Source organism: Pseudoalteromonas sp. ESRF-bin5 (assembly GCF_002632075.1).
Lineage (GTDB): Bacteria > Pseudomonadota > Gammaproteobacteria > Enterobacterales > Alteromonadaceae > Pseudoalteromonas > Pseudoalteromonas marina.
On record NZ_NTLW01000209.1, the window covers coordinates 1 to 42,494 of the forward strand.

Consider the following 42,494-nt stretch of genomic DNA (forward strand, 5'->3'; position numbering starts at 1 on the left):
ATTTAAAACAGAGATTATTCGCAGAAATGGCCCGTGGAAGAATGTTGATGCTGTTGAATACGCAACGTTAGAGTGGGTCAATTGGTTTAATAATCAACGCTTATTATCTTCAATTGGGTATATTTCACCAGCTCAATATGAAACAGACTACTATGATAATTTAAACGAGTCAGGTAAAGTGGCCTGACTTAAACAAACTGGTCTCCGATGAACTCGGGGCGATTCAGTATAGCCAAAAACGTTGAAGCAGTTGCGGGTACTTCTGTTGGTGGTTTAAATGCTGCATTATTTACAGCTGGTGATTATAGCTCTGCTGAGCAGTTATGGCTTGATATTGCACCAAGCAAGGTATTAACACTTAAAGCAGAAGATATTGCTATAGCTGTTTCTAAGTTTGCCGTCGGGGCTTATTTACCGGGTGTTGCACCTAAAGCATTGATGACCTTGAGTTCTTTATTAGGGGGTGCAGGAGCTTTTTCGCAAGATGGACTTGCTGACCTTATTTACCAAAGCAATGTTTGCAATTCTATTGATAATAATTTATCGCTGCATTTATGTGCATTAACTGCTAAAAATGGCGAGCTAGTTTATCCGCAATTAAATACACTAAGCGCTGAAGACAAACAAAAATGGCTATTGGCAACCTCTGCAATACCGGCTGTTTTTAAAGCAGTTGAAATAGACGGCACAAATTATGTTGATGGCGGCGTATTACCTTCATATAGCGACAACACACCTTACAAACCACTTATAGAGCAGCATAATTGCACTCATATTATTAATATTTACTTGGACCGCCAAGCTGATACTGTTACTGCAAGTAAACAATACCCTGGGGTTAATTTTTGGAACATTGTTCCGTCACAAGCTTTCGCAGGCTTAATAGAACCACTTAATTTTACAAAAGAAAATGCAGCTAATCTTATTGAGTTAGGCTACAGCGACACGGCTAAAATTCTTAAGCAGTTTAAACCCTTTATGGATGATGAAGCGTGTTTTATGCAGGCCGCTTTTGAGTTTGCAGCTTCAAATACACAATTCAACGATCAGATATTAGTAAACCAACAGTTGCGTGATGGAAGAGCTTTAGATTCAAAGCAGCTTACATCTCCTCATTCATTAGATGATGTATTAAGCGAACTTGCCGATACGTTAAATCAGCAAGAGCGAGAGATAGCAAATCAAAATGTTGATAGTTTGATAGACGAATTTGCTGATAACTCTAACGAATTACTTGAGCATGCCTTTAATACAATTACAACACTTGCCTCTACTGAGGGGCGTATAAACGCTCAGTTAGAGCAAAGCCATGTGAGTCGGGTTCTCGGCTCGGTCTCGGGGAGCAATGCTAAGTTACAAGCGGGTGTTAACTATGATTTAAATCGAGCTATATATTCTAGCCAATTACTCATTCAAAAGCTCAACCATAAACAAGTACTAACAATGGAAGCGATGGTTTCCCTTGCTAACAAAACAAACTACCTGATGACTCATGTTAATGTGTTATATGGCAGCGTTAAAAAACTAGAACAAAATGTTTTTCAATCAGTTGCATTAATGAAGCAAGGAATAGAAGCATTAGCTCATCAATGCGATATTAGATTCAACCAACTTGAAAATAGAATTGATAACCTAGAACGAAGTCAATTAGTAAATAATTGGTATAACAATACAAAATCAAAATGCATCAGTTTAAATACACTGCAACCAAGTGAATTATTAATTAGAGTAACCTTGGGTTTTTATAATGATTTAGGGCGCGAATGGTCTAATAGTGAACTCAGTTCCTTCACAAATTTATTGCATGATATTGGCTTGCATCAAGCATTATTAACACCATGTAGCTTATTTAGTCCTAACTCCGCTAAGTTATTTTTAAATAATATACAAGCAAACGCCATTTTACCTGTTCCGCCTAAACATCAGCAGTTTCATCCTTTATTAAAAGGGCTGCAAATAGCAAGTGATGCGCAAAACGACGCAACCGCTGAAGAAATAAATCAAACGATTGAGCAACAACTCGGTTTAGCGCTCAATAATGAATTAAGTGGTTATGAGGTAGGGTTAGAGCTATTACATAGCCTAAAATGTAACGATAAAAGACTGCCGGCTTACTCAAATACGGGAAATTTGAGCTTACTGTCAGCTAATGAGCATACAACCATGCAAGCTCAATTGTTGGCTCAAGTTACTACGTATAAAAAAATTAACGATGATATTTTAATTAATAAAAATATCCGTGATGATCTTGCTTTTTTACAAAATAAAATTGAACAATTTAAAGTTATCATCCCTGTGATTGGCCAATTTTCGGCAGGTAAAAGTTCACTACTTAATAATTACTTAGGGCAAGACTACCTAAACTGCGACATAAACCCTGAAACAGCGGTTGCCACAGAGCTAAGTTATAGCGAAGACGAGCACATTATAATTAATTATATTGATAATAAATTGAGTGAGCGAAAAGAATTAGGTGAGTTACAAAGCCTAACAATTGACGAGAATATTTTTTATATTCAGGTTTTTATTAATAATCAAAAGCTTAAGAGCCGTCCTAATTTAGTGCTGGTGGATATGCCGGGTTTTGCATCAAATAATACTGGCCACTCAAAGGCAATTGCTTGTTACTTGGAGCGTGGTGATTATTTTATAAATTTAATCCCCTCAGAAAAGGCCTTTGATGCAACAGCCATTAATCAACTGCAAGAAATCAATCTTAATTATGAAAAAGACATTGCTCATATTGTGTCTAAATCTAACCGTCTGCCAAGTAGTAAATTGTTAGCGGTTAAGAGTCAGTTGCAAGCGTATTTAACCGAAGCATTAGAAAGCGGTATAACGATTGGCCATATCGAAAATTTAGGTACTAACAAAAATATAATTGATTTTGAGAATGCAGTCGACACTGCATTAAATCAGTTTGATACATTACTTTGTAAGCGTTATTCACAGCAACTAGCTAAGTTAGCCGGGCATATAACCAGCGCCATAAATGGCCTTAAAAAGTCTAGCCAGTCAAGCGAAGCCCAAATTCAAGAACAAATAAACAAGTCTCACAGTGCATTTAGCTCGGTAGAAAATAAACTTCAAGCATCACTTAAAGATCTTGAATATAATCTATGTAGCGTAGGAAAAGAGCAGTTAATTCAGCGCTCTCAACAGGTACTGGGCTCATCCGTATCAGTTTTAGTTAGTGCGGCTAAATCGAATCAAGTATCACAAAAAATAAATGACCTACTAAGGCCCGTTTTACAACAAGGTGTTGATAACTTAGTAAAGCAAGAATTACAAAAGCTAGATAAAAAACTCGATATTATTAGCGAGCAACAACATAGCGATGTAAAAATTACACTTAATATACCAGCAGAGCAAAAAGAAGCCTTTTCAACAGCGTATGCAGCGGTAGCGGCCGGAGTCGCAACCGTTATTTTAGGCCCTCTAGGTGGTATTGTCTCTGGTATTATAGGTGGCTTACTGGGCCGAAAAGATAATGCAGAAGAACGCGAGCAACAAATAGAATCACAAGTACGTGAGCAAGTTATTCCGCAGGCCGTTAATATGGCTGTAGAGCATTGCACACAACAGCTAAATTCGGCGGTATCAAAAATCAAACAAGCTGTTTTAAGCTCATTTGAGCAAGAGCAAAACGACCTCAAGCAAAGTATTGAGCACCTTAAACAACAATTGCAGCAAAGCGAAGACGCGTTTAACGAGCAGCAGTTAAAGTTCGACAACGCTTTAATTCAAATTCAGCAAACTAATCACACCGCGCAAATAAAAACCAACGCTATAAAGGAAGCTAGCTAGTGAGTAATGATTTAGATTTTGACAGTTTAATGAACGGCCACCATGATAAAAGCAATAATGAAAATAGTGGTGTAAGTAATAGTGTAAATAGCAATGCAAATGAGCAATCAGCTCAAACACAAACTTCATCTCAAAACATAAAACCAGAGGGTGTTAATCAATACTTATACGAAAGTGAAAAGGGCTTAAGTTTATGTGCTCAATTAATTGCGAATGGTGATAGTAATACATCTGTTGCCCGTTTATTAGCCGAAATTAAACACACGATTGAACATGACTTTTTACAGCTAGCTAAACAAGACGATAACACCACAGGGGCTCATACTTATGCTCAATTGTTATTGCTTGAAAAACAGCTAAATGAAATTGCTGCTTTTCCGCATCTTGAAAAATACTATACCGTTGCAGTGGGTGGCTCATTTAGCGCAGGTAAATCGCGCTTTTTAAACTCCGTATTAGGGTGCCCCTCGTTGCTGCCAACAGACACAACACCCACTACATCTATACCTACTTATTTGTCGTTAGGTGAGCAAAATGCAATAAGTGCACTTAATTTTTATCGTAAAAAAACAGCAATAGATGAAGAAGCATTAAAAGCTATATGCCATGCATTTAATGAGCGTTTTGGCGTAACCTTTAGCCATTTACTACAGCTAATATCTGTTGAGCGAGAAGACTTTAAATACCCTAACCTCGTGTTTTTAGATACCCCTGGTTACAGCAAAGCCGACGATATAATTAACACACAAAACAATACCGACGAAAACATTGCTCGTGAGCATTTACGCAGTGCAGACTATTTAATTTGGTTGGTCGATCAGCAAAATGGCACTGTGCCACAGCAAGATATTGAATTTTTAAAAAGCTTAGAGCTAACTCAGCCTGTATTAGTGGTGATTAGTAAAGCGGATAAAAAGCCAGAATCGCAAATACAACAAATTATTAATACAGCAAAACAAGACTTACAACGAGCCGAAATTAATTTTTTAGACGTAATAGGGTACTCAGCCCAGTTAAATAAAGAGTTTTCAAGTTCCCAAACCGTACTAACTGATTTATTACAAACTGTGAGTAAAGGTAAAAATGGCTCGATTGTTTTATGGCAAGCAGAACAGATATTTAAGAGCTATATAAATTTTTATGAGTCTACTCGTCAAATTCATAGCTTAACAAGTGGCACGATTAAAGAGCTCATTTTTGCTGAAACTATATCAGACAAAAACAAACAACATTTAGACGATATAAGCAATAAAACAAAAGCGCAGGTAAATGCTTTAGCAACACAAAAGCAAGTTGCCCTTAAAATTCAGCAACAATTACAAGAGCAAATTACGCAGTTATGCGAGTTGCTCAATGTAAACACAACCATGCAGCCGAGCTCTGTGACATTGAGTTCAACTAATACGACTTGCTCACTTGGTAACGATAATGTACCCCAACAATCATTAGTATTTGAAGCGCTCGTGCAAGGCAGTATCAAACAGTTATCGGCTATTGCTGACATAACTGCTTTGCAAGGGCGAATAATTAAGTTAAGCGCGGTAGGCGTACACATTAAAATAGAAGAGAAAGTACCAACCGATTTCGACATCATTATTACTAAACAAAAAATAAAAGCCCAGTTGGGTGATGCCGTAATGAGTGATTATTTTAACGAAGGCCAGCGTGTGAAAGTTCACATAGTAAACGATAAAAAAGCGAGCATTACAGTCGATATAGCTTCGGCATAATTTTGAATTAGCAACACACAATTACTTAATAAAAAAGGAAGTAAGATGGATTTTGATATTTTAGACGTTATAAACGAGGCAACAAAAGAAGCTGATGCATTTGAAGGCCATCCAGCTGCTGATTTCACCATGGAAGAGCAGTTATTATACTTAAATGGCTTAGCTCTAGTCATGAATGCTGACGGTCATATTGACGACACCGAAAAGGAATATATTCGTATACTTATAAAATCAATGAGCCTTGATGAGTCAATACTTGACGACATGGTAACGTTTGCAAAAGCCCCAGATAAAGACACAGTACAAGCGTTTTTTCGTACTTTTCGCCGTCGCCCCGTTGCGCAGTTGTTTTTGTTCGATGCCCTAATGATGACCCGCCGCGATGACAAAGTAGAAGACAAAGAAAAGGCCGTTGTAGACAAAATAGCCGACCAGCTAGAAATACTAAAAGGCACCCAACAAGATATATTTGATTTATTTTGCCATATTAAAAACCGCAACTGGCAAGAAAGCGCATTATATTTCAGCTGCCATTTATTAAACCCAGATCACTTTAAACATCTACTTGCCTATCATGAAATAGAGTTCGATGCGTTAATGGCAGAAACCGCAGAGATCAGAAGTAATAGGTTAATTGAGGTGATTAAACAAAAGGTTGATATTGATGCATTAGAGTGGGAGCTACTCGTATATCGCAATAATAACTGTATGCCTGATGCGACAGAAATAACAACGACATTTATTACAAACATCGTTACTCTTGATCTGATTTTGCCATTTTTGCAATCAAAGCTTGATAGAAAAGAGCTACGCATTAATGCCGATGAGGTTTTATTAATTAAAGATGGTGTTGAGCTAGCCTATGGCTCACTAACTGATTTAACACTTAGCCATGATAAAGAAACAGACGCATTTTTTGTCACTCCAAATTTGACTGAAGACTCTGCGTTCAAAGTAACCGCTGAGCTGCTGAGCGATTTTGGCTTTATGATATCTGAACATCTAATTACAGAAAAAGATATTGAGTCTGATGATCCTCAAGTTATTAATATGGTTTTAGATATCCTCTATTCAGCTAAAATAGTCGAAGGTAAAAAAGATGGTGATTACGATAATCCTATTTGCTTTCCTAAACAGAATAGTGGATATGTAAAAAATGAAATTGTATTAGGCTACGACAACAAATATTACACTAATATTAAATCAATTAGTATAGTTTCCAAAGATAGTAGTGACTATGTTACTAACTCAACTCCATGGGAAGTACTAGCATCTGGTCAATTCAGGTTAATGAGATAAGGGAGCGAGTAGGTGACTGATTTAGACATGCTTGCCACTTTCATGGAAGCGACAAAAGAGCCGAGTGCTTTTGAAAACCACCCAATAGCGCAACAAGGGATTGAAGGGCAGTTATTGTATTTGCAAGGCCTAGCCTTAGTGATGAATGCAGATAATGACATTCATGAAACCGAGGTTGAGTATTTACAAATTTTAATAAACTCTTTTTCACTCGATAGCTCTGTTTTAGATGACGTGATTGATTTTGCTAAAGCGCCAGACAAAGTAACAATTCAAGCATTTGTTGCATACTATAGGCGTAAACCATTGGCGCAATTGTTTTTATTTGATGCGCTCATGATGACCCGACGTGATAACCAAGTGCACGAGAAGGAAATGCCTTTAGTGAACGCAATAGCACAACAACTCGAAATACTAAAAGGCACTCAACAAGATATATTCGATTTATTTTGCCATATTAAAAACCGTAACTGGCAAGAAAGCGCATTATATTTCAGCAGCCACTTATTAAACCCCGATCATTTTAAACATTTACTCGTCTATCATGAAGTTGAGTTTGAAACGTTAATGGCAGAAACCGCTAAAATAAGGTCTAAGCGATTGACTAAGCTTATCGTCAATAAAGTTACTCGTGCATGCCAGTTAAAGTGGGAACCTTTAAACTATTGTAATGCAGAGTCTTTACCGAAAGAAAAAGAGGTTACAATTGATTTTGCCCCTAGTATTTTTACACATGACTTGTTAGTCCCGTTTCTTCAATCGAAAATGGATAGGGGCGAGCTTCGAGTTAGCTCTGGTGAGGTTTTTATCACTTATAATTCACCTGAAAAATTGTACGGTTTACTTTCTGATTTACATTTGGAGTTTGACCCAGAAGATAACACTTTTTCAGTATCAAAAAGTTATATTTCTGACTCTGAATTAATGGTGCCAAACGAGATTAAGTTAGATTATTTCAAAACTATCTTCTCACCATTATTGAACGGGGAACCACAAGATATAAATGTAATTTTATATCAGTTATTTAAAGCTAAGATAGCGATTGGCAAGCAGCTACACCCTAAGGGCAAGCCTAATAATACGGAACAAATTAATTCTGTATGTTTTCCTTTAAAAGGCAAAAAAGTTTTGAAAGACGAAATAGTACTAGGCTTTAACAATAAGTTTTATAGGAATAAAGGTGGCGTTAAAGCTATTCTGATTTCAAACAGAAAATATTTAGATAACTTAACACTTTGGTCAGTATTGGCTTCTGGTCAATATAGGCTTGTTAAATAGAATTATTTACATAGAACAATAAAGTAAAGTTTTATCTTTTCGATAAAAGGAATTAAAAATGATTGAAGAACATTCATCAAGCTTATTAAAAATAAGTAAAGGCTATGAGTTATTAGGCAGCTCACTAGATAAAAATTTATTGGCAGAGTTACAGGCGCTAGCTAGTCATTTTAAAAATGACGCACTACATACACAAAATGAAAATAGATTGCTGCGTATTGGTATAATCGGCCAAATAAAGCGGGGGAAGTCTTCGTTTTTAAATAGTTTGTTATTTAATGGGCAAGACGTGCTCCCAAAGGCTGCAACACCTATGACGGCTGCGCTAACTAAAATTTGCTATGCACAGCAGCCAAAAGCACGAGTTGAGTTTTATAGCAAAAATGAATGGGATAAAGTTAAAAATTTAGCCGATACAGCATTCACTAAACATGCAAGACATGAAAACGCATTGCTTGAATATCAAGCCAATAAGGCAATATCGCAAAAGCAGGGCGTTTTTATTGCACCACCAATTAAACCTGTTTTATCTGATGAAGAAAAAGCCAGTATTGAACTATTGAATATGGTAAAAAATTCAGGGTTAAATGTTGCGCAATATTTAGATACAAGCATATCGCTTGATGAAGTAAATAATAATGATGAATTAGTTGATAAACTAAATAACTATGTGGGAGCCAGCGGCGAATTTACACCAATAGTAAAAAGCACTGAGCTGCATTTAAATATTGACTCTTTACGCGATATTGAGGTGGTTGATACACCGGGAATGAACGACCCAATAATCTCCCGTGGTAGGCGTACACAAGAGTTTATAGGCCAATGTGACGTGGTATTTGTACTCAGCAATAGCGGCCAATTTTTAGACCAATCAGATATGAGCTTGCTGGCGCAAAATATTCCCAATAAAGGTATTGAAGATATTGTACTGATAGGCTCACTGTTTGATGGGGCCTTATTGGATGAGTACCATAAGTACCCGTCTATTCAACAGGCGTTACCGGCCATTACTACAAAACTTAATAATCAGGCTAAGAGTAATGTAGATAAGGTATGTAATGAATTTTCAGCACATCAAAGTACTGAAGATGATAATAATCAAAGCCATTTAATGAGCACATTACAAAATGCTTTGCCGCCTATATTTATTTCATCTCGCTGTTATGATTTAGCCATAAAGCCTGAGCAATCATTAAATGAAGAAGAGTTGCACTCGCGTCAGCAGCTTAATGACATGTTTGCTGACTTTACGTTTAATGCCAGTATATTTGCAGCAGTGGCTAACTTCACAAAAGTAACAAGTAAGCTAGATACTGTTAAGGCAAAAAAAGAGCAAATATTGGCAGATCGTTTTAATAATCTTTTAATAGGCTCAAAACGTGAGGTTAAACAAAAATTAGTTCAAATTGCAGATGACGTAGCTTATAAACGTAAAAACTTACTTGAAGGCGATGTTGAAAGTTTAGCGAAAAAACAACAAGCAGTTGTTAAACGCATAGAGGCTGGCACAGTTAAAGTAAATAGTGTTTTTGAAAAATACAGTATTCAAGCTGAAAAAACATTAACGCGATTACTAACTGACATAAACCAAAATGCAATTCAGGTAAAACAAGTACAATCTCAATCAGGCTCGCGGGAAGAAAGCTATACAACATCAAGAGAGGTTAGTGATTCATCGTGGTACAACCCTTTTTCATATGGCTCAACTCGTACTGTAACATCTACAAATTACCGTACAGTTAATTACACCTATGCAAGCGTTCATGATGCTGTGAGTAAACTTGAGTCATTTGTGGTCGATACTAGCAAAGCGCTTTATGATGTAAGTGAAAACGCAATCCAATTGGGATTGTTTAAACAGGATATAAAAGCATCAATTAGAGATATGTTTGATTTTTCAGATGAGGATTTTGACCCAGAAATGGTTTTAATGCCGTTAAACAATGCCGTTGAACGTATAACTATACCTGCAGTTAGTTTAGATCTCGATGCGCATATTAATACTATTCGGCAACAATTTAGTGCTGAGCAAGTTGAAGGCGATGACATAGCTCAGTTACGTACTGAGCAGGCACGGGTCGTCACTTTATTATTGCAAGATATAAGTGTTGAGCTAAAACAATGTATTAATCAGATAGTAGAGAAGTTAGCTAAAGAGCAAAGCAATTTTATTCCCAGCTTAACGAAAGACCTAGTAGCAAGTGTAGAGCAGCTCAAGCAGGATTTAACTCATAAAGAAGAAGTACTAAAAGGCTATGATGACGTATTACAAAAAGTTAGCACTGACCTGGCAGGATTAGACTTTAACCAATAAATATTACTATAGTTAAGGCATTATCGTGTTTTAAAAAACATAGATAATGCCTATAAAGCAACCTTACCCATCAATAAGCAGGTAGTGGGTATAACTCCAAAGCTCAGTACCCATCATAATATCGATAATAAATATAAAATGAGCAGCGCTAAAGTTGTAGTTAAACTTAAAACGACCGTTATTTAGTTATTTTGTTTGCTAGGTTAGTTAATAAATCAACGGCTTTAAAGCTCGCCGCTTCCATTTGCGATATATGATCAATCATTTTATCCGAATGGCCATCTGCAAAGGCTTGCAATGCTTGTATGCCATGGTTGTGAATCTCGGCGTGCGGGGCTTCTAAGTTTTTAAATTCAATATGGGAGGCGTATTTAGCTGCACCATCACCTTTATAGTACCATTTACCTAAACGACACATTGTGTGATCGGCAAATTCATCTGTGGTTTTATCAGATAAACCAAGTAGTACCTTATAAACTTCCAGTTTCCAAACGATATGATCCATTTTTACCGTCTGAATAAATGCGTTTTCAGTTGAGTCGGTAATAACTGAATACATGTTTTGTGAGAACGTAACAATTTTATTAGCGGTATCTTCGATAGCCGCTGAACTTTCACTGATCTCATTACTTTGTTTCCCGACGTCGGTAATGTTGCCAACAACGTGGTCCATTTGTTGGTTTACTTGTTCAATTAAGCCTGAAATTTCATTCGATGCATCAGCTGAGCGTTGTGCTAATGTGCGAACTTCATCTGCAACTACGGCAAAGCCTCTACCTTGTTCTCCAGCTCTGGCGGCCTCAATAGCAGCATTAAGGGCTAGTAAGTTAGTTTGGTCAGAGATGCCTTTGATAATGTTTACAAAGTCATTAATCCCTGCTGTGACTGTTTGTAATTGCTTTACAGATTCAGAGGCTGTTTTAGTGTCTCTGGATATCACAGAAGTTGATTGCAAAGTGGCGGATAGCATTACAATAATGTTATCAAGCAATTGCTGTGATGATTGAAAGCCATCTCTGTGCATTACAAGTTCACTTGAATTTGCTGCTAGGCTCTCCCTGATTTGCTCTATTAAAATTGAAGACTGTAGCCACAAGCGGTTTAATTCGTCTTGTTGTTTGGCAGTTTTATCAGTTTGATTTATTTGCGCTACTAACTGACTTTTAGCATTCTTAACTTGTTCCAGTTCATCATGCAGTGCTTCATTTTGGTTACGAATATCTACAATTTCATTTTTTAGTTTTGCAATTTCTTTTTTATACTTGGAATTAAATATCACGTATTTGTCCAACTGTTTCTGTAAATGTGCCCAGAGTAAATCTCAGCGTTGTGCTAGCACACTTAATCTAATAGGTTATTAGGTTAGTTTAGCAAACTATGTCGTAATTTTTTTGAGCAAGCGCAATAAAACAGTGTGCCATTGCTATTTTTAGGTCAACAGAGCAGCCTTAATGCGAGGAAATAACATCGCTTTATTAGTAAACTATATGCTTAGTGAGCAACTACATTCAATTACATGATAATGAAGATAGTTGCGCGCAAGAACATTTGTTAGTTTAACTGAGACAGACGACTTTATTCCGCCCTGTTTCTTTAGCTTTATAAAGACCAAGATCGGCTTGTTTAACCATGTCTTTATATTCACCTTGTTGATTATATTCACAGACACCTAAAGAAACAGTGACCTGAAGTAGCTTATCTTGGTAAGTCAATTCAATGTTACTTACGGCTAAGCGTAACTTTTCTGCAAGATGCGATGCTTGCTCTTTATTGGTTTCAGGTAAAAACACCAGAAATTCTTCACCTCCCCAGCGAGCAACTTTATCCATACTTCTAATTGAATCTTGCAATGCGCTAGCCACTTTTTGCAATACAATGTCACCATAGTCATGTCCATAGGTGTCGTTGAGTACTTTAAAATGATCTATATCCAGCAAAATAATACTAAAAGTTTTTTTATTGCGATTAACCCGGCTCATTTCTAATTCAAAGATATCGTGCAATGCGCGGCGATTAAATAGTCCCGTGAGTTGATCGCGCAACGCAAGCTCTTTAACTTGCAGGTAGGCAGAGTGTTTTAGTCTATAGGCAATATAAATAAATAGGATAATTAAAAGACTGAAGGCAACGATCCCATAGAGTCGTAGAATTGCATTTTCATTGCTTGTTTGCGCTAGTTTAGCTTCGATTAATGACTTTTCTTTAGAGGCAATATCATAGGCTGCTTGTGATTGGTCAAATTTTTCTTTTGCAGCTAATGAGGTACTTTCATCATCTAATTCTTTGTATTCAATCATAAGTTCTAATGCGCGTTGGTAATTTCCTAATGATTGATAATTTTCGATCATTGGCGGATAGTTTTCTAAACGTTTGATGAGTTGACTCTCGCTTGAAAATATAGCGAGGGCTTGCTCAAAATAGTCGGCAGCAAGTTTATAATTACCTAAACTTTGATTGCTTTGTGCCAGATTACTTAAAACAGTAGGCTTATGTATTAAATCATTGTTTTTATTTACAATATCTAACGCTTTTAAATAATAATCAATGGCTTTTTGGTGCTCATTTAGCTCAGCATAAATAGTGCCTTTATTAATAATTATAGGAACTCGGTCAAATATATTATGGAAGTGGGCTACTTTTTCGGCTTGATTAATGGCAATTAATGCCTCTTGGTATTGGGCTTTATCAACGTACATTGCAGCTAAGTTTGCATACAGCTCAGTGAGCAGTATGTCATTTTCAGGGTATGCTGCTATTGCCTGTTGAGTGTATTCAATCGCTTTGTCGTAGTTTTTCATATAATAATTGGTAAACCCTAAACCAATTAATATCTTCGGTGAAGCATATCCTTGAATGTTTATTTGTAAATCGTGAGCATGTAAGATTTTATCGAGTCCATCTACCATTTTTCCTCGTCTAACAGAGTTAATTCCATACAAATAGTAAGTCATACTCGTAGCAAGCTGTGTGTCATCAGCAAAAGACACCGCTTTTGATAAATAAGAATCGGCTTCGGCAAACTTACCTAAGCGATATTTCATTAGTCCGAGGTTGTCATAAAGTGCGTATTTAGTTTCTATATCGACTTCGCTATCGAGTAATTTTGAGACATCGTCTTTGAGCAAGTCGAATTCATGCCAGTTCTTGTCTTCATTCATAAATGCAAGCCAAACAACCATTAATTCAGCTTGTTGTGTGGTTGATTGTGCCGAGGAATATGTTGTCCTTAATTGTTGATAAGCTTGTGCGGATTCACCATCGCTTTTGAGCTGTTTTATCTCTCTGAGTGTGGATTCTAGTGAGTCAATTTGCTCTGTGGCATAGCCACTATTAATAAACGTTAGCAGTAGTAATATTAAAATACCTTGTCGTACCATTATAAAGTCCAAAGAGTAAGGGGCGTGTTGAAGTCAACTAATGCCAAAGTTTTTGCAGTGGGAGCTGTGTTTATTTCACTGATCAGTGTGAATAAGCATAAATTAATTATAGCTAAAAGCGACATTATTGCCGTTATATTTTAATTTTTATAGGTATTAATTTTGTATCTTTGTCTTAAAGCGTTGCGCGTAAAAAATTTAAAGTTTGCGTGGATAAGTCGCAGAACAACACGTCTGCGACTCAATTATAGCGAAGTGTAATTAGTAACGTTTTTTAGGTGCTTTTAGTTGTGAATCAAATTCATCAGGAAATAAAATTGTGCCGTCGTCTTCTTCAGTTGGAAAAACGGCGATAAGTAAGTCATCTTGTTCAAGACCAGGTGTCCATCGGCTGAACCAGTCATTAGTAGGAATTGCTTTAGGTGTGCATCCTTCCCAGTCGCCCGTTGCCCATGCTTGTGCAAATTCTCGTGTAGGCCATACAGGCACACAATCGTCATCTTCGTTAGTAAGCATTACACAGCCGTCGTCGTCATTTAAAATCCATACTTGCTTGTACTGTTGTACGGTTTCAAACATAAAAGCGAGACGCTTTTTGGCTCCAAGGCCTAAAATTACGTCGTGTTCTTCGGTTGCATTTACGCGTGTCATGATGGGCTCACTTTTGTTGCGGTCAATTTATATTTATAGCGTACAAGTATATCGAGTTATGTGACATCGTGTTGAAAACTTCACAATTATTTTTGTTATTTAGATCTGTTTTATGGGTTAGTCAGTATATTTTGAGCAAACATTCAAAATTGATCTTGAATGTTGCCTAAATGGCCGCACTTAGTATGCATACACTTAATCAAGGATTTATAAAATGAACACAGATTTACTTACACCATATCGATTAAATGACACGATTGAACTTAAAAATCGTGTATTAATGGCACCGCTTACACGTTGTATGGCTGACGAAAATTTAGTGCCAACGCAAGATATGGTTGAGTATTATGCTCGCCGCGCAGACACAGGTCTCATTATTAGCGAAGCGACAATTATTCGCCCAGATGGGCAAGGTTACCCAACTACGCCTGGTTTGTTTACACGCGAGCAAATTCAAGGTTGGAAAAAAGTGACCGACGCTGTGCATGCAAATGGTGGTAAAATGTTTGCTCAACTTTGGCATGTTGGCCGTGTAGCGCACCCTCATTTTTTTGATGGTGAAGTACTTGCCCCTTCAGCAATTGGCGTAGAAGGTTCGGTACCCCGCATGCGCGAGCTTACTTACATCACGCCAAAAGCCGCGACAATTGACGATATTAAATCGTTAATTGCAGATTTTGCCAAAGCCGCCGAAAACGCAATTGAAGCCGGTTTTGATGGTGTAGAAATTCATGGCGCAAACGGCTACTTAATTGATCAATTTTTACATTATGAAGCCAATGTACGTGAAGACGAGTACGGCCAAACACCGCAAAACATGGCTCGCTTTGCACTTGAGGTTACCGATGCAGTTATTGCTGCTGTAGGTAACGAGCGTACAGCACTGCGTGTAACACCTGGTGCCTACTTTAATATGAGCGAAGATAACCGCGACAAAGCGGTATTTGACTACTTACTACCTGAACTTGAAAAACGAAACCTTGCTTACCTGCACGGTGGTATTTTTGATGACAGCACAACATTCGAATCGCTTGAAGGCAAAACAACTTCAGCGTTTTTACGTGCGGGATACAAAGGAACACTGGTAGGCGTAGGTAGCTACAGCTTTGAGTCAGCTAAAGAAGCAATTAATGAAGGTAAGTTTGATTTAATTGCGATTGGCCGCCCGCTAATTGCAAACCCTGATTACATTAGCAAAGTAACAAACGGCGAAGAGTTAGTCCCTTATAGCGACGAAATGCTTGCTGAGCTTAAATAACGTTTAGCAATTAAATAAAAAAAGACACTTAATAGCTTTATTAAGTGTCTTTTTTTTTACATATTTTCGCCATTATTTTCTCATATTTGTTTAATCTTTATGTCAATAAAACAAAGCGTTATTGTCATATTTAAAAATCATACTGTGCCCGTTTTCATAATAAACCATTAATAAAATCAAACGGGACAACAATGTACGCTTTAAAGAGTAAATCGATTTTGAGCATGGCCATTGCCATGGCGGTATCAACATCTGCTTATGCTAACGACGAAACCACTATTGAAGAAGTAACGGTTGTGGCAAAGCCAACCAGTTACGCTAATAATGTGATTGAACCTGCCATGTTAGAGCAGCAAAGCACGGTTTCAAGTGTGTTGTCAGTCATTGATAATTTGCCAGGCATTAGCATAAACGAAGGTGATGCATTTGGCGGTGACGATTGGTCTACCACCATTACAATGCGTGGTTTTAGTATTGACGGGAATCAGCAACAGTTAGGTATGACAGTTGATGGTATTCCTAATGGCGGCTCTAATTATGGCGGCGGTGCAAAAGCAAATCGCTACTTAGACTCTGAAAACCTTGCAACCGTTGAAGTAGGTCAAGGTACGTCTGATATTAAATCGGCTTCACTTGAAGCACTTGGCGGTACATTTAACTTTGTCAGTAAAGCACCAAGCCTTGAAAAAAGCACTACTTTTGCTTACACGTCGGGCAGTCACGATGCTACACGATATTACTTAAAACACGAAACGGGTACATTATTTGATAACACGCAAGCTTATGTGAGCTATTCACAAACCAATACTAGCCGCTGGATAGGTGATGGCAGTAATGGCGGTAAAGATAATCAACATGCTGAGGCTAAATTTGTATCTAACTTTAATGCGCTGACTGTAACAGGGCGTTTATCGTATGATGATGTAAGTGAGACCAACTATAACAGTGTGAGCTTGCAGCAATTTGCGCAAACACCAAATTGGGATCAACTAACTTGGAATTGGACTGGCGTGCCACACTTTGACCAAATGTTTGCAGAAGGTTGGGGTACATTGCGTGAAAATGCGTTAGGTTACGTAAAGTTTGAATATGCAATCTCACCTTCATCATTATTAACAATCAGCCCTTATTACCATAAAAACTCAGGGCGTGGTGATTGGATCCCACCTTATTTAACATCACCTGTCGATAAAGACGGTAATCCAACAATCGAAGGCGGCACAAATGCTGGCTCATATGGTTTTGCAGATAGCCAAGGTAAGCCATTAACGCCTAATGCAAATTGTACGGATACACTCAGTTGGCCATGGGATTCAGGCACAGGGTTGAATCCGGCGTGTTACCCAGATTCGGCAATACCGGTAATGTCATATCGCCATACACACTATGACAAGGACCGTTTAGGTTTGACCGCCGATTATAAATTAACCTTAGGGATGCACGATATTGAAGCAGGTATTTGGCTTGAGCAAACTGATCGTGACGAATCTCGTGATTGGCATAAAGTTATTGACGCTCGCGTGTATCATCACTTTGATAGCACCCCATACTGGACGCAATATAAAAATACTTTTGAAACAGATACCTTTAAGTGGTACGTACAAGATTCTATCAGCCTAGGCGATTTTACAGTTAATCTTGGCGCTAAACAGTATTTAGTTGAATTACAAAAATACGATCATTTTGCAGATCTACGCTCTGATAAAATAAACAGTGATTCAGATGTGTTATTTAGTGCCGGTGCTTTGTACCAGCTAACTAGCAGCACTGAGTTATTTGCCAGTTTCAGTGAAAATTTCTCAGCAATTAAAGATGGTGTGCTGGAGCGTGATAGTTCTACACTCACAGAAATTGAACCAGAAACAGCTGAAAATATCGACTTTGGTGTACGTTATAAAGCAGACCGCTTGAGCCTAACTGCGACCGCTTATTCTATTGCCTTTGATAACCGTATCACCTTTATCGCACCTGGCAGTGATACCGGCGGGATTGATTATACGATAGGTACAAATGGCTCTTACATCAATGTAGGTGGTATTGACTCGCAAGGTATTGAACTATCAGCAAGTTATATGCTTACAAATGAATGGAATATTTATACTTCATATACTAATAACAGCTCTGAATACGCATCGCACGATCCAAGTGCCTACGATGCCGATGGTGTTATCCTCAAAGATGAAGACGGAAAAGCGCTACCGCCAAGCTTTAAAAAAGGCGATGACGTAATCGATTCACCAAGCGATATGTTTGTGCTTTCGACCGATTATTACAGTGGCGACTTCCGCTTTGGTATATCCGCTAAATATACCGGTGAACGCTTAGGTGCATTTTTAGATGAGCAAACTCGTACACGTAATAAAGTTGATGGTTATACCGTGCTTGATATCAATGCCGGTTATGCTGCAGACGTCAATGCCGGCCCATTTAAATCAATCGATATTGCTTTTGCTGTCACTAACGTAACAGATAAACAGTATTTAGCGGGTGGGACAGGTAATGGCAGCACTTATTTTATTGGTGCACCACGAACTGCAGCACTTACATTTACTGCTAATTTTTAAGCCCTAATTATAAAAATAATAACCAAAACCCATCCTTGTTGATGGGTTTTTATTGATAGGAATACTATGAAAGCAATAGCTAAACTGGCCGTAATAGGCTGTACATTAATGGTAAGTCATATTGTCAAAGCCAGTGATAATGTTGTGCTTGTGACGCTTGATGGTGTGCGCTGGCAAGAGGTATTTAACGGCGCCGATCAAAAATTGTTAGCAAATCCCGATTTTGTTAAACAGCCAGAGCAATTGAAACAACAGTTTTGGCGCGATGACAAACACGCCCGACAAGCTCAGTTAATGCCATTTATTAGCAATACGATTGCTCAACACGGTGTGTTAATTGGCGATAGAGAGAATGGTTCAACAATGTCGGTGAGTAACCCGTGGTATTTTTCATACCCAGGCTACAGTGAGATCTTAACTGGCAGTGTTGATGAGGCAATTAACAGTAATGATAAAACGCCAAATCCAAATAAAACTATTTTAGAGCGATTAGAGCAACGCGCTGACTATAAAAATAAAACCGCCTTATTTGGCAGTTGGGATGTATTTCCGTTTATTGTTAATACCAAACGCAGCGACGTATATGTAAATGCGGGTTTTATGCCAATTGAGGCAGACTTATTTGCCGATGCGCCACTTTTAAATGCACTGCAAAAAGAAATCCCCAGTCCGTGGGCAAATGTTCGATTAGACAGCTTTACCTATCGTTTTGCTAAAGCCTACATGTTGGCTAAACAACCCAAGTTACTGGTAATTAGCTTAGGTGAAACAGATGATTTTGCCCACGATGGTCATTACGATGCTTACTTAAAATCAGCGAAACAAAGCGATGCATTTTTAAAAGACTTATGGCAAACCATTCAAAGTACCCCTGGTTATAAAAACAAAACAACGCTTATTATTACTACTGACCACGGCCGAGGGAGTCATGCAAGCGATTGGCAACACCATAGCTCTAAACAGGCCTTAGCCAATTCACCGCAAGGTAAAAGGGCATTTCCAGAGGGAATTGTTGGTTCGGAGCATATTTGGCTTGGCGCAATTGGCCCTGCCATTAAAGGAAATGGCCTAATAAAAATTAAAAATGTTAAGCAAGCGCAAATTGCCGCTACAGTGCTTTCGGCACTTGGTCAGCAACCACATATAATAAACCCCAATATGGCACCCGCTATTAAAGAGATTTTAAAATGAAAATGTTATTAAACCCTATTTTATATTCAACGCTTGCGTTGGTTGTTAGTGCAAGCGCGATGGCTGCACCATCAAAAATATTGTTTGGCTCGTGCGGGCATCAAGACAAAGACATCCCAATATTCGACACCATAAATAAAGAGCAGGGCGATCTATTTATATTTTTAGGCGACAATATTTACGGCGACACCAATGACATGTCAGTGCTTGCTGATAAATATCAAAAACTAGGTGCAAAACCCGGCTTTAAAACTCTAAAAGAAAACACACCTATTATTGCAATGTGGGACGATCACGACTTTGGTCAAAACGATGCCGGAAAAGAATACCCTCATAAAGAAGAATCGCGACAAATTATGCTCGACTTTTGGGGCGAGCCCAAAAACACAGAGCGTAGAACACGCTCAGACGGTATTTATACCTCGTATATGTATGGTGAAGGCGAGCAAACGGTGCAAGTGATTATGCCCGATTTACGTTGGAACCGTGACACACTTAATCATGTAAGCGAGCTTGAATATTACACCAAGCGTAAATTAAACAACCAAGGGCCTTATAGCCCAACAGAAGTTAAAGGCGCATCAATGCTAGGTGAAGCGCAATGGCAGTGGCTCGAGCGCGAGCTTAAAAAACCTGCTGCTATTAAGCTTATTGCATCAAGCTTGCAGTTATTGCCTGATTTTACAGGCTGGGAGTCATGGGCAAACTTTCCAGAGGATCGAAATCGTTTATTTACGTTAATTAAAAAACATAAAGTAAATGGCGTGGTGATCATTAGTGGCGATACACATTGGGGGGAAATATCTAAATACGATCAAAACCTAGATTATCCGCTTATTGAAATGACCAGCTCAGGTTTGACTGAAAAATGGAAAGACGTCAGCCCAAATAAGCATCGCGTGGGCGATTACACGCACAATGTAAACTATGGTGATTTAAGCATTGATTGGAAACAACCCGACCCAGCTATTTCATTAAAACTCAAAGGGATTGACGGCAAGGTCATTATGCAAAGTAACTTTGGCCTTTCAAGTATTAGCCCTTATAAATAAGAGCGCGATATAAATAATAAACGCACAGTGATTAAAAAGTGATAAAAGTAAGTTCTGTGCGTTTATTTTTTGTTTAACTACCTTCTAACTTGCTGTTTTATTAACGTCATTTCCCCCTTATAGCTACCCCTATAATTGAAAATATCTTACACTGGTTTTACTTCAAGTAAGGACAGTGTCGTATGCTCAATATTATTCAATCAAACCGTATGGAAGCCCTGCAAGCTCAGTTTCATCAACTGTTAAAGGTAAGCCCATTGCAAAGCCCGTTCGATAAAGAAGTGGTGCTGGTGCAATCTCCGGGTATGTCGCAGTGGCTAAAAATTGGCTTGAGTGAGCATTTAGGTGTGGCTGCACAGGTTGATTTTCCGTTGCCATCGAGTTTTATTTGGCAACTATATCAGCAGCTATTACCTAATGTGCCTAAAGAGTCGGCCTTTAACAAACCTAACCTTGCATGGAAATTATTTTCAATTTTACCAACTTGTATTGACGAACCGCTTTATTTACCCCTAAAAACCTACTTAGAGGGCGATATTGATGGCCAAAAAACCTTTGCTCTATGTGAAAAAATAGCCGATGTGTACGATCAATACCTAATGTATCGACCGCATTGGATAGCAACTTGGGATAGCGGCAATGATGAACTTGATGACGTAGATGTCACCATTGCACCATGGCAGCCTGATTTATGGCGCCGAATTGTAAAATTAAGCAAAGAGCTGGGCCAAAGCCAATTTCACCGCGCAAATATGCAGGGGCAATTACTTGCTGCGTTGGAAAATATGGACAACAGCTTATTACCCAAACGCATTAGTTTATTTGGTATATCAGCCATTGCTAATTCTCAGCTTGATGTGTTTGAAGCATTGAGCAAAAAAACAGAGGTGTTTTTATTCTTTTTTAACCCGAGTGAGCATTACTGGGGTGACATAATCGACGAAAAAACAGCGGCTAAAATAAACGCTAAATACGCCAAAATGCCGCTGGTGGAAGCGCAGCAAAAAAAACAATCTAACCCAGATGAAGACTATTACTTTATAGGTAACCCACTTTTATCGTCCTGGGGGAAGTTAGGTCGCGATTATTTTGAACAGCTAGTGCAACTTGATGCCCGTTGGATTGATGGCTTTATAGATGCGTTTGACGCTACATTACTTGGGCAAGTACAAAGCGAAATTTATCAGCTTGCGTTTAAAGGGGAGTCGCTTACCGATAACAAAGAATGGTTTATAAACGATGAAGGTAAATTACCAGTAAGTGCAAACGATACCAGTATTACCCTTAGTGACTGCCATACACCGCTTAGAGAAGTTGAGCGATTACACGACTACTTACTTAATTTGTTTAACCAAAACCCTGCGCTTACCCCAAAAGACATTATTGTAATGATGCCCGATGTAGGCACATACAGCCCCTATATAGAAGCTGTATTTGGTGGTGCGCAAGGCAGCCGCTATATTCCCTACGCGTTAGCTGATTTAGCTATAGAGCAAGAAAAACCAGTACTAAGCTCGTTTGCCAGCTTAGCTAACTTACCGTTCTCGCGGTTTGGCGTATCAGATATTTTAGATTTACTACAAGTAACCCAAATAGCTGAAAAGTTTGGCCTTGAAGCGCACGAATACGAACAAATACAATACTGGCTTGAACGCGTAGGCGTTAAATGGGGCATCAACGCAGAACATAAACACAGTTTTGATTTACCTGCCATTGAACTAAATACATGGCAGCATGGTTTAAATCGTTTATTACTGGGTATTGCCATGCGCGACGAGCAATGCCCATTTAATGGTATTTACAGCGCCGACGAAGTAGAAGGAATGGCGCTTGATACGCTTAATAAACTGGTAGACTTTATCGATGTTCTTCAAAACTTTAAAGCCAAGCTTACCCCTGACGACACCCTCACTAATAAGGCGCAAATTTTAAGCGAGCTACTTGGCGCTGTTTACGAGAGTGAAAGCGACGACAGTTGGGATTTATTAGTGCTGCAAAAAGTGCTTGAAGATATTCAAAAGCACCACGATAACGGCGACTACAATCAAGCGGTGTCGCAGCGCATAGTTAGCTATTTAATAAAACAGGGTATACAAGAAAAAGGCGTCGGTCAGCGATTTTTAGTAGGGCAAGTAAATTTTTGTACGCTTATGCCCATGCGCGCCGTGCCATTTAAAGTAGTGTGCATGCTAGGTTTAAACGACGCTGACTACCCACGTAATGTGCAGCCTATTGGGTTTGATTTAGTACCACACTCTAAAAAACAAAAAGGTGACCGATCACGAAAATTAGATGACCGTTACCTATTTTTAGAAGCGCTACTTAGTGCTCGTGAAAATCTTTATATGAGCTATATTGGCCGCTCCTGCTTTGATAACCAACCTCGTATGCCATCAACCCTGGTGAGCGAGTTATTAGAATACATAGGGCGTAGTTTTACGCTGGGTGACGACTCATCTAAAGCATTACCTGCATGTTTGATTAGCCAGCAACACTTGCAACCGTTTAATAGCCACTACTACCAAGATAATAAAAATAGTACCGTGCTTAATAATCATAGTTATAACCCAATTTGGTTGCCAAATGAGCCCATATTTCCAGAACCAGTCACCGCACTTGATGTAAAACCACCTGAACAGTTAGAGCTTGATGTATTTATACGCAGTGTTTGCAGCGCACAAGAGAGTTTTTACAATCAAACCTTGGGTTTACGTTTGCCGCAATTTAACGAAGTAGCAAAAGATGAAGAGCCATTTAGTATTGATGCGCTGCGCCGTTACTTTTATTTAGACGAAATATTAGAAGCCACAATTAACGATACGCCAATAAGTACTGAGCAAATTTTGCAACGCGGCGAGTTACCGCAAGCGAATGTGGGAAGTTTAGTTTTACAAAGCATGCAACACCGTGTTGACGCGCTTGCAGGGCAGGTGAAAGAGCAAATAAAAGCGGGTAAAAGTGAGCCTATAGAGGTGTCGTTTAATATTCAAGGAACACAAATTCAGGGCTGGCTTAACCATATTTTTATGCAAAAGCAGGTGTTTTACCGCAGCGCCAGTATTAAAGCCAAAGACATGATTAGGGGCTTTATTTATCACCTTGTGGCACAAAGTTTGGGGCATAACCTCGAAACGTTATTACTTGGGCTTGATAAACAAATTAGCTTTGCGCCTATGGGCAAAGCCGACGCTGATTTAATTTTGGCAGATTGGTTTGAATTATATAAAGCACTGCGTAAAGAGCCTGTGGCGTTTTATCCGGTAAGTGGATACGAATACATAAAAACGGGTGGCGATATGGCAAAAGCGATGAATAAATTTAGTCCGCAATACATAGGCCGAGGTGAAGGTGAAAACCCCTACATTAGATTAACGGTGCAATCACTTAACGACTGTCAAGACGAGTTTATTAGCTGGAGCGAAAAGCTACTCGCGCCGTTATATGAGAATGCTAAGGAGAGCGACCATGCAAGCGCTTAATCCACTTACTATGCCACTCAAAGGGCAAAGTTTAATAGAAGCCAGTGCCGGTACGGGTAAAACGTATACTATTACCGGGTTATATTTACGCTATTTACTTGGCATGCAAATACCGGGTGAGCTTAATTCTCCTTTAAGTGTAGAACAGATTTTGGTAGTAACGTTTACCGACGCTGCTACTCAAGAAATCAAAGACCGTGTGCGTAACCGTATTATTGCAGCCAGAGATGCGTTACTTGGGCAAACCCCAAACGATGAGTTAATTGAAGGCGTAATTGCCGCAGTAGATGACAAACATAGAGCCTTTGATTTACTGGACGCTGCCGCAAAATCGATGGACGAAGCCGCTATATTTACGATTCATGGCTTTTGTCAGCGAATGTTAAAGCAACATGCGTTTGAATCGGGTGTGGCATTTAATTTAGAGTTTATTTTAGACGAGCGCGACATACTGCTCGAAACAATCAAAGACTTCTGGCGTTCGTTTGTTTATCCACTGAGTGAAGAGAGAACCGATGCTATTTTAGATGTATTTTCAGCACCCGAGTCTTTATTTTCTCAAGTAGCCAGTATTTTAAATAAAGCCAATGCGCACATAACACCGCAAATAAACTTAGATGATGTATGGCAAGCTCGTGATGAATACTTAGCTCTAATCCCACAGTTTAAAAAAGATTGCCAAGAACATGCATTTACTGATGCTATTAAAGGCTCAGGCCTAAGTGGTGCTAAAACACCCGCTCGCAAAGCAAGCCTTGCAGCGCTTGATGCATTTTGTGCAAGCGGTGACGTGTTTTTTGAGTTTGGTACCAATAAGTATTCGTTTGAAATATGGAGTACCGAGAACTTAAGTGACACCACTAACTATAAAAAAAATCAGCCTTTGTTTACGCATCCGTTATTAAGTCAGTTTGATACCTTATCAGCGCTTAACAACACCATGAACCAAGGTTTAAAAATAGCGTTGGTACAAGAAGCTGCACGCTGGGTAAAATCAGCCATTGTTAAGCGTAAGCAAGAGCAAAGTGTGATCACCCCCGACGACTTACTCACTAATTTATACACTGCACTTAATAATGAGCAAGGTGATGTGCTTGCGCAAAAAATTGCGCACTTATTTCCGGTTGCTATGATAGATGAGTTTCAAGACACCGATCCGATTCAGTATGGTATTTTTAGTCAAATTTATGGCCAAGCCAATACTACACTTGCCATGATAGGCGATCCTAAACAAGCTATTTACGGTTTTAGAGGCGCAGATATATTTACGTATATAGGCGCAAAAAAGGCGGTAGACGAGCCTCAACAATTTACACTGGGCACTAATTTTCGCTCAAGCCGCGATATAGTAAACAGCGTAAATAGTTTATTTAGCAAACACGACAACAGTTTTATTTATAACGATGTTATTCCGTTTAACAAAGTGAGCGCTAAGGGTAAAAAAGCAGATGAATCGTTTTTAATTGATGGTAAACCGGCTAACGCCTTTGAATTTAACGTGTTTGTAGATGAAGCCGCCGATGAAAAAAATAAACCCACCAGCAAAGGGTTAGGGCAAGCACACCTAGCCACTTACTTTGCGAATAAAATAGTCACTTTGTTAGAACGCGCTAAACAGGGCACGGCGTGCATTGGCAAAACGCCAATAAGTGCGGCAGACATATGTATTTTGGTACGTGATCGCGTTGAAGCGCAAATAATGAAAAAGGCTTTGAGCGAGGCTAAAATTGCCAGTGTATATCTTTCCCGCGATAGCGTGTTTAGCCAAGAGTTAAGCCATCATTTACTTAATTTTTTAACTGCACTACATGGTCAATATGACGAGTCATTACTTCGTGGTGTGCTCGCAGGACCGTTATTTTGTTTAAGCTATAACGATGTATACGCACTTGCGGATAACGAAAACGCTTGGCAAGAGCACTTAAACTTTTTTGCTCAGCTTAGCCATATTTGGCATAAGCAAGGGGCAATGGCCATGCTTGAGCGATTACTAAGCCATAATCAGTTAAGTGCTAAATGGCAAGGTTTAGGCTACAACGTGGAGCGGTGGCTTACCGACTTTAGACACCTTGGTGAAATATTACAGCAAAAACAAATTGAGCTTGAAGGCACATTACGCTTACTACGCTGGTTTGCGCAAAAGGTGAGTCAACAAGATGGCGAAACTGTACAGGTGCGTTTAGAAAGTGATGCCAACTTAGTTAAGATTGTGACAATGCATGCTTCAAAAGGGCTCGAATATCCATTGGTATTTATGCCGTTTGCCAGTGGTTATCGTGAAACTAAAGAAGCGCTTTATCATAAAAATGGTAAACTTATTTATGATTTAAGTAAGGATGAAGACGCACTCCAGCAGGCTGAAAAAGAGCGTTTAGCCGAAGATTTACGTTTATTGTATGTAGCGCTTACGCGCGCAGTGCATTTTTGTGCGCTGGGTGTTTATAACATAGGGCAAGGGCAAAGTAGTCGGTTAGCGATTCAAAGTAGTGCGCTTGGGCATGTGCTGTTCTCAGAGCTCGAAATTTCAAGCAGCCAAATATGGCGAACACATTTAAGTGAGTTTTGCGACAAGCACACATTTATGTGTTATCTGCAATTTACCTCTGAAGAATTACGCCAACAGGGAACCTTACAGTTTGTTAATACCGAGGCTGCTCAGCAAATTCTGAGTGTAAACAATAGTAAGGCGCACATAGAACGAGATTGGCGTGCAACCAGCTTTAGTGCATTGAGTTTTAAAAAGCACAGCGATGAATTAGCCCCAGGGCGAAGCGATGAAGATCACGAGAAAGACGAGTTTGCCGTTCAACAAGACGAACTCCCTTCACCTTTTAGTTTTCCTAAAGGGGCAAAGCCAGGAAGCTGTTTACACGAAATTTTTGAACAAATTGATTTTACAAGTCCCGTTGTTCACCCCACAAACAGCGAGCAAAATTTGTCACAGGTAATTAAACGGGCCTTTGAAAAATATCACATTAGCGACACATGGCAGCCAATTGCGCAGCAGTGGGTGCTCGATGTGCTAAATTGCCCATTGAATGCTCAAACTGATTTAAGTTTAAGTAAGCTAGCGCCCAGTGACTGCTTAGTCGAAATGGAGTTTAATTTACCGCTGACGAGTTTAAGTGCCCCCAAGCTTAACGAAGTGCTAATTAAACACTTTGGCTTTGTACAAAGTAAGCTGGATTTTTCTCATGTTAAAGGGCTTTTAAAAGGCTTTGTGGATTTAATATTTTGCTACCAAGGGAAATATTATATTTTAGATTATAAATCTAATTACTTAGGTAATACGCCTAAAGATTATGATCCCGAGCAGCTAGAGCAAGCCATGAGCAGCCATCAATACCATTTACAGTATTTAATATATACCGTAGCGCTGCATAGGCTATTAAAGCAACGCATTAGTGACTACTCAATTGAGCGTCACTTAGGGGGCGTGTATTACACCTTTTTACGTGGCATGCCAGCAGGGCAAGGTGTTTTCTTTAATCAATTGACACTAGAGCAAGTAACTATCTTAGATGGCTTATTTAGCCAAGGAGTCATGCTATGAGTGAGTTAAATCAACAGCCGGGTTTATTTGACGCGCTAGAAGACGACGTTGAACAAACGCCTTTAGCGTATGAGCAACAGGCAGAATCTAATAGCGTGGTTACTGAAGTGCCGTTACTGGATTATTTACTGGGTGAAAATAGAATACGCGTCGTTGATGTAAAACTTGCGCAGTTACTCTCAAATACGGATGAAAGAACACATAATGAGCTGTTTTATATTGTATTATTGTTATCTATAGCCCAACAAAACCAGCACAGTTGCTTAACATTAAACACCATAGATTGGGCCAATCCGTTTAATTTACGCCAAGGTGACTTTAATAAAGTTGAAGGAAATATTCCCACTACGTATAGCCCATTTTTGCAAGGATTTAACCAACAAACCGCGTTAACCTACTTACAAAATCATCAAAGCGTTGGGGATGCCAAACCACTTCAGTTATTTGACCAACGCCTTTATTTTTCGCGTATGGCAGCTTACGAACACATACTTGCAGAGCGGCTATTAGCGATGAGTGAGCGAGCGCTTAATATTGATAGTCAAACTCTTACTACTTTATTACAACATTATTTCCCAGAGCCACCCGTGGCCGACGTTGACTGGCAAAAAGTGGCGTGCGCCATTGCAGCAACTAAAGGGTTTAGTGTAATAACCGGTGGGCCAGGAACAGGTAAAACAACCACAGTAACTAAGTTGCTGGCTATATTGCAATCGCTTTACAAAGCAGCGCCATTAAGCATAAAGCTGGTGGCACCGACGGGTAAAGCTGCGGCAAGGCTAAGTGAGTCTATTTTAGGGGCTAAAAATCAGCTAAGTAGTATACCCGACGATATAAAAGCGCTGATCCCTGATACTGCGCAAACTATTCATCGCTTATTGGGGGTAAAACCTTTTACTAATAAATTTAGACACAGTCAAAGCAACCCTCTGCACTTAGATGTGTTAATTATTGATGAAGCAAGCATGGTGGATTTATCGCTAATGGCGAAATTAATTGAAGCTTTGCCTGCTCATGCTCGATTAATACTGCTTGGTGATAAAGACCAACTTGCTTCGGTTGATACAGGCAGCGTTATGAGCGATTTGTGCCAAGGGCTAGCACTTGGGCGCACACCTAACTACTCAAAGCAGCGGTGTGATGAATTAAATGCGCTTTGTTTTAATGATCAGCCTACATTAATATCGCAGGGAAATAGCCTATTTAAACTAGCCGATTGCATTGCCTTTTTACAACGCAGTTACCGCTTTGACGCTAAAAGTGGCATAGGGCAACTGGCATTGGCAGTTAATACAAATAATAGTGGCTTATTAAATTATGTAGAGCAGGAAAGTGTTGAAGGGCGTTTTAGTGATGTTATTTTGGATTACGACTTTATAGGTAAACCAATAGAAAACCTAGTAAAGCGAGCAGCCAAACATTATGCACATTATTTAAATTTAATTGCCCAAGGTGAGAGTGTAGCCAAAGTGCATGCTGCGTTTGCAGGTTATCAATTACTGGCCGCAGTAAAAGAGGGCGACTACGGCGTTAATAGTTTGAATCAACGCATCGAACGCACCCTGCAGCAACAAGGGTTAATAAACGTAACCCCAAACCAGCGCCACTATAGTGGTATGCCCATAATGGTGAGCCAAAACGATTACCAATTAAAGCTCTTTAATGGCGATATTGGTATTTTAATGAATGATGAAGCTGGGCAGCTTAAGGCTATATTTATTGACGAGCAGGGCAGCACACGTGCATTTTCACCGGCCCGTTTACCCGCCCATGACAAGGTGTTTGCAATGACAATACATAAGTCTCAAGGGTCAGAATTTAGCTATACCGCAATGGTTTTACCGCCATTACAGCAGGCAAGTGTTGGGGTTAATCGCCAGCTTGTTTATACCGGAATTACCCGTGCTAAACATACTTTTGAGTTAGTTGCCGATAAAAAGGTACTGCAGTTAGCAATGAACAAAACTGTATCGCGCTCATCTGGTTTATATGAGCGGTTACAAGTGAAATAACCTTATGAAAACCTCATTTACAATAAATCGCATTACTACAAATTTTGGCATATTTAGAGTAAAAGGGCTGTGGTGCACTCAATACGAAAACATCGATAGCGTAGAAATAACCTCGCTACAAATAATGGGAACAGACGGTTGGGTACGTATAAGTCACCAATATGAAAAAAACGCCCAGTGCATAGAAACGTTATTACCTGCACTATTACTGCATTTAAAAGCGTAAATGGGGCTTAAACAGTGATTTTAGTGAAATAGCCCATCGTAAAGTTTGACTTATATGGAGGCTATATTAAAGTAATAAATGGTCCCAAATGTGTGTTAAGTGTTTACTTTACCATGTAAAAGTCTTGGTTTTGGTTGAACTTTAAGCAAATTATTTAACGCTAGGGCAAATTTCATTTATCACGTAGATAAATTAGCCTCTGCATTTATAAATTTCATACCTCGAGTATTAGTAAGGATATTAATGTTTTTTTCTAATAGTAAACAAAACGAAATAGCATCTTTAAAAGCAGAGCTTTACCCACTACAACAAGTATGGGAAGGCCTTAATCGTGAAATGCTAGTAATTAATATTCTTTATGACGGACGAATTTCCCACGCAAACGAGCAGCTCCTTAATATGCTGGGCTATCGAGAAAATCATATTATTAATACTCCGCTTTTAGATATTATTTCTGAACATTCCCAGCACTCAGACGAGTACAAAAGCTTACAAAAAGCGATTAAAAAAGAGGGCCATTGGGGGGGGCGCGTTACAATTTATTCGCCAAGACGGTCAAGTAGAGTGGTTACGTTTAATTGTTCACCCTGTAAAAGGAGAACAAGATCAGCTTTTATATTTTTCTATTTTTTGTACTGTATTAACCAAAACAATTTCAGCATCGCGTGAGCAAAGTGACACAATCAAAGCGATTTACCGATCAATGGCGGTTATTGAATTTGATTTAGAAGGACATGCATTAAAGGCTAATCAGCAATTTTTAGATGCAATGGGCTACAAAGAACAAGAAATATTAGGCCAACATCACCGTATTTTTTGTGAGCGCGAAGAGTCAGAATCACAAGAGTATCAGGCCTTTTGGTCAAAACTCAGGCAAGGACAGTTTATAGCGTCTCGATTTAAACGTGTTGATAAGCATGGCAACATTGTCTGGTTAGAGGCCTCTTACAATCCTATTTCTAATGATGCCGGAAAGCTCTATAAAGTAATGAAGTTTGCGACTGTCATTACGGAGCAAGTAAACCGAGAAATTGCGATTTCTCAAGCCGCCGAGATTGCCTACAGCACCTCAACACAAACAGATAAAAAAGCAGAACAAGGCGCTGAAGTAATTAAAGACACAGTGGCTGTTATGACAGAGCTTGCTATAAATATGGAGCAAGCGGCCAGCGAAATCTCTGCATTGGATCAACAATCTCAACAAATAGCGAGCATTGTGCAAAGCATTAGCAGTATTGCTGAGCAAACTAATTTACTTGCACTCAATGCAGCTATTGAGGCCGCCCGTGCTGGTGAGCAAGGTCGGGGGGTTGCCGTTGTAGCAGACGAGGTTCGTTTACTCGCATCACGTACATCTAAAGCAACAGAGGAAATAGTTGAAGTTGTACAGCGTAACCAATCGCAAACCCAAAACACGGTTGATGTAATCGAAAAAGGGAAAGAAAAAGCAGAGCAAGGCTTAGCTTTATCTAAAGAGTCGGGCAATGTTATGAGTGAAATACAAAATGGTGCTCAAGAAGTTGTAAATGCTATAGGGCAATTTACAAGCGAGCTTAAAGGTCAATAAAGGCAGTTAAAAATTTTTGCCAAGGCTAAACCACGTTTAGGCTTGGCAAAATAGATTGCACTCCTCAGCTATACTTTTACAAACCCACCATATAATTCCAAAAAAGACAATTTTTAAATTATTGATTAAAAGCAAATTTTGTTTTGATCTTATATAAATGATAATAAATTGTTGCAATTTTGTTCTTTGTTCCTAATACTGGTCATTGTCTGGACTGATCAGTCATACTAATTTGCTTAACTAAGTACATTACCTAAGGCAGGTAAAATAGAGTTATAACTCGCTGATAGTAGAGTCAGGTTATTTTCTCTAATGCTTAATATTGCAGATAAGTAAAAAAAGACACTAATAATGAATACCTTAACAAATAATATTTAACACACACATTAAGGAATTTTATGAACAACACACACACACACAAGTGGATAAAACCTCAGCATATAGTGGGCGCATGCCTTGCTATGCTAATGAGTTTTTCAGCTGCAAGTAAAGATCACAAAATAATATTAATTCATGGTTTGCAGGTATCTCAAATAACCAATAAATCAGGTAGCGACGTTGTAAATGATGGCGAAACATATTGGCAGTCGTATTGGAATAACAGAGCAGATGAACGAATTGATTGGCCTGCCTACGAGCGTGTTGAAGGTAAAATAGCAACAGATTGGGTTTGGCCTAAATTAAAGCAGTTATCTCGCTCAAACTTATGTGCTGATGGCTGTGTATTAGTGACACACTCTACTGGGGATTTAATTGCTCGCCATATTATTGATAACCAAGCAAACTGGTTAGAAAACGCAGGGCTTTCGCCACTCAATATTGTTGCTACATTTGATTTAGCCGGTGCTGGTGGCGGTAGTGAACTTGCTGATGTTGCTGTAAGTGCACTTACAGGTGCATCGTGGAATTTTGCTATAGATGCTGCACTTAGATGGTGGCTAGGAAGCGATGTTACCGAAGCGGTTGGCGTGTTACACGATTTAAAAGTAAATAATGCGCGTAAAATATCTCCATTTCCAGATGCGCGTACACCTCGTTTACGTTTTGTTGCCGACGGTAATGAATACTTAGGGATCACTGGCGCATTTTTAAAAGGTAATGATGATTCGGTTGTTGCGTCGCACTCATCATGTGGTGCAAGCTCAGCACGGTCATTTGGTAGCTGTAGCAGCAGTATTGATACTGATGGTCGATTAAAATCACAAAGTGATGCGGTAAATAGTTTTATGCCTAACCATTACCCTATGATGATGAGTGACAGCTACAGCCATAATGAAATTCATAATGCTCAGCGTAAAGGTAATGTAACCATTGCTATGAATAACATTAATGTCGACGGACAAAATGTTGGCTTTAATACATTTGATCAAACAACAGGGTCGTGGTTTTGGAAAAAGAACTACCGTTATATTAAAAATTCAAACACAACGAGTGCTTCTGCATTAATTTATAATGTGATCCCATAAACGTTAAAAGTGCAGCTTAATTAAGCTGCACTTTTTATAAGGATTGAGCTATTAATGATAAAAAAAATTCTAGTAGTCGTTTCGGTAATGGCTTTACTGGCTTTATTAGTTTGGCCCTCTCAAGAAGAGGCTAAAGTTGAAGTCGCTGTTGTTAAGATAAAACAGCCTTTGCCCGCTGAGAGTAAATTAAACATACAAGCAACCACTGCAAACTTACCCGCTAAATCACCACCAAAACAAAAAGTAACAACAGATTATAATAGCAACTTAGCAAAAGCAGCAGAGCAGGTTGCCACTCAATACGAGCGTGCGCTTAAATATCCGCCATATTCACAACCATTGTCTGAGTTTGATGAAGACCGTTTAAAACCTAATCAATTTTACCCTGTTGAAAGTCCAATAGACGACAAAGGAAATGCGGTTACAGTCAGTCTTAGTAAATATAGGTTTGTGTATCCAGAAGAAATAACATTAAAAGTCAGCGCAGGTGGCCTTAAAAATGTGAATGTAGAGCTTGCCAATACAGATACAAAAGAGACTGTAACAACCTATAAAAGTAATGCACAAGATGGCGAAGCCAATGTTATTTTTAAAGCTGAGGAAGACTATCCGCGAAATTTACAAATATTTGTTGAAGCAAATGTTGATGGAAAACAAATCCCTGTAGTGGCGCAAATTCAATATATGCCACCGAGTGCGACACTTATTGGTTTTGAGTCGGCATACCCACAAAGCGAAAACATGCTTATACCCGCCAATTTAAAAGTAGTAAAAAAGGGCTTGTACCGTATTCGGGCGAACCTTTTTACTGGCGACACACCACTTGCGCACTTGGTGAGTAAACAACGTTTAAGTGAAGGAAGCCAAACTATTGATTTAAAAGCGCACTGGTCAATTTTGCCGCAAGGCATGGCTGATATGCGTTTGAGTGGATTTGTAATTGAAAGGATGTCGCCAAGTCCTGGCGAGCGAAACAGTTTTGGTAATAGTGAAATTAGCCACTTTGATATAAATGACTTTCCTTTTGACAGTTTACAACAGCTGCCATACCAACCTAATGAGCAAGAAAAATTAAGCTTGGAATTTTTGAAAGGGTTAGCCGACGGTTAAACTAGTTTTGGGTTTGCTTTAATGCAAACCCAAAAATACAACGTAGTTAGCTTAAGTTAATTGTAACAACGCCAGCGTTTTCTTCGTCTGTATCGCTGTTGACAGGCACTTTAGGAATATCTGGCTTGTCGAGTGCAATATCGCCGCCATCAATCACTTCACCCGTTTTTAGGTTTTCAAAATCAAATAATTCAGCATCGGCTAAATGAGATGGCACAACATTTTGCATGGCTGTAAAAATACTCTCAATGCGACCCGGATGATCTTTATTCCATTGCGCTAACATGTTTTTTGTATGTTTACGCTGCAAGTTTTCTTGAGAACCACACAAGTTACACGGAATGATAGGATAGCCTTGAGTAAACGCGTATTTGCTAATGTCTGCTTCTTTACAGTAGGCAAGCGGGCGGATAACCATATGCTCGCCGTTGTCGCTCATTAATTTAGCAGGCATACTTTTTAGTTTTCCACCATAAAACATGTTTAAAAACAGTGTTTCAATCATGTCGTCACGGTGATGACCAAGAGCAATTTTAGTTGCACCAAGCTCTTTAGCTGTGCGGTATAAAATACCACGGCGTAAGCGAGAACACAGCGAGCAGGTGGTTTTACCTTCAGGAATTATGTCGGTTACAATACTGTAGGTATCTTCTTCTACAATTTTGTACTCTACATCGAGTTTATCTAGGTACTCTGGCAATACATGTTCAGGGAAGCCGGGCTGCTTTTGGTCTAAATTAACAACTACAAGATCAAATTTAATGGGGGCAACACGTTTAAGGTGCTGCAGCATTTCAAGCATTGTATAGCTATCTTTACCACCAGAGAGGCAAACCATTATACGGTCACCTTCTTCAATCATGTTAAAGTCCATAACCGCTTGGCCAGTTAAACGGCGTAAACGCTTTTGTAACTTATTAAAGTTATATTGAGCTTTGGCTTGAGCTGAGTTAGACACTACGCCCCCTTAGTAAACAATGCAGCAAATTACTTGCTAGAAATAAAGGGGCGTATTATATGTTATTAGCATATCGGGAGCTACAGCAAAATTTATTAATCTTTTGCCAGTGGGCTAACGTAGCCGTCTGGTTTTAGTGCTAATACATCGCAGTCTAGGCTATCTATTACATGCTCTGCAGTATTGCCAACTAGCGCAGCACTTAACCCTGTACGTCCAACAGTTCCAATAACCACTAATTCACTATTCAAACGATTTGCAATATCAGGAATTACATCTTCTGGTAAGCCTTCTTCAATAAAGCATTGCTCAGTAGTTAATGTAAATTCAGTAGCCAGTGCATTAGTTGATTCTATATGGTGTTTTTTAACTGATTCGTTGTAAAGACTTGGATTAAACTCTGGTATTTCAATAGCTATATTAATAGGGGTGGCAGGATATGCATTGACTAAATTAAGCTTTGCGTTAGCAAGTTCGCATAAAAATTGCGCGTCTTTGATTATACGTTTGTTTAATGCAATATGCTGATCATTCTCACTCACTGCGTTAACAGCAGCTAAAATATTGCCATTTTCAGGCCATGCCATTTCTTTTACAAATAATACTGGAGTAGGGCATTTACGCACCAAATGCCAATCTGTAGGGGTAAATATCACCGATTTTAGTGCACCATGTTGATGAGTACTTTTAATGACTAAATCGTAATTTTGATCGATAACTGTTTCAATAATGGCTTCGTAAGGGCGGTTATGCCAAACAACTAATGTTTCAATATTTAAGTTATTGTAAGGTGAAACTAAATCGTTGAGCCAGAGTTCGCGGTCTTTTAAAACTGCTTCGCGCATTGCTTCACGCTCATCGCCTGAAAGCATCGTTGTCATTTCATAAGAGAAGTCATAGACCGTCATGAATGCTGTAATTGTTGCGCCAGATTTTTTTGCCAGTTCGACTGAGCGCGCTAAACCATGTTGATCGTCTTTGGTGGGGTCAATAACCGCAAGAATGCGTTTAATTGTGTTCATGTGCTACTCCATTTATCTAACTGGTGTACTTTTAGTGTAACTCAAATACAAAACAGTTAAAGGCTTAGCACATAAATTGTTGTTCTATATCAATGTATACCTATTTAACAATGGCTGCTGCTTTAGCAAGTGCATCATTATCTAAAATAGTAATAAACTTGCCTTCTACTTTAATTAAATCGGCTTTTTGAAAGCGACTTAATAAACGGCTAATGGTTTCTACTGTTAGGCCTAAGTAATTACCTATTTCACCACGGGTCATAGTAAACCTAAACTCTTTACGCGAAAAACCACGCTCACCAAATCGCTCAGACAAGTTATAAATAAAACTTGCTAGGCGTTCTTCTGCCGATTTTTTGTTAAGCAGTAAAAGCATTTCTTGATCGTAGGTAATTTCACTGCTCATTAAACGCATTATTTGCTGGCGTAGTTTAGGTAATTTACCTGCAAGCTCGTCAAGAGTGTCGAAGGGAATTTCGCAAATCATTGAGGTTTCTAAGGCTTGAGAAAAGCTCTGATGTGCCATTTTACTAATGGCATCAAAACCAACTAAGTCACCTGCTAAATGAAAGCCAGTAATTTGCTCATCACCTTGCTCAGACAAGGTGTATGATTTAAATGAGCCAGAGCGTACAGCATAAATCGCTTTTAATGGTGCACCTGATTCAAATAAATAGTCACCTTTGTGTAATGGTTTTTTTCGCTCAATAATTTCGTCAAGCTTATCCATTTCTTGGCCATTTAACGAAAACGGTAAACACAATTGGCTTATGCTGCAGTTATTACAGCTAATAGCACAATTACCTTTAGCGCGACTTTGAGTGAAATCCATAATTTTATCCGTTTTAGTTTTTATATACAGGGGGAAATAAACCTGAAAAGGTTAATACATCTTAACATTAATATACTAACTTGTCGGTTGCAATAATCAATAAGTAGATACCATACCAAATTATAACACTGCCTAATACTATTCGGGTCCAAGGATGATTTATTATACTATTGAGTTTTTGCGCAGTGATCCCTACTGTGATCATGGCAGGAAATGTACCTAGTGCAAAACATAGCATAACTATTGCGCCATCAAATGCTGTGGGGCTCGTCATTGCCCAGGTTAGCGCTGAATAAACCAAACCGCACGGAAGCCAGCCCCATAAAGCCCCATAGCCTATGGCTTTTACTGTTGAGTCAACCGGCATTAAATATTTGTTAAGCTTAATAATATGCTGCCAAATAAGTGTTTTACCAACTTTTTCAAGCCATTGAAGTGTAGGTCCTAAGCGCATTATGTAAACGCCTACTAACAGCATAAAAATTGCTGCAATAAATGAAAGCGTTATAGAAAATGATGTGTTTTGTTTAGCAAATTGGCTGCTTATACCCGCAACGAGTGAGCCTGCAAGCATGTAACTTATTGCTCGCCCTATATTATAAGCAAATGAATAGGTAAGTGTTTTACGTTTGTCGCTGGCTAATTGTAAAGAGCTGGCAATTCCTCCACACATTGCTATGCAGTGGCCGCTGCCAATCAAACCCATTAAAAATGCGCTAATGTATAAAGGGTCAATCATTACTTTTGTTATGCTGCTCTTTGTCATCTTCAAACAAAATACTGTGGCCTTGTTTGTTCAAATCAGAAAACTGCTCGCTTCTTACCGCCCAAAAAAATACACCAATGGCAATAAGCACAAACAATATGGCAATGGGGATCAAAATATAAATTATGCTCATAACTTTAATAGCCTTAGTGAATTACAAATCACAATAATTGAGCTGGCAGACATACCAATGACGGCCATCCATGGAGCAACTAACCCAAGTGCTGCAAGCGGTAATATTGAACCATTATATAATAAAGACAATGTTAGGTTTTGTTTAATAATACGCCGAGTCTGTTTAGCTATATTGAGTAAGTGATCAATAGACGCCAAATCGCTATTTAGCAGTACAACATCGGCGCTGTTTTTTGATATATCAGCGCCAGTTTCCATTGCAATAGACAAATGGGCGCTTGCAAATACAGGGCTATCGTTTATGCCATCACCCACCATAGCGACCACTTCATTTTGAGATGAAAATGCCTCTACGGCTGTTTGTTTATCTTGTGGTGAGCAGCCAGATTGCACGCTATCTAAGTTCAATTGCTTAGCTACTTTTTTGCCCGCATCTGACGCATCGCCAGTAAGCATGTGGCAAGTTAATTGCTGCGCATGTAACGATTTAATTAAACTTTGAGCATCGTGCTTTATTTTATCTACAAAATAAAAACGTGCCACAACGTGTTTGTTTATATACAAACTGGCTTGCGCGTTTGTTTTTTTACTGTCAAACCAACCACTTTTACCTATAGCGTAGTGGGTGGTTTCATCTTGTGCACTAATCCCTAAACCTGCGTGCACTTCAATGTTATGAAGACTATGCTTTGCTGGAGTGTAGCCGTCAAATGCACTTGCAATCGGGTGCTCAGAAAAGCGCTCCAACATTGCTGCAATAGCCATTACACCATCCTTTGAGTAGCTGTTGTCGATAATATCTACTTCATCAAGGCTAAATTTACCTTGTGTGAGTGTGCCTGTTTTATCAAACGCAAATAAGGTTAGTTTTGAAAGGGTTTCAAGTACATGGGCTTGTTTAATTAAAATCCCCTTTTTGGTTAGGCTGGCAATTGCACAGGTTAGGGCTGTAGGTATTGCTAGGCTTAAAGCGCAAGGGCAGGTTGCGACTAATACTGAAATAGTAATCCAAAAAGCATGCTCCGGATCAATTTGATACCAACCAATGGCGGTCAACGAGGCAAATACCAATAAGCAAGCTACAAACCCTTGTGCTACTTTATCAGTTATTTCTACCAGCTTAGGCCGCTTTGTAAGCGCATTGTGTTGCAGACGAATAATTTGATTTAAAAGGGTGTTTTGGCCTATTTTATTTATTTTAATTTCAATAACACCATCGTGGTTTACACAGCCGGCATACACATTATGACCTATGAACTTGTTGACCGGTTGGTGTTCGCCGGTCATCATTGATTCATCAACGGTCGTTTTACCTTTAATGAGTTCGCCGTCGGCTGGAATGGTTTCACCTGCTTTAATAAGCACAACATCATTAAGCTTAAGCTTTTTAGCCGCAATAATGAGTTCTTCACCACTATCAGTAAGTGTGCGAGCCGTTAATGGTAGTAACTTTTGAAGGTTTGCTGTGTATTCACTCGCTTTTAAACGCGCTCTAAATTCTAAATATTTACCTAATAATAATAAAAAGGTAAACATGCAAATAGATTCAAAATATACCTCACCAACTTGCATAACGGTTGCATAACAACTGGCTCCGTAGGCGCCAAAAATTGCTAAAGAAACAGGTAAATCCATATTAAGCTGTTTAGCTTTTAAGCCGTTAATTGCGTTGGTTAAGAAGGGCAGCGCACTATACAAAATAACAGGAGAAGCTAATACAAGGCTTATCCATCTAAAGTACTGTTCAAAGTTACTATCCATACCTGAAAACATGCCAAAATACATGGCAAATGCAAACATCATTACTTGCATTGTCATTAGGCCTGCCACACCCAAGCGGCGAATGTATGCTTTTGCAGTTTGTTGTTTTTGTTGTGCTTCGGTATCGGCCTGAAATGGATATGCTTTGTAGCCTATTTTAGCCAAGGCGGTAATAACATCACTCAGTGGAGTTGCTGTTTTGTCCCATTGGATCATTGCACGGTTAGTTGAGGTATTTACATCTACCCGTTTTACAGTGTTTAAACTCAATAATTGCTTTTCTATAAGCCACGCACATGCGGCGCACGTAATGCCTTCAACACTCAGTAATACCTCTGAAATATTGTTGCTTGTGGCTATAAATTCATCTTGAATATCTTCGTTGTCGTAACTTTTAATAAACGCCAATTGCTCAGGAACAAGTTGCTCTACTTTACCCGCACTGACTGTGCGGTATTTGTAGTAATCAGTCATTCCTTGCTCAACAATATTTTGCGCTACGGCCTGGCAGCCAATGCAACACATTGGCTGAGGGGTATCGTCTATTGTTACTGTGGCGCTAAATCCCTTTGGCACACTTTCAAGGCAATGAAAGCAAGAATTAGACATAATAATAACTACTTATAGTTTGGCGTAACTAAAACGGTTTCAACCGTAGGTAGGGTAATGTTTTCTTTTAGTTTCCATGTTTTATCGATAGGTTCAACAAAAATGGAATAGGCACCTTCAGTGTAATTTTCAAGAAGTGCGGTGAATTCTTTGTTTGCATTAGCTGTAAGTGTTGCTTCAAAGTCGTGTGCTTTGATTGTGCGGTGATAAAACGATACTTTTAAAGCTGATACATTACTGCTATCGCCTTTGGTAAATTTAAAACTCACTCGGTCGTTAGTTACGGCTAATTCACCATGTAAGTAAAGTGCTTTTGCTTTCTCGAACTTACTGAGCTCTAAATTAATTGCTTTACCTTTTTTATAGTAATCATCAACGACCATATCTGGGCCATTGCCAATTGCCGTTATTAGTAAAGTAATACAGCCAACAATAGCTGCTAGCGGGAAAAAAATTAAAAACCAAGGCCAAAAGTTTTTATACCACGGAGTAGGTTGCATAGTGACTCTAATATTAGTTTCGAAGAGGTTATTTTATAGTAATTGTACGTAAAAGACTAAAAAAAAGCCTCCAAGTGGAGGCTTTTTTGATCTGGATTAATCTATTGAATTTAATAAATTAATTTATAAACATTCTATTAACAGCGTGCTTATTTATCTTGCGATAAGTTGTAAACGTACGCAGTTAAAAGGTGGATTTTATCTTCACCTAAAATGTCTTTCCACGCAGGCATTACACCGGCACGACCGTTAAGCAGTGTTTCTTCAACGGCACGTTGAGAACCACCGTATAACCATATGTTGTCGGTTAAGTTTGGTGCGCCAAACGGTAGGTTATGAGCAACAGAGCCTTTGCCGTCTGCACCGTGACACGCTGCACACATAGCAAACTTAGCTGCACCAGCGGCTGCATCTTTTTGGTTAACTGTACGACCAGAAAGGCTCAACACGTGTGCTGTCATTTCTTTTATACCTTGCTCACCTAATGCTGCTCCCCAAGGAGGCATAGCTGCAACACGACCAATTAGGAGTGTTTCTCTAATTTTGTCTGGTGTGCCACCATATAACCAGTCTTTATCAGTTAGGTTAGGGAAGCCAATACCACCACGCGCGTCAGAGCCGTGACATTGTGCACAGTTTTGAGAGAATAAACGCTGACCAATTTCTAGTGCTAATTGACCATCTGTTTGCTCATGCTCTGTGCCATTTTCAAGAGCTAGCTGCTGCGCTGCATCACCATCAATTTTAGATTGAACTAAATCTAAAACAGGTACTTTTGCAAGTCGGTTAAAAATAGGACCAAAACGCTCTTCTGCTGCTTCATACTCTTTATCAAGTTTTACAAAACGGCCTTCTTCAGCTGCTAACTTAACGGCTTCTTTCGATTCCGCTAAAGAGGTAATACCCTGATTAGAGCTTGTCCATTTACCTAACCCTTCCCAGTTACCTAAACCTGGGTATGCTGCTAGGTAATAAACAGACCAAATAAACGTTGCGAAGAACATGTAAGTCCACCACTTAGGTAGTGGATTGTTCAGTTCGGTAATACCGTCATACTCATGCCCACAATCTTCACCTTCTTCAACACCAGCGTAGTTTTTTAAGTTCCACACTAATAGGCCAAAGATAATAAGTAAGCATGCTAGGGTTAAAACAATAACCCAAATACTCCAAAAGCTAGTCATTTTTCAGACTCCTTTTCCTCGTTAGAGAGTGTGTTGTTATGTTTTTTTTCATCTTCAAAAATGGCATTAGCAGCGTCGTCAAAACGATTTTTGGTACGCTTGCTGTATGCCCATACAACAATCACAATAAACAATACTAAAATTACCAGAGTTAAAATGCCTCTGTATGTTCCGTAATCCATAATAATTACTTCAAGTGCGTGCCAAGCTGTTGCAAATAAGCGATAAGGGCTTGCATTTCTGTTGCACCTTTACCGTCATTCATTGCATCAACTTTGGCAACGTCAGCTATTAGTTCTTCATCGCTACCGTAACCTAAACCCGGATGTTTTGGATTTTCTGGGTTAATAGCGAATGTATCACGGAAAATTTGTAGTTTTTTCAGAGTTAAGCTGGTATCAACTGTGTTCTCTGCTAACCAAGGGAAACCTGGCATATTAGACTCAGGAACCACATCACGCGGGTTCACTAAGTGAGCATAATGCCAATCGTCCGAGTAACGTTTACCAACACGAGCAAGGTCAGGTCCAGTACGTTTAGAACCCCATTGGAAAGGGTGATCCCATACTGACTCGCCTGCTACAGAGTAGTGGCCGTAACGTTCAACTTCGTCACGAAAAGGACGGATCATTTGTGAATGACAGTTATAACAACCTTCACGCACGTATATATCGCGACCTTCCATTTCTAATGCATTTAGAGGACGTAAGCCATCTACTGGTTTTGTTGTGTCGTCTTGGAACATAAGTGGAGTAATTTCAACTAATGCACCAAAGCTAATAGCAAAAACAGT

31 protein-coding genes are annotated in these 42,494 nt (G+C 39.1%); 18 read left to right on the forward strand and 13 right to left on the reverse strand.

The genetic code is table 11. The annotated features are described in order from the left end of the window. From BCG07_RS12560 to BCG07_RS12585, 6 genes are all read left to right on the forward strand, one after another. Positions 1–187: IS3 family transposase (locus BCG07_RS12560; RefSeq protein WP_286890388.1), on the forward strand; the 187-nt coding region annotated here is incomplete at its 5' end. Positions 188–207: 20 nt separating this feature from the next. After that, on the forward strand, positions 208–3,807 hold the full coding sequence (locus tag BCG07_RS12565) for a dynamin family protein (protein WP_286890390.1): 3,600 nt from the start codon (positions 208–210) through the stop codon (positions 3,805–3,807). Then, a complete protein-coding gene (locus BCG07_RS12570) occupies positions 3,807–5,537 on the forward strand; it encodes a dynamin family protein (RefSeq protein WP_243530963.1) in 1,731 nt (576 codons plus the stop codon). Before BCG07_RS12565 ends, BCG07_RS12570 begins: the two co-directional genes overlap by 1 nt. A 45-nt stretch (positions 5,538–5,582) precedes the next feature. Then, complete coding sequence (locus BCG07_RS12575; protein WP_243530960.1) at positions 5,583–6,836, forward strand: TerB family tellurite resistance protein; 1,254 nt, start codon at positions 5,583–5,585, stop codon at positions 6,834–6,836. 12 nt (positions 6,837–6,848) lie between these two features. Next, positions 6,849–8,114, forward strand: a complete 1,266-nt coding sequence (locus tag BCG07_RS12580; protein WP_243530958.1) for a tellurite resistance TerB family protein — start codon at positions 6,849–6,851, stop codon at positions 8,112–8,114. A gap of 58 nt (positions 8,115–8,172) precedes the next feature. Then, positions 8,173–10,428: a dynamin family protein gene (locus BCG07_RS12585; protein WP_286890391.1), complete on the forward strand. Its 2,256-nt coding sequence runs from the start codon at positions 8,173–8,175 to the stop codon at positions 10,426–10,428. Between the two features lie 178 nt (positions 10,429–10,606). Here BCG07_RS12585 and BCG07_RS12590 read toward each other — a convergent pair whose 3' ends face one another. The 3 genes from BCG07_RS12590 to BCG07_RS12600 all read right to left on the reverse strand — a co-directional run bounded on the left by BCG07_RS12590 (position 10,607) and on the right by BCG07_RS12600 (position 14,456). Continuing rightward, positions 10,607–11,707 carry a methyl-accepting chemotaxis protein gene (locus BCG07_RS12590; protein ID WP_274803910.1) on the reverse strand — a complete coding sequence of 367 codons (1,101 nt, stop codon included), beginning with the start codon at positions 11,705–11,707 and terminating at the stop codon, positions 10,607–10,609. A gap of 277 nt (positions 11,708–11,984) precedes the next feature. Beyond that, a complete protein-coding gene (locus tag BCG07_RS12595) occupies positions 11,985–13,805 on the reverse strand; it encodes a tetratricopeptide repeat-containing diguanylate cyclase (RefSeq protein ID WP_286890394.1) in 1,821 nt (606 codons plus the stop codon). A gap of 261 nt (positions 13,806–14,066) precedes the next feature. Then, positions 14,067–14,456 carry a DUF2750 domain-containing protein gene (locus BCG07_RS12600; RefSeq protein WP_286890396.1) on the reverse strand — a complete coding sequence of 130 codons (390 nt, stop codon included), beginning with the start codon at positions 14,454–14,456 and terminating at the stop codon, positions 14,067–14,069. A gap of 214 nt (positions 14,457–14,670) precedes the next feature. On the opposite strand from BCG07_RS12600, the gene BCG07_RS12605 reads away from it, so the two are divergent. The 12 genes from BCG07_RS12605 (at position 14,671) to BCG07_RS12655 (ending at position 33,934) form a co-directional block, all read left to right on the forward strand. Continuing rightward, on the forward strand, positions 14,671–15,714 hold the full coding sequence (locus BCG07_RS12605; protein ID WP_286890398.1) for an alkene reductase: 1,044 nt from the start codon (positions 14,671–14,673) through the stop codon (positions 15,712–15,714). 191 nt (positions 15,715–15,905) lie between these two features. Then, positions 15,906–18,278, forward strand: coding sequence for a TonB-dependent receptor domain-containing protein (locus BCG07_RS12610; protein WP_286890400.1), 2,373 nt, complete (start codon positions 15,906–15,908; stop codon positions 18,276–18,278). Positions 18,279–18,386: 108 nt separating this feature from the next. Further along, a complete protein-coding gene (locus BCG07_RS12615; RefSeq protein ID WP_502694073.1) occupies positions 18,387–19,469 on the forward strand; it encodes an alkaline phosphatase family protein in 1,083 nt (360 codons plus the stop codon). Further along, entirely contained in the window at positions 19,466–20,521 is a 1,056-nt protein-coding gene (locus BCG07_RS12620; protein ID WP_286890403.1) for an alkaline phosphatase D family protein, read from the forward strand. Before BCG07_RS12615 ends, BCG07_RS12620 begins: the two co-directional genes overlap by 4 nt. A gap of 182 nt (positions 20,522–20,703) precedes the next feature. Then, entirely contained in the window at positions 20,704–24,000 is a 3,297-nt protein-coding gene (recC, locus tag BCG07_RS12625) for an exodeoxyribonuclease V subunit gamma (protein WP_286890405.1), read from the forward strand. Continuing rightward, positions 23,987–27,553, forward strand: a complete 3,567-nt coding sequence (gene recB, locus BCG07_RS12630) for an exodeoxyribonuclease V subunit beta (RefSeq protein ID WP_286890407.1) — start codon at positions 23,987–23,989, stop codon at positions 27,551–27,553. The genes recC and recB overlap by 14 nt, the downstream gene beginning before the upstream one ends. Then, positions 27,550–29,565: an exodeoxyribonuclease V subunit alpha gene (gene recD / locus BCG07_RS12635; RefSeq protein WP_286890409.1), complete on the forward strand. Its 2,016-nt coding sequence runs from the start codon at positions 27,550–27,552 to the stop codon at positions 29,563–29,565. Before recB ends, recD begins: the two co-directional genes overlap by 4 nt. A 4-nt stretch (positions 29,566–29,569) precedes the next feature. Beyond that, positions 29,570–29,791 carry a hypothetical protein gene (locus BCG07_RS12640; RefSeq protein WP_286890411.1) on the forward strand — a complete coding sequence of 74 codons (222 nt, stop codon included), beginning with the start codon at positions 29,570–29,572 and terminating at the stop codon, positions 29,789–29,791. A gap of 399 nt (positions 29,792–30,190) precedes the next feature. Further along, entirely contained in the window at positions 30,191–30,460 is a 270-nt protein-coding gene (locus BCG07_RS19915; protein ID WP_353743800.1) for a hypothetical protein, read from the forward strand. A 34-nt stretch (positions 30,461–30,494) separates the two neighbouring features. Beyond that, a complete protein-coding gene (locus BCG07_RS12645) occupies positions 30,495–31,358 on the forward strand; it encodes a methyl-accepting chemotaxis protein (RefSeq protein WP_288337458.1) in 864 nt (287 codons plus the stop codon). A 398-nt stretch (positions 31,359–31,756) separates the two neighbouring features. Further along, entirely contained in the window at positions 31,757–32,824 is a 1,068-nt protein-coding gene (locus tag BCG07_RS12650) for a hypothetical protein (RefSeq protein ID WP_010557284.1), read from the forward strand. A 54-nt stretch (positions 32,825–32,878) separates the two neighbouring features. Next, positions 32,879–33,934 (forward strand): hypothetical protein, encoded by a 1,056-nt coding sequence (locus tag BCG07_RS12655; protein ID WP_286890412.1) that lies wholly within the window; start codon positions 32,879–32,881, stop codon positions 33,932–33,934. Between the two features lie 46 nt (positions 33,935–33,980). On the opposite strand, the gene ttcA is transcribed toward BCG07_RS12655, so the two are convergent. From ttcA to ccoO, 10 genes are all read right to left on the reverse strand, one after another. Then, on the reverse strand, positions 33,981–34,892 hold the full coding sequence (ttcA, locus tag BCG07_RS12660; RefSeq protein ID WP_008126427.1) for a tRNA 2-thiocytidine(32) synthetase TtcA: 912 nt from the start codon (positions 34,890–34,892) through the stop codon (positions 33,981–33,983). Positions 34,893–34,987: 95 nt separating this feature from the next. Then, a complete protein-coding gene (gene uspE / locus BCG07_RS12665) occupies positions 34,988–35,914 on the reverse strand; it encodes a universal stress protein UspE (protein WP_039037900.1) in 927 nt (308 codons plus the stop codon). Positions 35,915–36,014: 100 nt separating this feature from the next. Further along, entirely contained in the window at positions 36,015–36,746 is a 732-nt protein-coding gene (locus BCG07_RS12670) for an FNR family transcription factor (RefSeq protein WP_006794303.1), read from the reverse strand. Positions 36,747–36,813: 67 nt separating this feature from the next. Then, entirely contained in the window at positions 36,814–37,485 is a 672-nt protein-coding gene (locus tag BCG07_RS12675; protein ID WP_286890414.1) for a sulfite exporter TauE/SafE family protein, read from the reverse strand. Next, positions 37,478–37,645: a cbb3-type cytochrome oxidase assembly protein CcoS gene (gene ccoS / locus BCG07_RS12680; RefSeq protein ID WP_006794301.1), complete on the reverse strand. Its 168-nt coding sequence runs from the start codon at positions 37,643–37,645 to the stop codon at positions 37,478–37,480. Before ccoS ends, BCG07_RS12675 begins: the two co-directional genes overlap by 8 nt. After that, on the reverse strand, positions 37,642–40,017 hold the full coding sequence (locus tag BCG07_RS12685; RefSeq protein ID WP_286890417.1) for a heavy metal translocating P-type ATPase: 2,376 nt from the start codon (positions 40,015–40,017) through the stop codon (positions 37,642–37,644). Before BCG07_RS12685 ends, ccoS begins: the two co-directional genes overlap by 4 nt. An 8-nt stretch (positions 40,018–40,025) precedes the next feature. After that, positions 40,026–40,517 (reverse strand): FixH family protein, encoded by a 492-nt coding sequence (locus BCG07_RS12690; protein ID WP_006794299.1) that lies wholly within the window; start codon positions 40,515–40,517, stop codon positions 40,026–40,028. Positions 40,518–40,666: 149 nt separating this feature from the next. After that, positions 40,667–41,701, reverse strand: a complete 1,035-nt coding sequence (locus BCG07_RS12695; protein WP_008126414.1) for a c-type cytochrome — start codon at positions 41,699–41,701, stop codon at positions 40,667–40,669. After that, positions 41,698–41,883 (reverse strand): CcoQ/FixQ family Cbb3-type cytochrome c oxidase assembly chaperone, encoded by a 186-nt coding sequence (locus BCG07_RS12700; RefSeq protein WP_006794297.1) that lies wholly within the window; start codon positions 41,881–41,883, stop codon positions 41,698–41,700. The genes BCG07_RS12695 and BCG07_RS12700 overlap by 4 nt, the downstream gene beginning before the upstream one ends. 5 nt (positions 41,884–41,888) lie before the next feature. Then, on the reverse strand, positions 41,889–42,494 hold a 606-nt coding region (gene ccoO / locus BCG07_RS12705; RefSeq protein ID WP_286890421.1), incomplete at its 5' end, for a cytochrome-c oxidase, cbb3-type subunit II.

Coding starts and splice junctions, on each gene's coding strand:
- BCG07_RS12675 (WP_286890414.1), bottom strand. CDS start 37,485: ATGATTGACCCTTTATACATTAGCGCATTTTTAATGGGTTTGATTGGC.
- ccoS (WP_006794301.1), bottom strand. CDS start 37,645: ATGAGCATAATTTATATTTTGATCCCCATTGCCATATTGTTTGTGCTT.
- BCG07_RS19915 (WP_353743800.1), top strand. CDS start 30,191: ATGCTGGGCTATCGAGAAAATCATATTATTAATACTCCGCTTTTAGAT.
- BCG07_RS12620 (WP_286890403.1), top strand. CDS start 19,466: ATGAAAATGTTATTAAACCCTATTTTATATTCAACGCTTGCGTTGGTT.
- BCG07_RS12650 (WP_010557284.1), top strand. CDS start 31,757: ATGAACAACACACACACACACAAGTGGATAAAACCTCAGCATATAGTG.
- BCG07_RS12645 (WP_288337458.1), top strand. CDS start 30,495: ATGGCGGTTATTGAATTTGATTTAGAAGGACATGCATTAAAGGCTAAT.
- BCG07_RS12655 (WP_286890412.1), top strand. CDS start 32,879: ATGATAAAAAAAATTCTAGTAGTCGTTTCGGTAATGGCTTTACTGGCT.
- BCG07_RS12700 (WP_006794297.1), bottom strand. CDS start 41,883: ATGGATTACGGAACATACAGAGGCATTTTAACTCTGGTAATTTTAGTA.
- BCG07_RS12670 (WP_006794303.1), bottom strand. CDS start 36,746: ATGGATTTCACTCAAAGTCGCGCTAAAGGTAATTGTGCTATTAGCTGT.
- BCG07_RS12690 (WP_006794299.1), bottom strand. CDS start 40,517: ATGCAACCTACTCCGTGGTATAAAAACTTTTGGCCTTGGTTTTTAATT.
- BCG07_RS12615 (WP_502694073.1), top strand. CDS start 18,387: ATGGTAAGTCATATTGTCAAAGCCAGTGATAATGTTGTGCTTGTGACG.
- BCG07_RS12605 (WP_286890398.1), top strand. CDS start 14,671: ATGAACACAGATTTACTTACACCATATCGATTAAATGACACGATTGAA.
- recC (WP_286890405.1), top strand. CDS start 20,704: ATGCTCAATATTATTCAATCAAACCGTATGGAAGCCCTGCAAGCTCAG.
- BCG07_RS12575 (WP_243530960.1), top strand. CDS start 5,583: ATGGATTTTGATATTTTAGACGTTATAAACGAGGCAACAAAAGAAGCT.
- BCG07_RS12640 (WP_286890411.1), top strand. CDS start 29,570: ATGAAAACCTCATTTACAATAAATCGCATTACTACAAATTTTGGCATA.
- recB (WP_286890407.1), top strand. CDS start 23,987: ATGCAAGCGCTTAATCCACTTACTATGCCACTCAAAGGGCAAAGTTTA.
- BCG07_RS12600 (WP_286890396.1), bottom strand. CDS start 14,456: ATGACACGCGTAAATGCAACCGAAGAACACGACGTAATTTTAGGCCTT.
- recD (WP_286890409.1), top strand. CDS start 27,550: ATGAGTGAGTTAAATCAACAGCCGGGTTTATTTGACGCGCTAGAAGAC.
- uspE (WP_039037900.1), bottom strand. CDS start 35,914: ATGAACACAATTAAACGCATTCTTGCGGTTATTGACCCCACCAAAGAC.
- BCG07_RS12595 (WP_286890394.1), bottom strand. CDS start 13,805: ATGGTACGACAAGGTATTTTAATATTACTACTGCTAACGTTTATTAAT.
- BCG07_RS12685 (WP_286890417.1), bottom strand. CDS start 40,017: ATGTCTAATTCTTGCTTTCATTGCCTTGAAAGTGTGCCAAAGGGATTT.
- BCG07_RS12695 (WP_008126414.1), bottom strand. CDS start 41,701: ATGACTAGCTTTTGGAGTATTTGGGTTATTGTTTTAACCCTAGCATGC.
- BCG07_RS12585 (WP_286890391.1), top strand. CDS start 8,173: ATGATTGAAGAACATTCATCAAGCTTATTAAAAATAAGTAAAGGCTAT.
- BCG07_RS12565 (WP_286890390.1), top strand. CDS start 208: ATGAACTCGGGGCGATTCAGTATAGCCAAAAACGTTGAAGCAGTTGCG.
- BCG07_RS12610 (WP_286890400.1), top strand. CDS start 15,906: ATGTACGCTTTAAAGAGTAAATCGATTTTGAGCATGGCCATTGCCATG.